This is a genomic window from Sphaerisporangium perillae, assembly GCF_023276435.1.
Taxonomy (GTDB): Bacteria; Actinomycetota; Actinomycetes; order Streptosporangiales; family Streptosporangiaceae; genus Sphaerisporangium; species Sphaerisporangium perillae.
Genome location: NZ_JALLPO010000043.1, coordinates 1 through 57671 on the forward strand (window position 1 = coordinate 1; position 57671 = coordinate 57671).

At 68.1% G+C, this 57671-nt stretch carries 40 protein-coding genes and 2 pseudogenes (1 of these 42 running past the window's edge); 20 read left to right on the plus strand and 22 right to left on the minus strand.

Translation table 11 applies throughout. The annotated features are described in order from the left end of the window. Both MYF83_RS33550 and MYF83_RS33555 read left to right on the plus strand, forming a co-directional pair. Window positions 1-726: dolichyl-phosphate-mannose--protein mannosyltransferase (locus tag MYF83_RS33550; protein WP_504974985.1), on the plus strand; the 726-nt coding region annotated here is incomplete at its 5' end. Window positions 727-846: 120 nt separating this feature from the next. Continuing rightward, window positions 847-2166, plus strand: a complete 1320-nt coding sequence (locus MYF83_RS33555; RefSeq protein ID WP_248964775.1) for a hypothetical protein — start codon at window positions 847-849, stop codon at window positions 2164-2166. 40 nt (window positions 2167-2206) lie between these two features. On the opposite strand, the gene MYF83_RS33560 is transcribed toward MYF83_RS33555, so the two are convergent. Both MYF83_RS33560 and MYF83_RS33565 read right to left on the minus strand, forming a co-directional pair. Beyond that, window positions 2207-3742 carry a sugar ABC transporter ATP-binding protein gene (locus MYF83_RS33560; protein WP_248964776.1) on the minus strand — a complete coding sequence of 512 codons (1536 nt, stop codon included), beginning with the start codon at window positions 3740-3742 and terminating at the stop codon, window positions 2207-2209. A gap of 308 nt (window positions 3743-4050) precedes the next feature. After that, window positions 4051-4872 carry a DeoR/GlpR family DNA-binding transcription regulator gene (locus MYF83_RS33565; RefSeq protein ID WP_248964777.1) on the minus strand — a complete coding sequence of 274 codons (822 nt, stop codon included), beginning with the start codon at window positions 4870-4872 and terminating at the stop codon, window positions 4051-4053. Between the two features lie 245 nt (window positions 4873-5117). Between MYF83_RS33565 and MYF83_RS33570 the strand changes: the two genes are divergently transcribed. The 4 genes from MYF83_RS33570 to MYF83_RS33585 all read left to right on the plus strand — a co-directional run bounded on the left by MYF83_RS33570 (window position 5118) and on the right by MYF83_RS33585 (window position 12766). Beyond that, complete coding sequence (locus tag MYF83_RS33570; protein ID WP_248964778.1) at window positions 5118-7751, plus strand: PA14 domain-containing protein; 2634 nt, start codon at window positions 5118-5120, stop codon at window positions 7749-7751. A 168-nt stretch (window positions 7752-7919) separates the two neighbouring features. Next, window positions 7920-8999: an ABC transporter substrate-binding protein gene (locus tag MYF83_RS33575; protein WP_248964779.1), complete on the plus strand. Its 1080-nt coding sequence runs from the start codon at window positions 7920-7922 to the stop codon at window positions 8997-8999. A gap of 39 nt (window positions 9000-9038) precedes the next feature. Further along, complete coding sequence (locus MYF83_RS33580; protein ID WP_248964780.1) at window positions 9039-11657, plus strand: ATP-binding cassette domain-containing protein; 2619 nt, start codon at window positions 9039-9041, stop codon at window positions 11655-11657. Further along, window positions 11654-12766, plus strand: coding sequence for an ABC transporter permease (locus tag MYF83_RS33585; protein ID WP_248964781.1), 1113 nt, complete (start codon window positions 11654-11656; stop codon window positions 12764-12766). Before MYF83_RS33580 ends, MYF83_RS33585 begins: the two co-directional genes overlap by 4 nt. Window positions 12767-12845: 79 nt before the next feature. Here MYF83_RS33585 and MYF83_RS33590 read toward each other — a convergent pair whose 3' ends face one another. The 3 genes from MYF83_RS33590 to MYF83_RS33600 form a co-directional block, all read right to left on the minus strand. Then, complete coding sequence (locus tag MYF83_RS33590; protein WP_248964782.1) at window positions 12846-13151, minus strand: hypothetical protein; 306 nt, start codon at window positions 13149-13151, stop codon at window positions 12846-12848. 159 nt (window positions 13152-13310) lie between these two features. Beyond that, the gene (locus tag MYF83_RS33595; RefSeq protein WP_248964783.1) at window positions 13311-13865 is read right to left on the minus strand and encodes a hypothetical protein; all 555 of its coding nucleotides are present in this window, start codon (window positions 13863-13865) and stop codon (window positions 13311-13313) included. 243 nt (window positions 13866-14108) lie between these two features. Next, window positions 14109-15494: a Dyp-type peroxidase gene (locus MYF83_RS33600; RefSeq protein ID WP_248964784.1), complete on the minus strand. Its 1386-nt coding sequence runs from the start codon at window positions 15492-15494 to the stop codon at window positions 14109-14111. 271 nt (window positions 15495-15765) lie between these two features. On the opposite strand from MYF83_RS33600, the gene MYF83_RS33605 reads away from it, so the two are divergent. Next, complete coding sequence (locus MYF83_RS33605) at window positions 15766-16413, plus strand: hypothetical protein (protein ID WP_248964785.1); 648 nt, start codon at window positions 15766-15768, stop codon at window positions 16411-16413. A gap of 145 nt (window positions 16414-16558) precedes the next feature. Here the strand turns inward: MYF83_RS33605 and MYF83_RS33610 are convergent, their stop codons facing one another. Both MYF83_RS33610 and MYF83_RS33615 read right to left on the minus strand, forming a co-directional pair. After that, window positions 16559-17206, minus strand: coding sequence for a response regulator (locus MYF83_RS33610; protein WP_248964822.1), 648 nt, complete (start codon window positions 17204-17206; stop codon window positions 16559-16561). Next, window positions 17203-18525 carry a sensor histidine kinase gene (locus tag MYF83_RS33615; protein WP_248964786.1) on the minus strand — a complete coding sequence of 441 codons (1323 nt, stop codon included), beginning with the start codon at window positions 18523-18525 and terminating at the stop codon, window positions 17203-17205. Before MYF83_RS33615 ends, MYF83_RS33610 begins: the two co-directional genes overlap by 4 nt. A gap of 130 nt (window positions 18526-18655) precedes the next feature. Here MYF83_RS33615 and MYF83_RS33620 point away from each other — a divergent pair, with 130 nt between their 5' ends. From MYF83_RS33620 to MYF83_RS33630, 3 genes are all read left to right on the plus strand, one after another. Next, entirely contained in the window at window positions 18656-19882 is a 1227-nt protein-coding gene (locus tag MYF83_RS33620) for an alpha/beta hydrolase family protein (protein ID WP_248964787.1), read from the plus strand. A gap of 121 nt (window positions 19883-20003) precedes the next feature. Then, complete coding sequence (locus tag MYF83_RS33625) at window positions 20004-20948, plus strand: ATP-binding cassette domain-containing protein (RefSeq protein ID WP_248964788.1); 945 nt, start codon at window positions 20004-20006, stop codon at window positions 20946-20948. After that, the gene (locus MYF83_RS33630; protein ID WP_248964789.1) at window positions 20945-21706 is read left to right on the plus strand and encodes an ABC transporter permease; all 762 of its coding nucleotides are present in this window, start codon (window positions 20945-20947) and stop codon (window positions 21704-21706) included. Before MYF83_RS33625 ends, MYF83_RS33630 begins: the two co-directional genes overlap by 4 nt. Here MYF83_RS33630 and MYF83_RS33635 read toward each other — a convergent pair. Together MYF83_RS33635 and MYF83_RS44015 are read right to left on the minus strand one after the other, a co-directional pair. Beyond that, entirely contained in the window at window positions 21690-24842 is a 3153-nt protein-coding gene (locus MYF83_RS33635) for an AfsR/SARP family transcriptional regulator (protein WP_248964790.1), read from the minus strand. The genes MYF83_RS33630 and MYF83_RS33635 overlap by 17 nt on opposite strands. Beyond that, entirely contained in the window at window positions 24835-25326 is a 492-nt protein-coding gene (locus MYF83_RS44015; protein ID WP_308201543.1) for an SDR family NAD(P)-dependent oxidoreductase, read from the minus strand. The genes MYF83_RS33635 and MYF83_RS44015 overlap by 8 nt, the downstream gene beginning before the upstream one ends. 136 nt (window positions 25327-25462) lie before the next feature. On the opposite strand from MYF83_RS44015, the gene MYF83_RS33645 reads away from it, so the two are divergent. Both MYF83_RS33645 and MYF83_RS33650 read left to right on the plus strand, forming a co-directional pair. Next, complete coding sequence (locus tag MYF83_RS33645; RefSeq protein WP_248964792.1) at window positions 25463-26662, plus strand: cytochrome P450; 1200 nt, start codon at window positions 25463-25465, stop codon at window positions 26660-26662. Between the two features lie 224 nt (window positions 26663-26886). Further along, window positions 26887-27291 (plus strand): hypothetical protein, encoded by a 405-nt coding sequence (locus MYF83_RS33650; protein ID WP_248964793.1) that lies wholly within the window; start codon window positions 26887-26889, stop codon window positions 27289-27291. Window positions 27292-27343: 52 nt separating this feature from the next. Here MYF83_RS33650 and MYF83_RS33655 read toward each other — a convergent pair whose 3' ends face one another. The 3 genes from MYF83_RS33655 to MYF83_RS33665 all read right to left on the minus strand — a co-directional run bounded on the left by MYF83_RS33655 (window position 27344) and on the right by MYF83_RS33665 (window position 30730). Further along, on the minus strand, window positions 27344-29734 hold the full coding sequence (locus MYF83_RS33655) for an ATP-binding cassette domain-containing protein (protein WP_248964794.1): 2391 nt from the start codon (window positions 29732-29734) through the stop codon (window positions 27344-27346). Between the two features lie 193 nt (window positions 29735-29927). After that, the gene (locus MYF83_RS33660; RefSeq protein WP_248964795.1) at window positions 29928-30344 is read right to left on the minus strand and encodes a VOC family protein; all 417 of its coding nucleotides are present in this window, start codon (window positions 30342-30344) and stop codon (window positions 29928-29930) included. Between the two features lie 5 nt (window positions 30345-30349). Next, entirely contained in the window at window positions 30350-30730 is a 381-nt protein-coding gene (locus MYF83_RS33665) for a helix-turn-helix transcriptional regulator (RefSeq protein WP_248964823.1), read from the minus strand. A gap of 353 nt (window positions 30731-31083) precedes the next feature. Between MYF83_RS33665 and MYF83_RS33670 the strand changes: the two genes are divergently transcribed. The 3 genes from MYF83_RS33670 (at window position 31084) to MYF83_RS33685 (ending at window position 36247) form a co-directional block, all read left to right on the plus strand. Beyond that, window positions 31084-33252 carry an amylo-alpha-1,6-glucosidase gene (locus MYF83_RS33670; RefSeq protein WP_248964796.1) on the plus strand — a complete coding sequence of 723 codons (2169 nt, stop codon included), beginning with the start codon at window positions 31084-31086 and terminating at the stop codon, window positions 33250-33252. A gap of 223 nt (window positions 33253-33475) precedes the next feature. Further along, the gene (locus MYF83_RS33680; RefSeq protein ID WP_248964797.1) at window positions 33476-34732 is read left to right on the plus strand and encodes a Dyp-type peroxidase; all 1257 of its coding nucleotides are present in this window, start codon (window positions 33476-33478) and stop codon (window positions 34730-34732) included. 261 nt (window positions 34733-34993) lie between these two features. Beyond that, window positions 34994-36247, plus strand: a complete 1254-nt coding sequence (locus MYF83_RS33685; RefSeq protein ID WP_248964798.1) for a molybdopterin-dependent oxidoreductase — start codon at window positions 34994-34996, stop codon at window positions 36245-36247. Between the two features lie 380 nt (window positions 36248-36627). On the opposite strand, the pseudogene MYF83_RS44570 reads toward MYF83_RS33685, so the two are convergent. The 5 genes and pseudogenes from MYF83_RS44570 to MYF83_RS33710 form a co-directional block, all read right to left on the minus strand. Continuing rightward, window positions 36628-37071 (minus strand): annotated as a pseudogene (locus tag MYF83_RS44570) (ABC transporter permease); the annotation flags it as partial. Between the two features lie 42 nt (window positions 37072-37113). Continuing rightward, a pseudogene (locus MYF83_RS44575) lies at window positions 37114-37518 on the minus strand (ABC transporter ATP-binding protein); the annotation flags it as partial. Continuing rightward, window positions 37515-38648 (minus strand): peptidoglycan-binding protein, encoded by a 1134-nt coding sequence (locus tag MYF83_RS33700; RefSeq protein WP_248964799.1) that lies wholly within the window; start codon window positions 38646-38648, stop codon window positions 37515-37517. The pseudogene MYF83_RS44575 and the gene MYF83_RS33700, both read right to left, overlap by 4 nt. Beyond that, window positions 38648-38791, minus strand: a complete 144-nt coding sequence (locus MYF83_RS33705) for a hypothetical protein (RefSeq protein ID WP_248964800.1) — start codon at window positions 38789-38791, stop codon at window positions 38648-38650. Before MYF83_RS33705 ends, MYF83_RS33700 begins: the two co-directional genes overlap by 1 nt. Before the next feature lie 397 nt (window positions 38792-39188). Continuing rightward, complete coding sequence (locus tag MYF83_RS33710; RefSeq protein ID WP_248964801.1) at window positions 39189-40274, minus strand: serine hydrolase domain-containing protein; 1086 nt, start codon at window positions 40272-40274, stop codon at window positions 39189-39191. A gap of 118 nt (window positions 40275-40392) precedes the next feature. Between MYF83_RS33710 and MYF83_RS33715 the strand changes: the two genes are divergently transcribed. Then, window positions 40393-41049 carry a response regulator transcription factor gene (locus tag MYF83_RS33715; protein ID WP_248964802.1) on the plus strand — a complete coding sequence of 219 codons (657 nt, stop codon included), beginning with the start codon at window positions 40393-40395 and terminating at the stop codon, window positions 41047-41049. Continuing rightward, window positions 41046-42293, plus strand: a complete 1248-nt coding sequence (locus MYF83_RS33720) for a sensor histidine kinase (RefSeq protein WP_248964803.1) — start codon at window positions 41046-41048, stop codon at window positions 42291-42293. The genes MYF83_RS33715 and MYF83_RS33720 overlap by 4 nt, the downstream gene beginning before the upstream one ends. A 1315-nt stretch (window positions 42294-43608) precedes the next feature. Here MYF83_RS33720 and MYF83_RS33725 read toward each other — a convergent pair. Continuing rightward, window positions 43609-43980, minus strand: coding sequence for a hypothetical protein (locus tag MYF83_RS33725; RefSeq protein ID WP_248964804.1), 372 nt, complete (start codon window positions 43978-43980; stop codon window positions 43609-43611). 272 nt (window positions 43981-44252) lie between these two features. Here MYF83_RS33725 and MYF83_RS33730 point away from each other — a divergent pair, with 272 nt between their 5' ends. Then, a complete protein-coding gene (locus MYF83_RS33730; RefSeq protein WP_248964805.1) occupies window positions 44253-48533 on the plus strand; it encodes an nSTAND1 domain-containing NTPase in 4281 nt (1426 codons plus the stop codon). A gap of 808 nt (window positions 48534-49341) precedes the next feature. Next, on the plus strand, window positions 49342-50445 hold the full coding sequence (locus MYF83_RS33735; protein ID WP_248964806.1) for an IS110 family RNA-guided transposase: 1104 nt from the start codon (window positions 49342-49344) through the stop codon (window positions 50443-50445). 80 nt (window positions 50446-50525) lie between these two features. On the opposite strand, the gene istB is transcribed toward MYF83_RS33735, so the two are convergent. Together istB and istA are read right to left on the minus strand one after the other, a co-directional pair. Then, window positions 50526-51350 (minus strand): IS21-like element helper ATPase IstB, encoded by an 825-nt coding sequence (istB, locus tag MYF83_RS33740; RefSeq protein WP_248964807.1) that lies wholly within the window; start codon window positions 51348-51350, stop codon window positions 50526-50528. After that, entirely contained in the window at window positions 51350-52579 is a 1230-nt protein-coding gene (gene istA, locus MYF83_RS33745) for an IS21 family transposase (RefSeq protein ID WP_248964808.1), read from the minus strand. Before istA ends, istB begins: the two co-directional genes overlap by 1 nt. A 331-nt stretch (window positions 52580-52910) precedes the next feature. On the opposite strand from istA, the gene MYF83_RS44580 reads away from it, so the two are divergent. Further along, window positions 52911-53012, plus strand: coding sequence for a hypothetical protein (locus MYF83_RS44580; RefSeq protein ID WP_372500321.1), 102 nt, complete (start codon window positions 52911-52913; stop codon window positions 53010-53012). A gap of 361 nt (window positions 53013-53373) precedes the next feature. Here MYF83_RS44580 and MYF83_RS33750 read toward each other — a convergent pair whose 3' ends face one another. Then, window positions 53374-55131, minus strand: coding sequence for an AIPR family protein (locus MYF83_RS33750; protein ID WP_248964809.1), 1758 nt, complete (start codon window positions 55129-55131; stop codon window positions 53374-53376). Between the two features lie 128 nt (window positions 55132-55259). Further along, window positions 55260-57671 carry the 3' portion of an Eco57I restriction-modification methylase domain-containing protein gene (locus MYF83_RS33755; RefSeq protein ID WP_248964810.1) on the minus strand. Its footprint extends 1653 nt past the window's final position, so the window shows 2412 of its 4065 coding nt (coding positions 1654-4065); its start codon lies off the right edge, out of view; the stop codon is at window positions 55260-55262.

Genomic DNA, 57671 nt, shown 5'->3' on the forward strand with positions numbered 1-57671 from the left:
GCCCCCACCAGCCTGGTCGCCATGGCGCTGGCCCCCGCGGTCACCTACATGCTGACCTGGACCGGCTGGTTCGCCACCGCCTACGGCTACGGCCGCAACTGGGCACAAGCCACCTCCAGCGGCTGGGTCTACTTCATCTTCGACTCCCTGCGCTCGTGGTGGAACTACCAGTGGATGGTCCTGAGCTTCCACACCGGCCTGGACTCGTCCCACCCGTACCAGTCGCAGCCCTGGCAGTGGCCGCTGCTGCTGCGTCCCGTCGCCTTCTTCTACGAGAGCCCGACCGGCTGCGGGGCGGCCAAGTGCTCCCAGGCGGTGCTCGGGGTCGGCACACCGGTCATCTGGTACGGCGGAGTGGCCGCGCTGGTCGCCCTCATCGCCTGGTACGTCGCGACGCGCGACTGGCGGGCCGGAGCGGTGCTGCTGGCCTACGCCGTCGGCTGGCTGCCGTGGTTCTACTACGCGGTGGCCGACCACCGCACGATGTTCCTGTTCTACGCCGCGCCGATGCTGCCGTTCATGATCCTCGCGCTCACCCTCGCCGCCGGGCTGCTCATCGGGCCCGCCCACGCACAGCCCGGGCGGCGGATCCTCGGAGCCGCCCTTTCGGGTGCCTTCGTGCTCGTAACACTGATTAACTTCTGGTGGCTGTACCCCGTTATCGCCGCCGAGATCATCCCCTACGACGATTGGCATCGGCGCATGCTGCTTGATCGCTGGATATGACCCCCCAACCGGTACACCCCAGCCCTTCTGCTCTTACTGGTCTTACAGGTAGGTGACGTGGAAATCGTCCGTGGTGGTGGTCGTCGTCAGGGCCCGGCCCTATACGGCAGACTTCGAGGCATGCCCGCACCCGACGTCGCCGCGCTCCTGACCGAGCTCGAGCGCTCCGATCCGGAGGTCGCCGACGACGCCAGGATCGCCGTCGAATGGCTGACCGGTGGCGAGCCACTCGAAACGATCACCCAGCTGGACGTGTGCGAGTTCCTCTGGTACACGCTGCCGCTCAAGGTCACCGGCGACCACGGCGACCTCGCCCTGGCCCTCGGGCGGCTGCTGCGGCTCGGCGGCATGGAACGCTACGCCGCGCTCTGCACCTCCCCTTCCACCGCGCGCATCCTGCGCACCTACACGCGCGAGGGCGAGGAGGCCGGGACCGCGGCCTACCAGCGCGCCCTCGGCGCCACCGGCGTCCTGCCTCCGGACGTGCCCGAGCTCCACTGGAGTTCGATCATGGGGCCGGAGGAGCTCGGCGCCCACCTCGCCTGCTCCGCCGCGCTGGAGCTCGCCGTCGTCTCCGGGGAGCTCGAGCCGGCCGCGAGCGACTGGAGGTCCCGGGCCGAGGCCCTGACCCGCCGCTGGCTGACCGCGCCGCGCACCGAGCTGGGCGGCGACAACTGGCTCAACCGGGTGCACGGCGAGCGGCTGAACCGCTGGGTCCTCGGCCGGGGCGCGGCCCGCCGCGAGCTGGCCCAGCCCTTCGAGGTACGCCTCCACGCGCCCATCACCGTCCCCGAGGGCTCGCACGTCCCGGCCCTGCGCTGGCTGCTGGAGCTGGCCGCGCGGCCCGGCGGCGTGCCGCTCACTCAGCGCCACAACATCGCCCGGGCGGTCGTCGTCGAGGCGGCCGAGAGGTTCGGCTGGCCGATGGCCGGCACGCGCAACGAGAGCGGCGTGAGCGCCCTGCGCGCTCTGCGCCACATCGCCGAGCACGAGATGCGCGCGATCAGCCGCACCGGCAGGACGCTGCGGATCACTCCGGCGGGCAGGCGCCTCCTCGACGAGCCCGCCGAGCTGTGGCAGGCGGCGGCGTCGGCACTGCTGACGCCCGCGACGGGCGAGCGCGAGATGCAGATGTCGGTGCGCGAGGTCGGGCTGATGCTGCTGGTCGACGGCAAGGCGCTCCCGTGCGACTCGCTGGCCGAGCGCGTCACCGAGGTGGTGGTCGGCGAGGGCTGGCGCACCACCACTCCAGCCGACGTCGTCGCGCCGCTGGTCGAATTACGCCACCGCCTGGAGGCGCTCGGCCTGTGCGTCCCCGGCGACCGGCCGTCCGCCACGCAGGTCGCCCCGGCCGCGCTGACCCCGGCCGGGCGGGCCGCCGCGCTCACCGCGCTGCGCAGGCAGGCCCTCCGCCCCCGGAAGTACGTCACGCTGGCCTGACCTTCGGCAGCGCGGACGGCGCCTCACTCCGTCGCGGCGTTCACACCGTCGCGGCGCTCCGGCCGGGGGCCGCTATGGCGGCCATGATGTTCTCCTCGGTCACCTCGAGCCCGGTGAGCTCCCGATCCACGCTGCCGTCCCGCAGGACGACGACCCGATCGCAGTTCTGCGCGAGCTCGTCCACGTCGGAGGAGATCAGCAGGACGGCGAGCCCGTCCACGGCCAGCTCGTCGATGAGCGCCCGCATCTCCGCCCTGGTCGGGACGTCGACCCCGTGGCTGGGCTCGTCCAGGAGGAGCACCTTGGGGTTCATCGCGAGCCACCGGGCCAGCAGCACCTTCTGCTGGTTGCCGCCCGACAGCTCTCCGGCCCGCTGGCCCGGTGACACCGCCTTGATCCGGAGCCGCCGCATGAACGTGGCGACGACCCGGTCGATGCGCGCGTCGGACACGATGCCGGCCCGCGAGAGGCGTGGCAGCGCCGCCAGCGCGATGTTGTCCCGGACGGACAGGGTGGGCACGATGCCCTCGGTCTTGCGGTTCTCCGGGACGAGGCCGACGCCGGCTCTGATCGCGCTCCTGATGGACCACCTGCGGAGCGGGGTGCCCGCCACGGTCACCTGTCCGGCGTCCACGGGCTCCACTCCCGCGATGGCCCGGACGGTCTCGCTGCGCCCGGCGCCGATCAGGCCGCCCAGGCCCACCACCTCTCCTGGGCGCACGGCGATGGAGATGCCGGCCAGGACGTGGCGGCGGCTGAGCCCGGTGGCCTCCAGGACCGGCAGGTCGCCGGGCTCGTCGGCGGGGCCGCCGGCGGCGCCCACCGGTTCGCGGGGCGGGTGGAACGGCCGGCCCAGCATGAGCGACAGGAGCCGGAGCCGATCGAGATCGGCCATCGGGCCGGTGTGCACCACCTTGCCGTCCCGCAGGACCGTGGCCCGGTCACAGACGCGGTAGAGCTCCTCCAGGCGGTGGCTTACGTAGATCACCGACCTGCCGCTCGCGCGGAGCGCGCCGATGACGCCGAACAGCGTCTCGATCTCGCCGGGCTCCATCGACGACGTGGGCTCATCCATGATCACGACCCGGGCTCCGGCCGAGACGGCACGCGCCACGGCGACCATCTGCCTGGTCCCGGCGGCCAGCGAGGTCACCGGACGGCGGACGTCCACCCGCACGCCGTACCCGGCGAGCACCTCTTCGGCGTCCGCGTGCATGCGGGTGAAGTCGATCAGCCCGAGACGCCCGCGCGGCTCCCTGCCGAGGAAGATGTTGCGCGCCACGCTCATCTGGGGAGCGAGGTTGCCCTTCTGGTACACCGTCGCGATGCCCGCGCGCAGGGCCTGGGCCGGGCCTTCGAACCGGACGGGCCTGCCGAGGTGGCGAAGCTCCCCTCCGTCGGGCCGGTACACGCCGGAGAACAGCTTGACCAGCGTGGACTTGCCCGCGCCATTGCCACCGACGAGCGCGTGGACCTCCCCTTCGGAGACCGACATGGAGACGTGATCGAGCGCGCGAACACCGGTGAAGCCCTTCAGGACGCCGGCGGCCTGGAGGATCGTGCGGCTACCTGTCACAAGCTTCCTCCCCGGGCAAGATTGCTGGGCGAGAGGAGACGCCTCGTCGAGACCGATGGTGATCGGAGAAGGAAACAATCCTGTAACAGGAGGAGACTTATCCAATCACAGCCGATCAAAACCAGTCAGAGAACCGGACCCGCTCCCGCACCGGCAACCGGACGGGACTGAGCACAAGCCCGGGGACGCACCGCCGGACGGCGCTCACCACGAGCCCGGGAACGCGCCGCCGGACGGCGCTCACCACGAGCCCGGGAACGCGCCGCCGGACGGCGCTCACCACGAGCCCGGGGAGACCCAGCAGGCACTCAGCCCGGGCGGGCGACGTGCAGCCGCACGCCCTTGCCGCTCAGCTCGTCCAGCACGTCGCGGGGTGCCGCGTCGTCGGTGACCAGGTGGTCGATGTGCTCGGTCGCGACCGTCTGGACCATCGTGTCGATGCCGATCTTGGTGTGGTCGGCCAGCACCACGACCTCCTCCGCCGCCGCCGCCAGCGCACGGTCGACGCTGGCCACCTGCAGGTTCGGAGTCGACAGGCCACGCTCGGCGGACAGGCCGTTGCCCGATATGAACGCCCGCCGCACGCGCAGGCCGGCGAGCGACTGCTCGGCGGCGCTGCCGACGAGCGCGAGGATGGAGCCGCGCAGGGTGCCTCCGGTGAGGACGACTTCGATGCGCGGGGAGCCGGCGAGCGCCTGCGCGACGAGCAGGGAGTTCGTCACGACGGCCAGCTCGGTGTTCCTGCTGAGCCTGCGGGCGAACTCCTGGGTGGTCGTGCCCGGCCCCACCACGATGGCGTCGCCGTCCTCCACCAGGGAGGCGGCCAGATCGGCGATCATGTTCTTCTCGGCCGAGGCGACCTGGGCCTTCTGCGAGTGCGTGGGCTCGCGTGACAGCTCGCCGGGCAGTGTCGCGCCGCCGTGATGGCGGTTCAGCAGGCCCTCGGCCTCCAGCGCCCGCAGGTCGCGGCGGACCGTCACCTCAGACGAGCGGACGGCCTGCGCCAGCTCCCTGAGCGAGACCGCGCCGTTGGCGCGCACCAGCTCGATGATGCGCTGCCTGCGCTCGGCGGCGAACACGGGCCGACGGACTTCGCCCGGTCCCTCGGCGTCGCCCACGGCCGCCCCCACCTTGTCATCCGTGCTGTGCGTACAGAACTTGCCCGATTCTGATCATAGTCGGACAGCGGACGACGTCGCGAGCGGTCGGCCGACCTCGGGCTCCAGGTACGAGGATGACCGAATCGGAGCGTTTACGATCGCATCTCTTGACTGTTTTGGTCCATCAGTGCTTATTTGAGGTCTGCGACAGTCCGAACTTGTTCGGTTCCGTGATAGCCCTGCGCCGCTCATCCCGTGCGGAAAGGACCCCCCGGATGAAAGCCACGAGACGAAGTCCCCTCCTCTTACTGGCCGTACTCCTCTGCCTCACCTTCCAGGCCGCCTGCGTGACCGGCGCCACCGCCGGCACCGGCGCGACCACTCCTGCCGCCGCGGCCGACGACGCCGGCGCGCGGCACGGCCTGCGTGGCGACTACCACCTCAGCACCGCGCCCGGAGCCTTCGACTTCGGGCAGCTCAAGGCCGGCGTCGTGGACCCGTCCATCGACTTCGCCGACCTCGAGCCGATCTTCAAGGACCTCACCGGACGCGTGGACGACATCACCGTCCGGTGGACCGGCCGGATCCGGCCCGGGTTCTCCGAGCCCTACACCTTCTCGATGATCGGCGACAACGGCTTCCGGCTGTGGGTCGACGGTCAGGTGATCATCGACCACTGGGTGGACGACTGGGACAAGGAGCAGACCGGCACCCCCATCACCCTGGAGGCCGGCCGGACCTACGACATCAAGATCGAGTACTTCGAGCACTACGGCGGCTCCAACCTGCGCCTGCGCTGGCAGAGCGCGAGCCAGGCCAGGGAGATCGTCCCCGCTGAGGCGCTCTTCCTCCCCGAGGGATACGACCCGCCCGGCCCCGAGTCGGCGGCCGTCGACGCGGCCGGCGACACCGTGACCCTGGACTTCGGCGCCGACCTCGCCGCCCTCCCCGCGACCACCCGGGACCACCTCGTCTTCACCGTGGCGGGCACCGCATGGCCGATCACCTCCGCCGAGCAGGACGGCACGGACCGGTCGGTCGTACGGCTGAAGCTCGGCTTCCCCGTTCCCAGCAAGGCGGGCGCTTCCCTGCGGCTCTCCTACGACGGCGCAGGCGGCCTGACCAACGCCGACGGCACCGCGCTCGAGGCCTTCGCCCACGTCGTCGTGGCGAACGGCTCGACGTACACCATCAAGACGAAGTGGGCCGCCGACGTCGACCCCGCCAACCCCCTTCCCGAGTACCCCCGGCCGCAGATGGTCCGGGACCAGTGGCGCAGCCTCAACGGCACCTGGCAGTTCGCCACGGCCCAGCAGGACGAGGCGCCTCCCGTCGGACGCGACCTCGCCGAGAAGATCGTGGTGCCGTACCCGGTGGAGTCGGTCCTGTCCGGCATCGGGCGGCACGAGGAGCGGATGTGGTACCGCCGCGCCTTCACCGTGCCGAAGAACTGGAACGTCCGCAGCGGCGGCACCCGGCTGGTCCTCCACCTCGACGGGGTCGACTGGCAGTCCACGGTCTACGTCAACGGCAAGCGGGTCGGCGCGCACAAGGGCGGCTACGACCGGCACAGCATCGACGTCACCGACGCCCTCGTGCGCACGGACCGGCAGGAGCTCATCGTCGGCGTGTACGACCCGACCGACAAGGGACTCCAGCCCACCGGCAAGCAGCGGCTGGGCGGCGGCGTCATCTGGTACACCCCCGCGTCCGGCATCTGGCAGACCGTGTGGATGGAGCCCACCCCGGCCATCCGCGTCAACGGCCTGCGCCTCACCCCCGACGTGCCCGGCAAGGCGCTCGACGTCGTCGTGGACGCCACCGCGCCCGCCGGCACGGTCGCCGAGGTGACCGCCCGTGACGGGAAGCGCGTCGTCGGCACGGTCGCCGGACCGGCGAACGACGAGCTCCGGCTGCCGGTGGCCGCCCCCCGGCTGTGGTCGCCGGACGACCCCTTCCTGTACGACCTGACCGTGGTCCTGAAGGACGGGGACAAGCGGACGACCGACTCCGTCCGCGGCTACTTCGGGATGCGGTCCATCACGCGCGAGCAGGTGAACGGCACCAGCCGCCTGCTGCTCAACGGCAAGCCGGTGTTCCAGTTCGGCCCGCTCGACCAGGGATTCTGGCCCGACGGCATCTACACCGCGCCCACCGACGCGGCGCTGAAGTACGACCTGGACCAGACCAAGGCGCTGGGCTTCAACACCGTGCGCAAGCACGTCAAGGTGGAGCCCGACCGCTGGTACTACTGGGCGGACAAGCTGGGCCTGCTCGTCTGGCAGGACATGCCCTCGATGGCGGGCAATCCGAACTTGGCCGACAGGACGCAGTACGAGGCCGAGCTGAAGGAGATGGTCGACCAGCATCGCAACAACCCCTCCGTGGTGATGTACGTGACCTTCAACGAGAGCTGGGGGCAGTACGACCAGGCCAGGATCGCCCACACGGTGCAGACCTGGGACCCGTCCCGGTTGGTCGACAACATGAGCGGCGTCAACTGCTGCGGCGCGGTCGACGGCGGCAACGGCGACGTGATCGACTGGCACATGTACCCCGGCCCCGGCCCCACGGCTCAGCCCTCCGCCACGCGGGCCTCGGTCCTCGGGGAGTACGGCGGGCTCGGCATGCCGGTCATCGGGCACACCTGGTCCGGCGGCGGATGGGGCTACGTCGTGGAACCCGACTCGGTGGCCCTGACCAACCGGTACGTGGACATGGCCAAGCAGCTCCAGCGGCTGCAGACGTGCAACGGGCTCAGCGCGGCGATCTACACCCAGACGACCGACGTGGAGACCGAGCTGAACGGCCTGATGACCTACGACCGTGCGGTGACCAAGTTCGACGTCCAGCGGGTCCACGACGCCGGTAAGGCCGTCACCAGCGGGACACCCGTCGCCTGCGGGTGACCATCACGGGCGACGCGTCCGGGAGGGGCTCCCCGCCCCTCCCGGACGGTCACCCTGAGCCTTCTCACCCTTCGACCCTTCGACCCTTCGCCCCTTCGACCCTTCGACCCTTCGACCCTTCGACCCTTCGACCCTTCGACCTTTTCACCCCCCAGGGAAGGAACCTCCATGTCCATGGACCCCGGCCGCCACCTCCGTATGGCGGCCCTCACCCTCGCCGTGGTCCTCGCGGCCGCCGGTTGCGCCAAGTCGGAGCAGACCGCCGCCGCACCCGCCGCGAGCGACACCCAGGGCCGGCAGGTCGTACAGACACCGACCGGCGAGGCCGGCTCGACCTGCACGCTCGACCAGTTCGGCGGCACGAAGTTCGACCTGAAGGCGGCCACGGTCGGCTTCTCCCAGTCGGAGAAGGAGGCCAACCCGTTCCGCATCGCGGAGACGAAGTCGATCAAGGATGAGGCCGCCAAGCTGGGCATCCGCAAGCTGCGGGTCACCAACGCCCAGTCGCAGTTCTCCAAGCAGATCACCGACGTGCAGCAGTTGATCGCGCAGGGCGCGCAGCTGCTCGTGATCGCTCCGCTCAACTCCGACGGCTGGGAGCCGGTGCTCCAGCAGGCGTCGGCCAAGAAGATCCCGATCATCACGGTCGACCGGAAGATCAACGCCAAGCCGTGCGGCGACTACCTGACGTTCATCGGGTCGAACTTCTACGAGCAGGGCAAGCGCGCCGCCGACCAGATGATCAAGGCGCTGGACGGCAAGGGCAAGGTCGCGATCCTGCTGGGCGCTCCGGGCAACAACGTGACCACCGAGCGCACCGACGGCTTCAAGGAGCAGATCCAGAAGCAGGCGCCGGGCATCGAGATCTCCTTCGAGCAGACCGGGGAGTTCGCACGGGAGAAGGGACAGCAGGTCACCGAGCAGCTCATCCAGTCGAACCCGGACATCAACGGGATCTACGCGGAGAACGACGAGATGGCGCTCGGCGCGGTGACCGCCCTCAAGGGCGCGGGCAAGGAGCCCGGCGACATCAAGATCGTCTCAGTGGACGGCACCCGCAGCGCGGTTCAGGGCATCGTCGACGGCTGGCTGTACTCCGTGATCGAATCCAACCCGAGGTTCGGTCCGCTGGCCTTCGAGACCGCCCAGAAGTTCCTGGACGGCGGGCCGATCCCCGACAAGGTCATCATCTCCGACCGCGAGTACGGCAAGGACACGGCCAAGGCCGGCCTGGACGAGGCCTACTGATCGCCGCCACGCGCGGAACGGACCTGGAGGGGGAAGCCATTGGGCACATCCGAGGAGCCCGTGCTGGAGGCCGGGAAGATCTCGAAGCGATTCCCCGGCGTCGTGGCGCTCGACAGCGTGTCGTTCGCCGTACGGCCGGGCGAGGTCCACGCGCTGGTCGGCGAGAACGGCGCAGGGAAGTCCACGCTCATCAAGATCTTCACCGGCGTCCACCGGCCCGACGGCGGGGAGCTGCGGTACCGGGGAGACCCGGTCACCTTCGCCTCCCCGCTGGAGGCCCAGCGGTCCGGAATCTCGACGATCTACCAGGAGGTCAACCTCGTCCCGATGATGAGCGTGGCCCGCAACCTGCTGCTCGGGCGCGAGCCGCGCAACCGGCTCGGCGTCATCGACGCCGCCCGGATGTACGACGAGGCGGGTCGCGTCCTGGCCGGATACGGGGTACGGACCGACGTGCGGCGCCCCCTCCGCACGCTCGGCATGGGCGCCCAGCAGATGGTGGCCCTGGCCAGGGCCATCTCCGTCGACGCCCGGGTCGTCATCATGGACGAGCCGACCTCCTCGCTGGAGCCGCGCGAGGTGGAGACGCTGTTCGGGGTGATCAGGCGGCTCCGGGACGACGGCATCGCCGTCGTCTACGTCAGCCACCGCCTCGACGAGCTCTACCAGGTCTGCGACCGGGTGACCGTGCTGCGGGACGGGCGGCTCGCGCACACCGGGCCGATGGCCGGCCTCGAGCGGCTCCGGCTCATCTCCCTCATGCTCGGCCGCGACCTCACCGACGTGCGGGCGCGCGGCACGACCCGGTTCTCCCGCGACCACGACACCGTGGCCGCCGGCGAGCCGATCGTCGAAGCCCGCGAGCTCACCCGGCGGCACGTGCTCAAAAACGTCTCGGTCGGCGTCCGGCCGGGCGAGGTGGTCGGGCTCGGCGGGCTGCTCGGCGCCGGACGCAGCGAGACGGCGAAGGCCATCATGGGGGCGCTGCCGCTCGACTCCGGCGAGGTGATCGTGGCCGGGCTGCCGTTGCGGCGCCGGTCCACCGCCATGGCGATCCGCGCCGGGATCAGCCTGCTGCCCGAGGACCGCAAGGCCGAGGGCATCATTCCCGACCTGTCCGTGCGCGAGAACATCGCGCTGGCCGCACTTCCCCTCCTCGCGCGAGGAGGGGTGGTGTCGGACGCGCGGATCGACGAGGTGGTCGACACCTTCATCCGGCGGCTCCGGATCAAGGCCTCCTCACCGCACCAGAAGGTCTCGGAGCTGTCCGGCGGCAACCAGCAGAAGGTGCTCCTGGCCCGCTGGCTCGCGATGCGGCCAAAGGCACTGCTCCTCGACGAGCCGACCCGGGGCATCGACGTGGGGGCCAAGGCGGAGGTCCAGGCCCTGATCGACGAGCTGGCCGAGGAGGGCCTCGGCGTGCTGCTCATCTCCTCAGACCTCGAGGAGCTCGCCGAGGGCTCCGACCGGATCCTCATCCTGCGCGAGGGGGCCGTCGTGGGCGAGCTGTCCGGCCCGCAGGTCACCGAGCAGGCCATCATGTCCGCCATCGCCGGCCACTCCCCGGCCGGCCCTCCCGCACCAGTCCCTGCCGCACACCACTCCCCTTCGTCACCGGACCCGGCCACGCTCTCCGGCGGCCCCGCGCCGGACCCGGCCGCACGCACGGATCACTCCCGAGGGCGGGATCCCATGACTGACACGACCACCACCGCGCTCCCCCGGGTCGACCGGGCGCGCCTGTTCACCTGGCTCCAGGAGTACGGCGTCTACGCCGCCGTGCTGACCCTGCTGCTGCTCAACATCCTGTTCACCCCGCGGTTCCTGGAGGTCGCCAACTTCCGTACCCAGCTCGTCCAGGTCACGCCGATCGTGATCGTGTCACTGGGCATGGCCCTGGTGATCGGCACGCAGGGCATCGACCTGTCGGTCGGGTCGGTGATGGCCCTGTCGGCCGCCATGGTGGTGCTCTACCTCGGGTACGGCGTACTGCCCGCGATCCTGGTGGCGCTCGTCGCGGGCGCGGCCGTCGGGGCCGCGGGGGGATCCCTGGTCGCCTACGTGGGGGTGCAGCCCATCGTGGCCACGCTGGCCCTGCTCGTCGGCGTGCGCGGCCTGGCCAACGTGCTCGTGCCGCAGCTCATGGAGTTCCGCAACCCCGACCTCATCGCCCTGGGCAGCAGCTCCGTGGCGGGCGTGCCCATCATCGTGGTGATCGCGGCGGCGCTGACCCTGATCATGGCGTTCCTGGTCCGCCGCACGACGTTCGGCAGGCAGGTCGTCGCGATCGGCGGCAACCGCACCGCGAGCGAGCTGTCCGGGCTGCCGGTGAAGCGCGTGCTCCTGACCGTGTACATGATCTCCGGCGTGCTGGCGGCGCTCGCGGGAGTGCTGGCCACGGCGCGCCTGCAGGCCAGCGATCCCACCTCGCTCGGCCTGTTCATCGAGCTGTCCGCGATCACCGCCGTCGTGGTCGGCGGCACCCCCCTCGCGGGTGGCCGTATCAGGGTCCTCAGCACCGTCATGGGGGCCTTGCTGATGCAGTTGCTCTCGGCCACCCTCATCAAGCACAACCTGCCCCAATCGTGGACCCAGATGGTCCAGGCGGTCATCATCCTCGCCGCCGTGTACGTCACCCGGGAGCGTGGAGCGCGATGACCGACTCCAAGGTGTCCCCCGCGAACGAGACCCCCGAGACGCCCGGCACCGGCGAGGGCGGGGAGGTGCGGACCTCGCACGCGGGCAACCCGGCCGAGGATGCCACCAGGCCGGACCAGGTGGACGAGTCCCCGGCCGCGCGAGCGGCGGGCGCGGCACGGCGCGAGGCGCTGGGCCGCGTCCTTCAGCAACACGGGGCGCTCATCGTGCTGGCGGTGCTCGTCGCCGTCGGCAGCGTCGCCTTCGACTTCTTCGCCACCGCCGAGAACGCGGCCAGCGTCGTGGTCTCGTCGTCCTTCCTGGCCGTCATCGCCATCGGCATGACCTTCGTGATCATCAGCGGCGGGATCGACCTGTCGGTCGGCTCGCTGTTCGTGCTCGGCGGCGTGCTGGCGGCCTATGGCTCGCAGGCGGGAGCCGTGGTGGCGCTGCTGCTCCCTCTCGTGGTGTGCGGGACGGTCGGGCTGGTCCAGGGGCTGATCATCGCGCGGACCGGCATGGCGCCGTTCATCGTGACGCTGGCCGGCCTGCTCGGCGTGCGCGGGCTGATGCTGGCCATCTCCGACGAGGGGGCGACCACGTACCTGGTGAAGGATGCGGCGTTCGCCCGCCTCGGACAGGGCGAACTGCTCGGTCTCACCTACCCCGTGTACATCGCCGGCGTGCTGGCGCTGCTCGGCATGCTCCTGCTCCAGCGGACGGGGTTCGGCCAGAACGTCTTCGCGATCGGCGGCAACGAGCACGCCGCCACCCTGATGGGTGTTCCCGTCGCGCGCACCAAGGTCTTGGTGTACCTCATGTCGGGGCTGCTCGCCGGGCTCGCGGGGGCGCTCAACGCGGCCCGGCTGTCCTCCGGCGTGACCATCCTCGGCATCGGGCTGGAGCTGGACGTGATCGCCGCGGTGGTCATCGGCGGCACCCTGCTCACCGGCGGCGCGGGCAGCGTGACCGGCACGGTGTCCGGCGTGCTCCTGCTCGGGGTGATCCAGAGCCTCATCAACCAGGTCGGCGACCTCACCTCCTCCTTCCAGCAGGTGGTCAGCGGAGGCTTCCTCGCCCTGGTGGTGATCGCGCAGCGCCTGCTCAGCAAGGCACAGCGGCTCACCTGACACCACGCGGGCCGGCCGCATGCCCTACGGCGCGCGGCCGGCCTCTGCCATGCGGGGGCAGGACGGTGCTTCGACGTCGCTAGACTCCAGCGGGCATGCGGCGGCCACCGAGGCGGCGGCCCATGCGCTCCTCCTGGCGCCGCTCCTCCTCGGGACGCCCGGAGAGGATCTCCTGGCGTGCCTCCTCGATCCTGAGGGCGACGCCCATGGCGAAGAAGGTCGGCGCCCACTCGCCGACGAACAGGCCCCAGCGGTCGGCGCGGGCGATGTCCTGCTCGTACTCCTTGGACAGCACCCATGAGACGAAGGACGCGCCGACGGACACGATGCCGGCCGTGTACATCATGCCGGACCGGACGCCCATTCTGTGGAGTGACCTGATCATATGCCCCCCTTGATAGCGGCGTGTTGACGCTACGTTCCTACCCTTCGTCATGGCTCATAACGATGGGGGGTGGATAAGGAGATATGAAGCACTTTCCATGGCTCCCGAAATTTGCCCAGACATCTTAGACGTCGGCGGGATTCATTGGGATAAGGCCTATTATGTCGTCACGGTAAAATCGGCGAGCACTTCCAGCGTCTTGAAGACGCCGTCCTCTACTTGGTCGCGCGCCGACACCGACATGACGGTGAAGTCCGCCGGAACCAAGACCAGGTAGATATGCCAGAGAAGCCCTTCGGACCCGGTGTACGCCGGACTGAGCGAGAGCGCCGTCCAGCAGTGCGCCACCTCGTCCAGCTGAAGATCCCGCTCGTAGTAGTAGCGGCCGTCGCCGGGATGGCGCCCGGGCGAGGAGTCGTGGGAGCCGGGGTCCGCCCGCACGATCACCGCGACGCGTTTCCCCTCCTCGATGGCACCCTGGTAGCTGCCGGCCAGGTCGATGCGCGGCCTGTCCCCCGAGTGGTCGATCGCGTACGACACCTCCGGGAACACGATCGTGCCGCTGCCCTGGCGCACGGGCACCCGGGACGGCGGCTGGTCACAGGTCGGCGCGGAAGCGGACGGAGCCGGGGAAAGGGAACCGGTCCGGGTCGTGGCGGAATATCCGATAGCGGAGGCGATGAGCAGCACGGCGGCACCGACGAGAGCCGGCACGATGATCCGTGGCCATCCGGATCTCCTCCGGTCCCCGTTGTCGACTGCCCCCACTTGAAAACCTCCGGCAGGCTGGACGCGCGACGGCGTGAACGACTCCACGGATATCCGGCGCCCACGAGGGGGCCGCGCTCCACTGTGGCACGCCGCACGCGCCCATTCCCCGGTTATCGGAAAAGCCGCCTTACCGATCGCGGAACCGCGCGATGGCGGCATGTCCGCGAATTGCCTTTCCGAGGAGTTTCACAAGCTCTTGAGATAGGCGAGGGAGGGCATGAAGAAGTACTCGCCGCCCTTCAACGTGACGGTCTGCGGGACCTGAGGCTGCGGCGAGCCGAACTCGTCACCGCCCCACACCTTGGGGAAGACCACCTTGACGTCCCGCTTGCCCTGACCGGTCACCGGGTCGTGGCCGGAGCCCTCCGCGGGGAAGTCGGGGTTGTCGGCCCACGTCTGCTGCGTGAACTCGAACTGCGCCTGAAGGCTCGCGTTGAACGCCATGAAGAGCAGGCCCACGCCGCCGGTGGGCCGGGTCTGCGGGGGCGCGTCGTCCCACGGCGTGTCCGTGCGCGTCCCGTACGTCTGCCCGCGCCTGGCCATCATCACGCCGAGGATGCGTTCGAGGCCGCCGTCCTTGGAGTCACGGGGGTTGGCCTTGCGGATGTGCGCGCTGACCGGGCACTTGGAGCCGAGGTCGTCGCGGTAGCTGAAGTCGTTCTGCACCGGGTGCCCGTCCGAGCTCGGCTTGCCGTGCAGCCTCAGCGGCGTGCCGTTGCGGAACCTGCCGACCAGCATGGCCCCCGCCAGCGCGCGGTCGGCGCCGGCGAGCCCGAGGCCGTCGGCCAGGTCCTCCTCGGCCTGCCGGAAGGCGCGGACGTTCTGCTCCAGCTTCCGGAAGACCAGGTAACTGCCCATGTGCCGAGACGGCTTGGGAGCCAGCGGGTCGGCGGCCAGGACGTGGCTGAGCGGGAAGAAGGGGGTCCAGTTGTGCCCGGACTCCTCGGCCACCTGGTCGGCGAGGAACAGCGGCTGGCTGCGGCCGTCGATGTAGCCGAAATGCTCGATGCCCCGCCCCTGCGCGTTGCGGAGCCCTTGCCCGGTCTCCTCGCCGACGATCGTCGCGCTCGCGGGCAGCAGCGCGAGCACGCGCTCACGGGTGGCGGTGACCGGCGCCTCGGTCGCGTCGCCGATGAGCACGACCGCGTGGATCTCCTTCTGGTACGGCGCCTCCCAGCTGCTCACGGGCGGGTCGCTCAGAGTGTCCTTGCGCCGCTTGAGCCCCGACTTGAAGGCGTTGTCGGTGAACCCGGTGGTGGAGTGGCCGAGCTTGAGATAGCCGAGCTTGCTGATCCCCACCCCGACGTACGGCGTGCCGGGCGCCTGGGTCTTGTTGAAAGCGCGGACCTCCTCCAGGTGCTTCCTGGCCGACTTCATCAGCGCGACCAGGCCGCGCAGGAAGCGCTTGCCGTCGGGCCCGTCATCGAAGTGGACGAACAGCACCGACAGGTGCTCCCGTACGTGCGCCTGCAGGATGTTCGGCTGCAGGTTGTCGAGCATCGCCTTGGTGTCGGCATCCAGCCCCGGCGAATCCCACGCGAGCGGCTTGCCGTTGGAGAGGTTCACAGGCATGTCGGTCCTTCCCCCATTGTCCATGTCATCCCGGGCCCACCCATATGAGTCTTGTCTCATGACAAAGGTTCGCTGGATAGAGCAAAAGCCACGAAAGACACCGCGGACCGGGAGACACGAAGCCCGGCCGGCACCGGTCCCGCACGCCCGCTTGGGCTCACGCAGGTGATGATCGGCTAACAGTGAGCGATCTTTCGGCGCGGAGTGTTCTGAATCGCCCCGTCATGCGATAGAAGAACACTTGCACCTACTGTCCCCCCTTGAGGTACATGTGAAGAAGCTTCTTCAGGTTCTCGCGGCCCAGCTGTTCGCCGCGGCCTTCGTCCTCACCGCCTTCTCCAGCGGTGCCCGCGCGGACACCACGCAGACCGACGCCGAACTGGCCGCCGAGTGGCAGACCGCCTGGGACACCTACAAGTTCTACGACTCCTCGCCGCCCCCGCTCCCCGGCTCAGGGCGCACCCGGCAGACGAGCACGATCTCCGTCACGATCAACGCGCCCGTGGAGCACGTCTTCACGGCGTACTCGAACATCAACAACCACATCGGCAAGGCCGCGTTCCTCAAGCGCGTCGTCACCTACAAGGACTGGTGCCAGTCCGGCATCCGCTACATCAACTTCACCGCGATCGAGGACATCCCGTACCAGGGGACGATCGTCACCTCCAACACCCACGCGCAGCAGCGCATCAACAAGGACGGGCTCTTCTACGAGACCGACACCTGGTCGCAGCCCAACGTGGCCACTCACCAGCGGATCAGCTTCAACCAGCTCAGCGACGGCAGCACCAAGGTCACCGAGCGCCTGGCCTTCGACGCCGACACCTCGCTGATCGACTTCGTCGTCACGAACGGCACCGCCTCCCACCAGCAGACGCAGACGGCCCTCAAGCAGGCGATCGAGAGCGGCGAGCTCTGATCGACGACGGGGCGAGGCCGCCCTTCCGGCCCCGCCTCGCCCCGTCCACCGTCCACCGCCGCCGCCCCACCGTCCGTTCATCGCCGATCGCCCGCCGTCCATCGCCCGCCGTCCGCCGTCCATCGCCCGCGGAGGCGCGGGTGCGTCAGCCCCCGCCGGCCTCGTGTACCAAGATGGCGGCCTGGACGCGGTTCGCCAGTCCGAGCTTGGCCAGCACCCGGCTGACATGGGCCTTGACGGTCGCCTCGCTCATCACCAGCTCACGCCCGATCTCGGCGTTCGACAGGCCCCTCGCCAGCGCCACGATCACGTCGTGTTCGCGCGTCGTGAGCACCGCCAGCCGGTCGCGGGCCGCCCGCGCCTTCGACGGCGCTCTGTCGACGAACGAGCCGATCAGCCGCTTGGTCACCGTGGGCGAGAGCATCGCGTGCCCGGCCGCCACCGTGCGGACCGCCGCGGCCAGCTCGCGCGGCGGGGTGTCCTTGAGCAGGAAACCGACGGCGCCGATCCGCAGCGCCTTGTGCACGTGCTCGTCGAGGTCGAAGGTCGTCAACATGATCAACTTGGGCGCGTCGGGCTGCACCGCGATCTGAGCGGCAGCGGCGAGACCGTCGGTTCCGGGCATGCGGATGTCCATCAGCACGACGTGCGGGCGCAGCCGGGCCGCGGCGCTGACGGCCTCCGCCCCGTCACGAGCCTCGCCGACCACCACGATGTCACCGGCCGCCTCCAAGATCATGCGCAGCCCGGAACGCACGAGCGCCTCATCATCGACCACGAGCACCCGGATCACGCGCACGCCTCCGCGGGGATCCTGGCAAGCACGTGGAAGCCTCCGCCGGCCAGTCGCCCGGCCTCCAGGTGGCCACCGACCAACTCGACCCGCTCCCGCAGCCCGATCAGCCCCCACCCGGCGCTCGGGAAACGGCCGGACTCCTCACCCGGCCGCTCGTCGCGGGCCCTCGGATGTTCCTCGCGGACCCTTGGGTGATCGTCGCCGGCCCTCGGGTGATCGTCAGTCCTTGGCGGTTCGTCGTGGACCCTCGGATGCCGGCCGTGGGGCCTCGGGTGCTGGGCGCGCACCACCGGCCGCTGGTTGCGCACCACGACTTCCAGAGCATCGGGCAGATAACGCACACGAACGTCGATATGCGCGTCTCCCGCATGCTTGTGCACGTTCGTGAGCGCCTCCTGCACCACACGGTACGCCGTACGCTCCACGGTCGAGCCAAGTGGACGCTTGTCGCCCTCGTCCCGCCTGGCCACGCGCATGCCCAGCGAGCGGGACTGGTCGAGCAGCCGGTCGAGGTCGGCCAGCGTGGGCTGCGGGCTGAGCACGGCCTCCCTCTGCGACGAGCGCAACACACCCAGCACGTCACGCAGATCGGCCAGCGCCTCCCTGCCGATCTCGCCGATCAGGGCCGCGGCCTCCGCCGTGCGCTCGTCGGCCGTACCGACCTCCAAGGCGCCGGCGTGCAGGACCATCAGCGAGACCCGATGCGCGACGACGTCATGCATCTCCCGTGCGATGCGCGCGCGCTCCTGCGTACGCGCCTGCTCGGCCCGCAGCGCCTGCTCGCGCTCCAGCCGCTCGGCCCGCTCGTACGCCGCGGCCAGAACCTGCCGCCGCGCGCGCACCCACAGCCCGGCGACCAGAGGCAGTGCGACCACCACCGCGACCATGAGGATCATGTTGAGCGGCGTGCCCGTCACCAGCTGGCGCCGGCCGCCGGCGGCGGCCGCCACGACGGTCGAGAGCCCGAAGGTCCCGGCGACCACCCCCGCGTAGGCCGAGAAATCGAGCCGCCGCCGCAGCAGGGTGCCCGCGTAGTAGGAGGCGACGACAAGGGCGGGCCACATCGCCAGCCAGACGTAGGTCACCGCCGCCACGGCCGCCAGCGGCCAGTACGACCGTCGCGCGCGTGCCGCGGCGAGACCTGCCACAGCGGAGACGCTCGCCAGCAGGGCCGGATGGAGCGTGGAGGCGACGCCCAACTGGCCGGACACCACCGCCATGGACAGGAAGCACACCACGCCACCCAGCGCCCACGGCGTGATCGACCAGAGGATCCGCGCCGTCCTGCCATCCCGGGCCGCCTCGCCAGACACCATGGGCAGAGCCTACGGCGCGCCACCGGCGACCTATCGAGACGATCGTCGAGGCCACCACCTACGAAAGTCGTAGAAGCCGGTCGACCTTGGCCCGGAGGCACCCGGACCACCGGGCGACAGGGTGATCCTCATGAACCCGCAGATGCCCCTTACGCTCACCATCGGCCTGCTCTCACTGTCGACCCTGACCGCGATGGCCGCCGCTCCGGGCCCCGCCGCCGCGCGAACACCCGATTCCACCAGGGCCACGGCGGGCTCCGCCGCGAACGCTCCGGGGTCCGCCGCGAACGCACCAGGCTCCGCCACCACGGCAGCCCGCGAGATCACAGCCCCCGCCGCCCCCCGGCTGGCCTTGCCGGAGCCGACGGGAAGGCGACCGGTGGGTGCCGCCTCCCTCCATCTGGTCGACTCCTCCCGTCGCGACCCCTGGGTGCCAGCGTCCGCTTCACGCGAGCTCATGGTCTCGCTGTGGTACCCGGCGAAGAAGCCCGCGGGCCCACGCGCCCGATATGTCACCCCCGAGGAGTCGGCCCTGATCCTCAAGGGCGTGCCAGGCGTCGAGGGCACGCCGCCTGACACGGTCTCCAAGACCAGGACCCACGCCCGGGTGGACGCGCCACCGCTTCCCAGCGAGAAGGGCCTCCCGCTCGTCGTCATGTCACCTGGGTTCTCGTTCCCCCGTGCGACGTTGACCTCCCTAGGCGAGGACCTCGCCAGCAGGGGGTATCTCGTCGCCGCGGTCGAGCACACCTACGAGTCGGTGGGCACCACCTTCCCCGACGGCCGTACCACGACCTGCGTGGCGTGCGAAGGCCCGATGACCAAGGAGAAGGGCGAGAAGGTCGCCGGGATCCGGGTGGCCGACCTCTCGTTCGTCCTCGACCGGCTCACCGCGGACGGGCGCTGGAGCCGGCTGATCGACCAGTCGAAGATCGCCATGGTGGGACATTCGATGGGCGGCAACAGCGCCGCGCAGGTCATGCTCGCGGACGGGCGGGTGAAAGCGGGCGTCAACCTCGACGGCACGTTCCTGCCGACGGTGGGCGAGCTCACCAGGCCCTTCCTCATGATCGGGACGGAATCCGGGCACAGCCCCGGCGGCAAGGACACCTCCTGGGACGAGTCATGGCGTCGGCTGGGCGGCCCGAAGCAGTGGCTGACCGTCGCGGGAACCGACCACTCGTCGTTCACCGACTACGCCGTGCTCAGAGAGCAGCTGGGCATCTCGCCGACCGTCATCAAGGGGACCCGCGCGGTGGAGATCACCCGGGCGTACGTCGCCGCCTTCCTCGACCGGCGGCTCCGCCACCAGCCAGTACGGGAACTCCACTACACCGAGGTGAAGTCCTGGAAGTAGGCGCGAACCGAGAGCGGGGGTACGGCTCGCGGCCGTACCCCCGCCTGATGCGGTGTCGTGTCAGCGGCCGTGTCAGCACGGCGACGGCCCGGTATCAGAGCGGTCGGCGATGGTGGCTGCCATGAACGGTTCAGCGATCGCGGCCTCGGGGCTGCGAAAGGCATACAAAGACAAGATCGTGCTCGACGGCATCGACCTGAACGTCCGGACCGGCACGATCTTCGCCCTGCTCGGGCCCAACGGCGCCGGGAAGACCACGACGGTGAACGTGCTGACCACGCTGCTGACCCCCGACGCCGGGAAGGCGGTCGTCGCCGGGCACGACGTGGCCACGGAGACCAAGGCGGTGCGCGCGGCGATCGGGGTCACCGGGCAGTTCGCTTCGGTGGACGACCTGCTCACCGGCGAGGAAAACCTGCTGCTGATGGCGGATCTCCTGCACCTGCCCAGGGCAGAGGGCAAACGAATCGCCGACCGGTTGCTCGACCGGTTCGATCTCGTCGAAGCGGCGGGCAAACTGGCGGCGTCCTACTCCGGCGGCATGCGCCGCAAGCTGGACCTTGCCATGACGCTGGTCGGCAAGCCGCAGATCATTTTCCTGGACGAGCCCACGACGGGACTCGATCCGCGCAGCCGCCGCACCATGTGGGAGATCATCCGGGAACTGGTGGCCGACGGTACGACCATCTTCCTCACCACTCAGTATCTCGAGGAGGCCGACCAACTCGCCGACCGGATCGCCGTACTCGATCAGGGCCGGCTGGTCGCCGAGGGCACCGCCGATGAGCTCAAGCGCCGGATTCCCGGCAGCCATGTCCGGCTACGGTTCACCGATCAGTACGCACTCGACGCCGCGGCACGGGTCCTGCACGAGTCCACAAGGGACGCCGAAGAGCTGACCTTGCGTGTACCCGGCGACGGCGGGGTGCGGTCGCTACGCGCGCTGCTCGATCGGCTCGATGCGCATTCCATCGAAGCCGAGGAACTGTCGGTGCATACACCGGACCTGGATGACGTCTTCCTCGCCCTTACCGGTCACGCGCGCAAGGAGATCAACGCACAATGAATGGCATCTCAGCTTCCCTGGCGGATTCCGCGACCATGCTGCGGCGCAACTTCCGGCACACGATGCGAAATCCGCTGGCACTGTTCAACGGCATCATCATGCCGCTCGTTCTGATGTTCCTGATGGTCTACATACTCGGCGACGCGTTCAACGTCGGCGTCAACTATGCCGATTACGCGACGCCAGGGTTGATCATTACCACCATCTGTTACGGGATCAGCCCCACCGCGATCGCGGTGAATTCCGACATGACGACCGGATTCATCAACCGGCTTCGCGTCATGCAAGTGTCCCGGGGCGCGGTGCTGAACGCGCACGTGATCGCGTCCATGCTACGGAGCCTGGTGGCCATCGCGCTCATCATCGGAGTCTCGTTTCTGATGGGATTCCGGCCGTCGGCGAGTTTCACGGAGTGGCTCGGAGTGATCGGTATCGTCGCGTTGGCGGTACTGGCGATGGGCTGGCTGACCGTCGCGTTCGGCCTCGCGGCGAAGTCGGTGGAAAGCGCGGGCCTCATCGGTGTCCCGCTGATGCTCCTTCCCTTCCTGAGCAGCGCGTTCGTGCCGGCCGACAAGATGGGGGCGGGTGCGCGGCAGTTCGCCGAGTACCAACCGTTCACCTCGATCATCGAAACCCTGCGCGGGCTGCTGACCGGCGCGCCATCGGCGGGCTCGGCCATCACGGCGACCGCCTGGTGTATGGGGATCGCGTTGATCGGCTACCTGTGGGCGCGCGCGACGTTCACGAAGCGAGGGTGATCTCGGCCAGCTCACGCCAATCCCGCCGCTGTCCGTCACGAGTCGCCTCGGTGAACACGGTTTCACCGAGGCGATTCCGCGTGTCCGCGGCGATCCTAGAAACGTCCGGCTGCGAACGATCCGGCGTACCGCGCACGCCGTCGCTTGCCGCGAGCAATCGCACGGCCTGCTCGTACTGTCCCTGGCGCAGTGCGAGATCCGCGATCCCGATCAACATCTCGGCGATCAGCGGCGGATACGTCGTCTCCACAGCCGCGCGGAACGCCTCGCTCCGATGCGCGCGGGCCTTGTCGAGATCCTCGGTGAGGTAGCCGTACAGGTCCATGGCCTTGGCGCGGGCCATGTCGCTCAGTTCCTCGTTGCCCAGCATCGCCTGCACCGTGGCCAGGTGCTGGTGTGCCTTGTCCGGCTCGCCGCGCCAGAGCGCCAGCCGCGCCTCCGAAAGCGCCAGCTCGGCAAGCGTGTCCGGCCAGGCGATCCCGTCCGCGCACCGCTGCGCTTCGGCCATGGCGGACGCGCTGGATCGCTCATCGCCGAGCAGCCAGTACAGCTGAGCCTGCCGCGCCCGCAGGCCGATGACGTCCTCGGTCGCGCCTACCTCGGTCAGCGCCACAGCCGCCTCTTCGTAGTGCTCACACGCGCGTGCGAACTCGCCGCGCATGGCGAGCCGATCGGCCACGAAGGTCAGCGCCCACGAGGTCCCCCACCGGTCACCCAGCGTGCGGAACTCGGCAAGGGCGATTTCGGCGTCGATGTCCACGTCAGTCTCGTCGCCGCCGAGCGTGAGCCGCAGCCGGCCACGAGTGAGCCTGGCCTGCGCGCGCACCCATGGATCGTCGTCGGCGATGAGCGGCTCGAACGCGGGCAGGAAATCCGTCGGCTCCTGCAGCATCCGCTCCAGCGGCGCGACGAACCCGAGCATAGGGTGGCGATACTCGCTGCGCTGGGTCAACCGGTGCGCCTCGTGGATCCACTCCTGCGCCTGATACTGATCGCGGCCGGGCCCGGAGGTCACGAACACTGTCACGATGGCGTACGCCATCGCCCGCACCTCATCGGACACCTCACCGTGCAGCGAGGCCGCCGCGATGCTCAACTCGGTGCCCTCGGCCCTGTGCCCGCTGAGGAACCAGTACCAGCCCACGGCCGCGACCAGCCGCATCGCCTCCTGGGCCCATCCCTCGGCGATCGCCTCGCGCAGGGCCGTACTGATGTTGTCGTGCTCGGCCTCGAGCGTGGACAGCCATTCCAACTGCTCGGCTCGACGCAGGTGCGGCTCGGCCGTCTCGGCCAACTCGGTGACGTAGGCAAGGTGCGCCCGGCGCGCCGGCTCGCTTTCCCCGGCTTCGGCGAGCCGGTGCGCCGCGTATTCCCTGATGGTGTTGAGCATCCGGTAGCGCGGCGTGCCCTCGCCGTCGGCGAGCAGCAGCGACTTCTCGATCAACGCGGTCAGCAGGTCGAGCACCTGCTCCCCGGCGAACGCCTCGTCCCCGCACACCCGTTCGGCCGCATCCAGGCTCACCCCGCCGGAGAACACCGAGAGCCGCCGCAGCACGCTGCGTTCGGCCTCGGACAAAAGATCCCAGCTCCAGTCCACCACCGCGCGCAGCGTCTTGTGCCGGGAAAGCGCCGTACGGCTGCCACTGGTCAACAGCCGGAATCGGTCATCGAGCCGATGTGCCAGCTGATCGACAGACATGGTGCGCAGCCGTGCCGCGGCCAGTTCGATCGCCAGCGGCACCCCGTCGAGCGCCCGGCAGATCCGCGCCATGGCCGACAAGGTGTGCGCGTCGGAGCCGATGTCCTTGCGCACCAAACCCGCGCGGTCCCGCAGCAGCCGCACCGCGGGCGAGGATCCGACCTCGGAGGGGTCAGCTCCCTTCGCGGGCAGCGCGAGTGGCTCGACCTGCCACAGCACCTCTCCGGTGATACCGAGCGGTTCCCTGCTCGTGGCCAGAATCCGCAGCCTCCGGCACTCTCCCAGAAGCCGATCCGCGAAAGCCGCGGCCGCCTCGATCACGTGCTCGCAGTTGTCCAGGATCAGCAGGGCCGCGCGCTCCCGGAGCGCGGCGATGAGCCGATCCATCGGTTCCCCACCCCGCGCATCACCGAGCAATGGCTGGTCACGCAGGCCGATCGCGGTAAGGGCGGCCTGCGCCAGCTCACCGCCCGCCCGCACCGAGGCCAGTTCGACCAGCCACGCCCCATCCGGCAGCTCGGCGAGCATCGTCCGCGCGGTCTCCGTGGCCAGCCTTGTCTTGCCGGAGCCACCCGCGCCCGTCAAGGTGACCAGTCGGTGCCCGATGGCCAAAACGGCGACCGCGGCGATGTCATTGTCCTTGCCGACGAAACTCGTCAGCTCGGCGCGCAGGTTCGTCCTGCGGTTCTCCGCCCGCTCGCCCAGCTCGCCCCGCAGCAACGCGGTGTGCAGCGCGGAGAGCTCGGCCGACGGATCGGTGCCCAACTCCTCAGCGAGCCGCTCGCGCGTCCGCTGGTACACGGTCAACGCTTCATTCCCACGCCCAGCCTCGGCGAGCGCTCGCATCAAGGCCGCCACGAACCCCTCCCGCAGCGGATACGCGGCAACCAGCCCGGTCAGCTCGGAGACCAACGCCGAGCCACGGCCGAGGCGGATATCCGCATCCACCCGATCCCCGAGCGCGGCAACGTAGAGCTCGTCCAGACGCGCGACCGCGGCGTCGAACACATCGCTGTCCCGCTGTGCGATGTCCGCCATGGCCGTACCGCGCCACAATGCCAAGGCCGAGCGCAGCAGATCCGCCCGCGCCGCGGGCTCGGCGGCACGGGCCTGACCGACCAACTGCTCGAACCGGTACACGTCCACGGCATCAGGAGCCACGGCCAGCCGGTACCCGCCGGAATCCGCCTCGATCACTCCGTCCGGCAACACCCTGCGCAGTCTGGACACCAACGCCTGCAGGGCGTTCACTTCGTCCGCGGGCGGCCGTTGCCCCCAAATCCAGTCCACCAGCCTCGCGCGCGAGACGATCCGGCCAGGTTCGAGGGCGAGCGCAGCCAGCAGCGCGCGCAGCCGAATGCCAGGAACCTCCACCACGGCCCCATCGCGGTTCCGGACCTCGAACGGTCCAAGCAATTCAACTCGCACATCAGTCATTGTGCCGAACCATGGCGACGTCCCGAGCCGTTGCTGGGCTGGTCGGCTTCGGCCTCGGCGCGGTCGAGCTCTCCTTGGCGATCACGACGCTGACCATGGGGGTGTCGATGGTGCCGGGGCAGACGGCGTTGATGCGGATGTCGCGCGGGGCGTATTCGAGGACGGCGCTGCTGGTCAGGCCGATGACTCCGTGTTTGGAGGCGGGGTAGGAGGCACGGCCGGGGGATGCCGAAACGTGATGCCCGCGTTGTTGTAGGGGTCGCCGTAGCATCCGCCGAATATCCAACACGTTTGCCTGACCCGCGAGATGCGGTGTCGTGTCAGCGGCCGCGTCAGCACGGCAACAGCCCGGTATCAGAGCGGTCGGCGATGGTGGATGCCATGAACGGTTCAGCGATCGCGGCCCGACCACGCTGCCGACCCCCGACGGCGCTCGCGCTGCACGGTCGTTGCAACGCATCATTGCATTCGCGCGCAGCGTCATTGCCTCAATCAGTGCTCATCACCTGCCTGAATGCACTTCCTACGGTTGACAGGAATTCCGAATGCAACGCAGCTTTCGAGCTGGCGGAAAACACGTGCTATCGCGAGTAGAACCTAGGCCGATGAGAGGAATGACCATGGAACACACCATCACCACGCTGCCGACCGCGCGTCAGCCCGGCTGCCCCTTCGACCCGCCGGCAGAGCTGATCCAGGCACGCCGGCACAGCCCCATGAGCCGCTTCCCCTTCCCCGACGGACACGAGGGCTGGCTGATCACCGGCTACGACGAGGTCCGGTCGGTCCTGGCCGACCCGCGGTTCAGCTCACGCAAGGAGCTCATGCGCCACCACCCGCTGATGGACCTCACCGGCGTGGAGATCCCCCCGGCGCCGCCCGGTGAGTTCCTCCTCATGGACGAGCCCCAGCACGGCCGCTACCGCAAACCGCTGGTGGGCAAGTTCACCGTCCGGCGGATGCGACAGCTCACCGAGCGCGTCGAGCAGATCACCGCCGACCACCTGGACGCCATGGAGAAAGCCGGGCCGCCGACGGACCTGGTGACCGCGTTCGCCAAGCCCATCCCCGCCATCGTGATCTGTGAGCTGCTGGGGGTGCCGTACGAGGACCGGGGCTCCTTCCAGGAGCAGATCGACTCGTTCCTCGGCGGGGAGACAAGCGACGAGGACATGATCGCGGCCTACACCGCGACCCAGCACTACCTCGCGGAGCTGGTGGCCGCCAAGCGCGCGAACCCCGCCGACGACGTGCTCAGCGACCTCATGGACAGCGATCTGACCGATGAGGAGCTGCGGGGGATGAGCCTGATTCTGCTGGCGGCCGGGTTCGACACCACCGCGAACATGCTGGCGCTGGGCACCTTCGCGCTGCTGCGCAACCCGGCGCAGCCGGCCGCGCTGCGCGCCGATCCCGCGCTCGCCGACCGGGCCGTGGAGGAGCTGCTGCGGTATCTGAGCGTCGCCAAGACGTTCATGAGGACGGCACTGGAGGACGTCGAGTTGGGCGGCCAGACCATCGAGGCCGGCACGATGGTCATCCTGTCGTACAACACCGCCAACCGCGACCCCGAGCGCTTCGCCGATCCCCACGTGCTCGACCTCCGCAGGCAGGAGGGCGGGCACCTGGCCTTCGGCCACGGCATCCATCAGTGCCTGGGTCAGCAGCTGGCCCGCGTCGAGATGCGGGTCGCCTTCCCCGCGCTGGTCAACCGCTTCCCCACACTGCGCCTGGCCATACCGGCTGAAGAGGTTGCTCTGCGCCCGGAGACCGCGGACATCTACGGGGTCAAGAGCCTCCCGGTCACCTGGGACGTGTGACCGCGAGCCGGCAGCACCTGTCCCATCCCGCACCCCGTTCCGCGACTTGGCACCCCGAACAAGATCGTTCTCATCGAAAACGGCTGTCCGCTGGTTCCTCAACCCCGGATCCCCTCGGGCGACCCGACCTGAGCAATCTCACAACTACGGGCACCCACAGGACCGCATTCCACCATCCGTCCGTTCAATCGAATTTCGTAACAGATTCAAAGGAGCACACCACCATGTCCGTCACCCTTAACGACCAGGACACGCTCACCCTGCGGACCGCCGCGTGGGGCGCCGTCTCGCTGATGTCCGCCGCTGCTGCCGCCGGCTCGCCCCACAAGGCCGCCACCGAAGGCTCCATCGCCCTGACCTCCGCGACCGGCCTGGTCGGACACGTGCTCACCAAGGCGCCCAAGGGCGTGAAGTACGGCAAGTCCACAGCCGACCTGGCCGACCAGGTGCTACCGGCCCTGACGGCAGCCATGAGCCTGCTCAACAAGCAGGCTCCGGCAGAAGCCGACAACTTCCGCCGCACCGTCATCGTCGCCATCGAAGCAGCCGCCCGGCCCCCGAAGGGCGAGCCCAGCCCCACCATGGCTGAGATGGCCCGCAAGATCACCGAGGCCCTCGACGCCGCTTGACGGATGCCGACCCGCGCAGAGAACTCGTCTCACGGTGTCACGGGGGCCTCGGTCAGGTGCCGACGTAGGCCGCGAGGTGCTCGCCGGTGAGGGTGGAGCGGGCGGCGACGAGGTCGGCGGGTGTGCCCTCGAAGACGATCAGGCCGCCGTCGTGGCCGGCGCCGGGGCCGAGGTCGATGATCCAGTCGGCGTGCGCCATGACCGCCTGGTGGTGCTCGATGACGATGACCGACTTGCCGGAGTCGACGAGCCGGTCGAGCAGGCCGAGCAGCTGCTCGACGTCGGCGAGGTGCAGGCCGGTGGTCGGCTCGTCGAGGACGTAGACGCCGCCCTTCTCGGTCAGGTGGGTGGCCAGCTTGAGCCGCTGCCGCTCGCCGCCGGACAGCGTAGTGAGCGGCTGGCCGAGGCTGAGGTAGCCGAGCCCGACGTCGGCGAGCCGCTCGAGGATGGCGTGCGCGGCCGGCGTGCGCGCCTCACCGGCGCCGAAGAACTCCTCGGCCTCGGTCACCGACATCGCGAGCACCTCGCTGATGTCGCGGCCGCCGAGGTGGTGGTCCAGCACCGATGCCTGGAACCGCTTCCCCTCGCACTCCTCGCAGGTGACGGCGACGCCGGCCATCATCGCCAGGTCGGTGTAGATGACGCCGGCGCCGTTGCAGTTGGGGCAGGCGCCCTCGGAGTTGGCGCTGAACAGGGCCGGCTTCACGCCGTTGGCCTTCGCGAACGCCTTGCGGATCGGGTCGAGCAGTCCGGTGTACGTCGCCGGGTTGCTCCGTCGCGAGCCGCGGATCGCGCTCTGGTCGATCGACACCACACCCGCGCCGGCGGGGATCGACCCGTGCACGAGCGAGCTCTTGCCGGAGCCGGCGACGCCGGTGACGACGACAAGCACCCCGAGCGGGACGTCGACGTCGACGTCGCGCAGGTTGTGCGCCGTCGCGTCGCGGATCTCCAGCGTGCCGGTGGGCGTCCGCACCGTCTCCTTGAGGGCGGCCTGGTCGTCGAGATGGCGGCCGGTGAGGGTGCCGCTGGCCCGCAGCCCCTCGACGGTGCCCTCGAAGCAGACGGTGCCGCCCGCCGTACCGGCGCCGGGGCCGAGGTCGACGACGTGGTCGGCGATCGCGATCGTCTCCGGCTCGTGCTCCACGACGAGCACCGTGTTGCCCTTGTCCCGCAGCCGCAGCAGCAGGTCGTTCATCCGCTGGATGTCATGGGGGTGCAGGCCCGTGGTGGGCTCGTCGAAGACGTAGGTGGTGTCGGTGAGCGAGGAGCCGAGGTGGCGGATCATCTTGGTGCGCTGTGCCTCGCCGCCCGACAGCGTGCCCGCCGGCCGGTCGAGCGAGAGGTAGCCCAGCCCGATCTCCACGAACGAGTCGAGGGTGTGCAGGAGCTTGGCGAGCAACGGCGCGACCGACGGCTCGTCGAGGCCGCGGATCCATTCGGCGAGGTCGCTGATCTGCATCGCGCAGGCGTCGGCGATGTTGATCGCGCCGATCCGCGAGGAGCGGGCCGCCTCGCTGAGCCGGGTGCCACCACATTCGGGACAGGCGGTGAAGGTGACCGCCCGGTCCACGAACGCCCGGATGTGCGGCTGCATCCCCTCCCGGTCCTTGGACAGGAACGACTTCTGGATCTTCGGGATCAGCCCCTCGTAGGTGAGGTTGACGCCGTCGACCTTCACCTTGGTCGGCTCCTTGTAGAGGAAGTCGTGGAGCTCCTTCTTGGTGTACGTGCGGATCGGCTTGTTCGGGTCGACGAAGCCCGACTCGGCGTAGACCCGCACCGTCCAGAAGCTGTCGGACTTCCAGCCGGGGATGGTGAACGCCCCCTCGGCGAGCGACTTGGAGTCGTCGTAGAGCTGGGTGAGGTCGAGATCGGAGACCGTGCCCCGGCCTTCGCAGCGCGTACACATGCCGCCGATGCGGGTGAAGGTCGCTCTCTCAGCCTTGCGGTCGCCGCGTTCGACCGTGATCGCACCGCTCGCTCGGACCGTGGGGACGTTGAAGGAGAAGGCTTGGGGCGAGCCGATGTGCGGCTGCCCGAGCCGGCTGAAGAGGATGCGCAGCATCGCGCTGGCGTCGGTGGCGGTGCCGACGGTGGAGCGGGGGTCGGCGCCCATCCGCTGCTGGTCGACGATGATCGCGGTCGTCAGCCCGTCGAGTACGTCGACCTCCGGCCGCGCCAGCGTCGGCATGAAGCCCTGCACGAAGGCGCTGTAGGTCTCGTTGATCATCCGCTGCGACTCCGCGGCGATCGTGCCGAACACCAGCGAGCTCTTGCCCGAGCCGGAGACGCCGGTGAACACCGTCAGCCGGCGCTTCGGGAGCTCGACGCTGACGTCCTTGAGGTTGTTCACGCGCGCGCCCAGCACGCGGATCAAATCGTGGCTGTCGGCAACGTGCGGCGCAGGCGACTGCGTGTCCGTCCTCGTGGCCATGCTCATCGTGTCTCCATCTGTTACGCGGGGCCGCCTTCGCGGTCTCCGTCGGCGTCGCCTGGCTCGATCTGACCGGCTTCGAGCGTACGTCTGGTTCTCCTTCGCTTCGGCCCGTGGAGCCTCTGGGCCCCGGCCACGCGGCGCGCCCGGCCGAGGCGTCAGACCGACCAGCGGCCGTCGCGATTCAGGGGACCAGAGCTCACTGCCCGTGAGGCTGGTTGAAGCGCAGCATGTTGCCGGAGGGATCGCGGAAGGCGCAGTCGCGGACACCGTACGGCTGGTCGATCGGCTCCTGCAGCACCTCGGCACCCGCGGCGCGGATGCGCTCGAAGGTGGCGTCGCAGTCGTCGGTCCTGAAGATGACACCGCGCAGCAGGCCCTTCGCCAGCAGTTCCGCCATGGCCTCCTTGTCGGCGGGCGAGGCGTTCGGGTTCGCGACGGGCGGTTCGAGGACGATGTCCACGTCGGGCTGCGACGGCGCCCCGACGGTCACCCAGCGCATCCCCTCGAACCCGACGTCGTTGCGCACCTCGAGGCCGAGAACGTCCCGGTAAAAGGCGAGCGCCTTGTCATGGTCGTCGACTGCGATGAAGCACTGTGAAAGCTTGATGCCCATGCGTTTCACGCTACGGGCCGGGGAGCAGGGTTCGCTTCTCCATTCCTGACCGGTCGCGTGTGGATCTTGGCGACGCATGCTGGGATGGCGGCGCCCTCGTCATGGCGGCGGGCCCGGTATGAACTCGGGCTCTCGCCCACCAGCTCGGTGAACCGCGAGCTGAACGACCCCAGCGATGTGCAGCCGACCGCGAAGCAGACGTCCGTCACCGTCAGGTCACCCCGCCGCAGCAGCGCCTTGGCCCGCTCGATCCGGCGCGTCATCAGGTAGCTGTACGGCGTCTCCCCGAAGGCGGCGCGGAAGCTGCGGGAGAAATGGCCCGGCGACATGAGGGCGGCGCGCGCCAGCGCCGGAACGTCGAGCGGCTTCGCGTAGTCGCGGTCCATCAGGTCACGGACCCGGCGCAGCCGGACAAGGTCCTCCAACGTCACGCGACCAGCATCCCACAGCGCTGCGCCGCCGGTGCCGACGCAGTAGAGGTCTGGCTGCTCGAAAGCGCGGAGCGCCGAGGACACGATCCGTCGACTGCTGCGGGCGACTCTTCGCGCGACTGCCGGACCTCGTCCTCGAACCGCTCGGGTCCCCCGGCGGTCTCGATCGCGCGCTCGAGGTGGATGCCAGCGTGTCTGCGCGCCGGCCTGGGCGATCATGCCGACGTTCGCCGATAAACCCCCCCACCTGTGCATATAACCGACAAAGGGGGACAATGAGGTTGGAGGGCCGAGCTGTGGATGGACGGATGTTCGAAGGGCAGCCGAGGGCGCTCGGCGGGGCCAGCACAACGCTGGTCGCCGGCGGCTCGTTTTGTGTCTCCACGCGGAGCGGGGACATCATTCCGGGAGGAGCGCACGGCATCTTCTACGCCGACACCCGTCTGCTGTCCCGGTGGGAGCTGCGCATCGACGACGCCCCGGTAGAGGAGCTGCAGGTCCTGGCGGCTGAGCCGTACCACGCGACCTTCATCGGCCGCGCCACCCCGCGCCCCGGTCAGGGCGAGAGCACGCTGCTCGTGATCAGGGACCGTTACGTCGGAGGCGGCCTGTGCGAGGACATCGTCTTGCGGAACATGTCCGACGAGCCGGCCGGATGCGTCGCGTCCCTGCTCCTCAGCTCTGATGTGTGCGACCTGTTCGAGGTCAAGACCAACCGCGTACACTACGCGGCCGACGTGGAGACGACCGCCGAAAAGCGGGCACTGCGCGTCTTCTCGGCCAGCCGTGGGCGGGGCGTCCGCGTGGTGGCCGGCGGAGAGGACACGCCCGTGATCGTCGTGTCCTCTCCCGGCCAGCTGATCTTCCGCGTGGTCGTGCCGGCCAGAGAAGACCTGAGGCTGGTCGTGCAGGTGAACCCCATCATCGAGGGGGTGGAGACAGAGCCCTGGTTCTCGGCCGAATGCCCGGCGGAGCACGACGAGGCTGGCTACTGTTCCGCCGCGCGACTGCTGTCCGAATGGGAGGTGCAAAGCCCTGTACTCCGCACCTCCAACGCGGTTCTCGCCGACATCATCGACCGGTCGCGGGCCGACCTGGGCTCGCTACGGCTGTTTGAGCCGGACCGCCCGGAGGAGCCGCCGAGCATCGCAGCGGGCGCGCCGTGGTTCATGACCCTCTTCGGGCGTGACTCCCTGCTCACCTCGTGGCTCGCCCTGGCGTTGGACCCGAACCTCGCCCTCGGCACGCTGTGGCGCCTGGCCCGGCTCCAGGGCGTCAAGGTGGACCCGCTCACCGAGGAGGAGCCGGGCAAGATCATGCATGAGCTGCGCTACGGCGTGCGGACCACCGCTTCGGGTTCCGCCGCGACGGCATACTACGGCTCGGTGGACGCCAGCCCGCTGTTCGTCGTCCTCCTCGGGGAGCTGCGCCGCTGGGGGCTGAACCGCAAGGCCGTGGAAGCGCTGATGCCGTACGCCGACGCGGCGCTCGACTGGATCGAGCGGTACGGCATGCGCGACGGCTTCCTGTGGTACCGGCGCAAGACCGACCAGGGGCTGCTCAACCAGGGCTGGAAGGACTCCTTCGACGGGATCAACTTCGCCGACGGCGCCCTCGCTCGGCCGCCCATCGCCCTGGCCGAGGTGCAGGGCTACGTCTACGCCGCCTACGTCGACCGCCAGTCCTTCGCGCAGGAGGCGGGCGACACCGAGACCGAGAGACGCTACGCGGCCAAGGCCGCGGCGCTGCGCGAGGCCTTCAACGAGAGGTTCTGGCTGCCCGACCAGGGCTACTACGCCATGGGCCTGGACCGCGACGGCCGGCTCATCGACGGCCTGGGCTCCAACATGGGACACTGCCTGTGGTCGGGCATCGTCGACCAGGACAAGGCCGGATCGGTGGCCGAGCACCTGATGTCGCCGCGGATGTTCACCGGCTTCGGCGTCCGGACGCTCGCCTCGGACATGGGCGCCTACAACCCCGTGAGCTACCACAACGGGTCGGTGTGGCCCCATGACAGCGCGCTGGCGGCCGCCGGGCTCATGCGCTACGGCTTCGTCGAGGAGGCCCAGCGCGTCGCCACCGGCCTGCTGGACGCGGCCCGGGCCTTCGGCGGGCGACTGCCGGAGCTGTTCTGCGGCTTCGACCGGGCGGAGTTCCCAGTGCCCGTGCTGTACCCGACCTCGTGCTCGCCGCAGGCGTGGGCGTCGGCGACCCCGATCCAGCTCCTCCGCACCCTGCTGCGCATGGACCCGTCGGTGCCGAGCGGAAAGCTCTGGATGTCCCCTGTCCTGCCCCAAGGTTTCGGGTGGCTGCAGATCTCCAGCTGCCCCTTCGGGGGGGACTGGATCACCGTGGAGGTGGAGGAGGGCAGCGAGACGCCGATCGTAACCGGGCTGCCCGAGACCATCAGCCTGGTCCCCGAGCCGCGCCCCCTGACCACCACGTCCCTCCACTCGGCGCGGCGAGGCGGTTAGAGCAGCAGCCGGTCCAGGTGCCGTAGGCCGGGCACAGCGCGATCGCATGGCCGGTGGCCGCGAGCAAGGCCTCGGCGGCGGTCAGCAGGTCCAGCAGTTCGGAGGCGGCTAGAAAGTACCGGGACGAGCGACCTTCGGCCGCGAGCAAAGTAGACGGTAAATTGCCACCAAAAACCGAGGTCACGCCTTGTAAGAGCGATCGCGGGCTTCCTAGCGTGAAAGCATGTCCCACTCATACTCTCGCCGGTCGTTCATGGGAGGGACACTGACCGCCGGGCTCCTCGGCGCGGCGGCCGGTCAGCCGGTGCGGGAGCGCTCGCGGGAGCGCTCTCCGATCGCCGGCGACATCGTGCCCTTCCATGGCGTGCACCAGTCCGGCATAACCCAGCCGCCGCGGGTCCCGCAGCAGCAGGGGGTCTTCGTCGCCTACGACGTGACCGCCGAGACCCGCGATCAGCTCACCGATCTGTTCCGCATTCTCACCGCGCGGGCCCGCTTCCTGACCAGCGGCGGGCCTGCGCGGCCCGCCTCGGGCTCGTCGGGTTCCGGTCTTCTCGGCACCACTCTGGTACCGGACGGCCTGACCGTGACCGTCGCCGTTGGGTCCTCGCTGTTCGACGACCGCTTCGGGCTGTCCGGCCGCAAACCCGTCGAGCTGGTGCCCATGACCGCCTTCGCCCATGACGAACTCAACCCGGCGGAGTGTCATGGGGACCTTCTCCTGCAGCTGTGCGCCAACCACTCCGACGCACTGGTGAACGCGTTGATCGACTTGCACACGCGCACCGCGGGCCTGATGCGGCAGCGGTGGCGCATCGACGGGTTCCGTAGCCCGCAGCGGCCCAGCGGAACTCCTCGTGACCTGCTCGGATTCCACGACGATGTGGCCAATCACTTCCTGACCGACGTCAAGGGGCGGATCGACAAGTTCGTCTGGGCGCATCCGCCGTCCCCCGAGCCGGCCTGGACGACCGGCGGCACCTACCAGGTAGTCCGAATCGTCCGGTTCGACCTGGAGAAGTGGAACCGGGTGCCGGTCGAGCGGCAGCAGAAGACCATCGGCCGGCACAAGGCCACCGGCGTCCCGTTGAACGGCGGTCATGACGAAAACTCGCCGGTGGTCTACGATCCGGCGGGCGCGGTGATGCCGTTCAACTGCCATGTCCGCCTGGCCAACCCGCAGACGGCCGACTCCCGCTTCGCCGCGCCCAACCCGTACGTGCCGGACAAGGTGCCGCCCGTGCACATCTGGCGCCGCAGCTACCAGTACATGCGCGCCCCGGACGTCGACGGGCGCATGGACGCCGGGCACGCCTTCTGCTGCTTCCAGCGCGAACTGCGCACCTACATCGAGATGCAGCGGCGACTGGAGAACGAGATGCTCGTCCCCTACATCACCCCGACCGGCGGAGGTTACTTCTTCGCCCTCCCGGGCGTGAAAGACGACCACGACTACTACGCCCGCACCCTGCTGACCTGACCGAACGGCACACGGCCAACGGATGCGGCGGTGTGACGGGCATCGGCTCGGCGTGGACATGATCGAGGTTAGGACTTCGGGACAGGCGGGGTATGGGGAGATATACGCCGATACTGCACTAATCGCCCGATTGGGGCATCGGGCAGTGGGGGGGTGCTCATAGTGGCGCACCATCGGGACCATGGCGAGGACGGCATCGATCGCCCTCAGGAGATCACATCAAAAGCGGAGTGCTCACGGCGGTGGTTCCTGGCGTGCTCGGTGGCGGGCGCCACGGCGCCGTTCCTCATCGGTGAAGCGCCCTCCGCTGCCGGCACGGCCGCGCCTCCCTCGACGGAGGCGACGAACTTCGTCGTCCAGCCGACGCCGTCTTGGTACTTCGTTCACCGAGAGAACGGCTCGGAGGAGATGAAATGGGGCCCGGTCGGCCGGGCGCCCCTCGCCGGCGAGCGCCAGCGATACGGCGAGGTGATACCCAACGACCGGCTGTACATCCACAACCGGGCCCGCCCTCCACAGATCGATCTCCGGACCTGGCGGCTCAAGCTCACCGGTGACGCGCTCACCCGCCCCCGGTCGTTCACCTACGACGAACTGCTGGCGATGCCGTCCGTGACGCTGAAGCGCGTAATCGACTGCGGCGCCAACTGCGCCGCCTTCTTCCCCAAGCTGCCGCCCGGCGGGGCCGACCATCGCTGGCTCCCGGTCGGCTACACCCAATGGCACTTCGGCGCGGTGGGAGCCGCCGAATGGACAGGGGTACGGGCCAAGGACGTGCTGGCGGCGGCCGGAGCCGAATCCCCGATGGACGTGAAGTTCACCGGCCTGGACGTCATCGTCAACCACAGCTTCCCCGGCGGGAAGATCCACTACTCCCAGGTCGCCCCCGCCGACAAGGTGCTCAAGGACGACACCCTGCTGGTCTACCGCATGAACGGACAAGACCTCCCGGTCGACCACGGCTACCCGCTCCGCCTGATCCTTTCGGGGTGGGCCGCCGTCACGTACATAAAGTGGCTCGGCGAGATCGAGGTATCCAAACGGCGCATTTCGCCGACAGGGCTGCAGACGAGGCACGTGCTGACCGGTCCCGCCTACCCCAAGCCCGTCGTCCTGAGCGTCGGCCCCGTCCGCAGCGCCATCGAGCACGACCCGGAGGTCACCCTGTATCCCGGCGACATCACCCTGCGCGGGCGGGCGTGGTCAGGGGCCGGCGCGATCGACCACGTCGACGTCTCGGTGGAGAAGCTGGTCTCACCCGGCCGATGGGTCACCGAAATGCCATGGCGTGCGGCAAGGCTGCTGAACACTTCCGAACCCTATATGTGGGTGCGCTTCGAGGTGCCGTGGCCGGGGGTCAAGCCAGGGCAGTACCGCGTGATGTCCCGGGCGAAGGACAAAGCAGGCAACGTCCAGCCTCGCCCGGAGAACGTCGTGTGGAACCAGCACGGGCTCGGCTACAACGGGCACTACCCGCTGAACCTCATCGTGGTTCCAGACTCCGACATGCCCTGACCAACAGACCTCCGTCGCCCATGGTCACTCCGCCGCACACCCGAGCGGAGAATCGTTGATGGCCGCGACCAGTACGGTCGCTTCGTAGCGGACGGCGAGCTTGTCGTACCTCGTGTCCACGGCACGGTGCCGTTTTAAGGCGATTCATCCCGCGCTCTGCCCCTGCTCGACCGCCAGATGCAGCTTGGTGGTCACCCCGCCGCGTGAGCGTCCGAATTCTCGATCCTTTCTCAACATGACTTCGAGGGTGATCACATCTACCGGGCGGTACTGATCGGTGGCCGATCGGCGGCCCATATCCGTTCCATATACGGGGCGTTACGATAAGCGGTCGCGCAATCTGCGCCTCTGAGCGCCCCGAAGTGTGCGGTCGTTGGCGTCTATGGTGTGGACAAAGCCTCCGTCGGGGACAGGCGAGAGGCGCGGATGGCCGGGTAGAGTCCGGCGATTGCGCCGATGAGGAGGGTCGCGGCGAGGCCGCCGATCGTGGCCCAGGCCGGGACGACCGAGGGCCAGCCGCTGTAGAGCGCGTATCCCATCGTCACCCCCGTCCCCAGCAGGACGCCGCCGGTGCCGCCCAGCGCCGACAGCAGCAGGGACTCGGCCAGGAACTGCGTCCTGATCTGCCCCCTGGTGGCCCCCAGCGAGCGGCGCAGGCCGATCTCCGCGCGGCGTTCCAGGACCGAGATGACCATCGTGTTGGCCACCCCGACCCCGCCCACGAGCAGTGCCACCGCGCCCACCCCCAGGAGGAGGCTGGTGAACGCCTGGCTGGTTGCCTGCTTGGCGGCTAGCGCGTCGGACGGGCGGGAGATGTCCACCTGCTGCCGTTCCCCGCCCGACAGCTCGTGCGGCTCGTGGTCCATGCGGTGCTCGAGGCCCACCCGCTTGAGCGCCACCGCCGCGCGGCGGTGGCGCTCGGCCCTGCTCAGGCCGGTGTAGATGAGGCCGTCGGCCACGTTGTCCAGCGCGGGGACCCTGGCGGCCAGGTGGAAGGACTGGAAGACGAACCCGATCGTGGTCGCGCGCAGCGCCGAGAGCTGGCTGTCGGACAGCTTCGAGACGTTGTAGCCGTCGATGTGGATGGTTCCGGACGACGGCCGGTCGAGGGTGCCGACGACGTTGAGCATGGTCGACTTGCCCGACCCGGACGGGCCAACGATGGCGACCAGCTCGCCGTGGTCGATCCGCAGCGAAACCGACTTCAGCGCCGTCACCCCGTCCGGATACGTCCTGGACAGGTCCGTCAGCGCGATCATGGGGTACGTCATTTCGGCATGCCCACGGTCATGCCCTCGGTGAGCCCGCCCTCCGAGACCTCGACCCGTCCCCCGGCGAACATCCCCGTCTCGACGGCGATGTAGCGCGACCTGCCGCGCTCGATGACCTCGAGGCCGAACCCGCCCTCCTGCAGCGCCACCAGCGCCGCCACCGGCACGGTCAGCACGTTCTTGCGCTGCGACGCCGTGAACGTCACGTCCACCGCCGCCTTGTCCAGCCCCTTGGCAGCCTTGGCGTTCCCGATCGAGACGAGCGCCTCCACCCGCGTCTCCGGCTCGGCGTTCTGGCCCTCCCCTGGCACGATGACCGTGGCCACCTCGGTGACCTTGCCCTTGACGGTCTTGTCGTCCGGCAGCGTGACATCGACCTTGGCGCCCTTCTTGGCCATCCGCTGGTCCTCGGCCTCGAGCTGCACCGTGATGACCTTGGACGTGCCCGTGTACGTCAGCACCTTCTGGCCGGGCTGCGCCGACTGGCCCTCCTCGGCCTCCAGACTCTCCACGCGGACCTTTCCGTGGGCGAAGACGACCCGGCCCAGCTCGACCACGCCGGTCTCGTCCAGGCCGCGGTCCTCCTGCCACTGGCTGACGGCCTCGTTGGTGTCGTAGGTGTACTCGTCGTCCACCGTGAAGCCGTCGTAGCCGAGCTTCTTGAGGTTGCGCTCCAGATTCTCGACGTCCTTGCCCTCCACACCGATCTTGAGATCCCGGTACGCGGGCACATCCCCGTACAGGAGCACGACCGGCTTGTTGTCCACCCGGTACAGCGACTTGCCGCGCGTGATCGTCGCGCCGCTGTCGGGCAGCCAGGTGATCGTGCCGGGCTGGCGGGTCAGGGCCGAGGTCACGGGGCCGTAGCCGAGCTCGCCGTCGGCGTCCCTGGTGTCGTTCAGGGTCTGCTTGGTCACCGTCGTGGTGGCGGGGGGCAGGGCCGCGGCCGACTGCGTGGGACCGGCACCGCCCTCGAGCAGGCTCGTGCTGTTGACCGCGACGAACCCGCCGCCCGCCGCCGCCACTGCGATCAGCAGCCCGGCCACCAGCTTGCCCCTGCCACGGCGGCGGCGCTGCCTGGGAGGCGTGGTCCCCGGCTCCGTCTTGCCGTCGATGGTGGCCATCGCCATCAGGAACCTCCCGGGCTGGCGTCAGCGGACTCCTTCTGGCACTTCTCTTCCGCGGCCTTGAAGTCGGGGTCCTCGCCGGCCTCCTGGGTGATGCGCATCATGCTGCCCTCGGGGTCGGGATAGGCCTCGACGCCGTTTGTCACGCATGCACTGCGCGAGCTTGCGCAGGTTCTCGGCCATCTTGGGGTCGTTGCGGACCTGCTGCTGGCCGCTGGGGGCGTACTGCCTGCACGCTTCCTGAGCCGCCTGTGCCGCCGCCGTCGTCGCCGGAGCCGCAGCCGGTCAGGAGCAGGGTGAGCGCGAACGGTGCCGTGACCAGCGCGCTGAGGACTCGTCGTCTCATGGGAACTCTCCTTGTCGAATGAACCGTCGGATGAACGTTGTTCGAGGTTGGGGCTGGATGCCCTCGGCATTTCCGCATCGCCGACCTGTCGCGGGGCTGCCAGGGGCTTTCGAAGCGCGTGCCTCTTCCGTCACACGCGGCTCTGTAAGCGAATGGGCCTGAGGTGCGCCCTATCACGGTTGGCCGATGACCCCCGGTTATTGGCCGGGGCAGAGCACGGCTTCGGCGGCCTTCTTCATGGCGTCACCGACGGCCATGGCCTTCTCGTTGTCGACCTTCAGGGTGGCGGCCATCGCGAACTGGGTCCGGCCGTCGACCGAGGAGAAGGTGACGGAACTGGTTCCGGGCATGCTGCCCGAGGCCGAGGAGACTGTTCCGCCACACAGCTCCGGGAAGGGCCGCGGCATCTGCTTCTGCAGGTCCGACGGCACCAGCTTGCCCTGGTTGAGGGCGCGGTAGAAGGCGCTGACGTCGTGCGGGGTGGAGATCACTCCTTGGCCGCCGATGGTGGCGTTGATCCGATCGACGTCGCGCGGTACGCCCTGGTCATCGGGGTAGTAGCCGTGCCCGTGCGGGCCCTTGATCCGGTCGGAGACCTTGGTGGCCAGATAGGTGTGCTTCATGCCGAGCGGGGCGAACAGGCGCCGCTTGAACTCGGTGGCCCGATCGTGGCCGGTCACCTTCTCGATCATCATGCCGAGGAGGACGTAGTTGGTGGTGGAGTAGCGGTACTGCCCCGGCTCGCCCTGCCGGGGAACGGTTCGCGCGGCCTTGACCAGGTCGATCGGCTTGTAGGAGGTGGTGAAGTCGAAGACGTCGAACTTCCCGCTTTCCATGAAGTCGGGGATGCCCGAGGTATGGCGGATCAACTGCTGCACGGTGATCTCGCCGGCCCGATCCACGTAGTCGTGTTCGGCCATCTCCGGCAGGACGTCGCTGAGCTTGTCCTCCAGGCCGAGCTTGCCTTCCCCGACCAGCTGCAGGATGATCGTGGCCTCCATCAGCTTGGTCTGGGAGGCGATGCGGTAGCGGGAATCCGCGGGAATGCGGCCGCCCTTGCCACCCAGCAGACGTGAGCCCGCCGTCCCCTTGCCCGCCCGCCTGCCGTCGACGTACACCTCGCCGATGGCGCCCACCACTCCATCCGTCTTCGCCAGATTCCTGATCGCTTGCTGGACGTCTCCCAGGCGGGCCTGGTCGGCCGCGGTTGCGGGTGCGGGGATGCTCAACGCCAGCATGGCGGAGGCCAGCCCGGTCAGGCCGACCGTTCGTGCACGGCTCATCTCGTCGTGATCCTTTCTGCGGAGACTTGAGGGTGATCACATTTACCGGCCGGCGCTTATCGGCGGGCGATCGGCGGACCATACGTGTTCCATATGCCGACGTTGCGACACTGCCCGGATGCGTGTGCTCCTGGTCGAAGACGAGCAGCCTCTCGCCGGCTACATCCAGGCGGGGCTGCGCAAGCACGGCTTCACCGTCGACGTCGCCCTGGACGGCCGAAGCGCGCTGGACAAGTGCGAGCTCACCCCGTACGAGGTGGTGGTCCTGGACCGGGACCTGCCCATCGTGCACGGCGACGCGGTCTGCCGCCGGCTCGCCCAGCAGGGCGAGTCGCGGGTGCTGATGCTGACCGCCTCCGACGCCGTGGATGACCGGGTGAGCGGGCTGATGCTGGGAGCGGATGACTATCTGGGCAAGCCGTTCGCGTTCTCCGAGCTGGTCGCCCGGGTGCACGCCCTGATACGGCGCAGCGCGCCGGCCCGCCCGCCGGTGCTGCGCGCCGGTGGGGTGAGTCTGGATCCGGCACGGCGCAGCGCCGAACGGGACGGCCGGCTGCTGCGCCTGACCCCCAAGGAGTTCGGCGTGTTGGAGCAACTACTGGCCGCCGGCGGTGACGTCATCAGCGCGGAAACGCTCCTGGAGAGGGTGTGGGACGAACACGCCGACCCGTTCACCAACGCGGTCCGGATCACCGTCGGCACGCTGCGCCGCAAGCTCGGCGACCCACCGCTGATCGAGACCGTCATCGGCGCCGGTTACCGGATCGGCCCGTGAAACTGACGGCCCGGGCCCGGCTCGCCCTGCTGCAGACCGCCCTGGTGCTCGCCGCCGGGGCCGCGCTGACCGGGCTGACCTACCTACTGATGAAGCGGCGCCCCGCCCTCGTCACCCATCTGGACCCGACCGGGCCCGACCCACAGGGCACGCTCCAGCTGATGCCACCCCAGACGCAGGACCTGCACGATCTCGCCGATCGGGTGCAGGCCGACACCCTGGCCGCACTGCTGCCCCAGGCCGGCCTGGCGCTCATCATGGTGACCGCCCTGGCCGCCGTACTGGCCTGGCTGGTGGCCGGACGAGTGCTGCGGCCCATCCGCATGATCTCCTTCACCGCCCGCCGGTTGTCGGCCGAGAACCTCACCGAACGGGTCCCGGTCACCACCCCCGCCGACGAGCTGTCGACGCTAGCGGGCACGGTCAACGACATGCTGGACCGCATTCAGCGCGGCATCGCTGAGCGGGACCGGGTCCTGGACAGCCAGCGGCTGTTCACCGCCAATGCCGCCCACGAACTGCGTACGCCGCTGACCACCGCGCGCACGGCGATCGACGTCACCCTGGACGGAAACCCCAGCCACGCCGAACTGCGCGCGATGGCCGCCGACGTCCGTAACGCCGTCGAGCACATGCAACGCGTCCTGAACGGTCTGCTGCTGCTGGCCCGCAGCCAGGCCGGGCTCACCGCACGTGAACCGGCCGACCTGGCCACTCTCGCGGCCACCGCCCTCGACACCGCCCAAACACGAGCGGCAGCCGCCGACGTCACGGTACGACCCCGGCTCCGGCCGGCACCGGTCAACGGCGAACCCGTCCTGCTGGAACGCATGATCGGCAACCTGGTCGACAACGCGATCCGCTACAACCAGACCGGCGGCCACCTGACCGTCGACACCCACACGGCGGACGGACGCGCAGTCCTGCGCATCTCCAACACCGGCAGGAAGATCCCGCCCGGCGAGGCGCAGATGCTGCTGGAACCGTTCGTGCACGGGCAAGGTACCCGCGTCCGCACCGACGGCCTGGGCCTGGGACTGACGATCGTCCGCGCGATCACCCTCGCTCACCGGGGACACATCGTGGTTACCGCCCATACCGGCGGTGGCCTCGACATCACCATCGACCTCCCGCACAACTCGAGCGACGGCAGAGCGGTCGGCACGATGACGCGATTGCGGTCGCCGCTCACACCTGGCGTCCACCATGCGCTCGGCAAACCAAGGAGCCGTCCCCCTGAATGAGCGCACCCAGCGCCTATGGGATGCTGAACGCCACCGGCGCCAGGTACCGCACCGTACCCGCTCACCGGTACCTTTGAGCGAGAAGGCTCGTTCATCTTCGCCGCCGACGCACGCTACCTTCTCGCCACCGATGCCTATGGGCGCCTCAACTTCGCAGCCTTGGGCCATGACGACAGCGGACGGGCAAAGAAGGCTACGTTCATCATCGACCAGATCGCCGCAGGCTGAACGTCAACTGGGCCTCAGAGGGATCGATAACCGCTGTCCGCCGGTTCCTCACGCCCGGATCTGGTCACTGGTGCCTCCGGGCACACCAGGCGCGCCTACCGTGGCGATCTGATCCGAGGCCAAACAGGGTGTTTAGCTAGCCAGGGGCGTTCACGAGTACGGCTGAGCTGTGCGAATCCGAGGGTTCGATGATCGCTTCCCGGACACACAATGATCGTTTCCCAGTGCTTACAGTCCGCCGAGGAACTGATGGACTACCGGCTCGCCAGGGGTCCCCGCTCCGGCGAGCCCGGCGTCGGAAGGGCTTCGGGCCGAAAACGTGGTGGCGCACGCACTGCAGCATCTGGCGCATCTTTGCACAGCGATCCCGTGGTGGCGGCGGCGTTCGCGGAGACACCGGCCGTCGTCCGAGGGCTACAGCGGCTGCCGTCCGAACTGGTCACAGCCGGGCTGTCGCCGTCAGGGTGACAGCGGTCAGCGCGGCGAGCAGGGCCCAGGCGGGCGCGAAACTGCCGGTCAGGTCCGTGAGTAGGCCAGCACGAATGCTCGGGGCGTTTTGGCTGTTCAGGTGATGTGGTCAGGGGCGGGTCGAACGCCGACGTTGCTGTCACCGCTGCTGTCACTGCGAGCCGCCGCCCTCGTTCCCTTTACTGCAAGATCTCGACAGCTTGGAGTACGTCCGTGACCACGTGGTCGGCCTGGTGCTCGACACCGGGCCAGGTGCCCCTGGTCGTTGAGGCCGTGCTTGGTCGGACGCCGGGAGCCGCGCCTGTGGGCCTTTCACTGTTGCTCTCCGGGCTCGGTGCCGGCCCCCGGAGAACCTGACGGTAGGAACCGACATCACGGCCGCGGTGCGGACCAAGCCCTTTGGCCGAGCCTCGTCCGTACCGCTCACTACCCCCGAACCCGCAGGTTCGTCCGGTAAAGATCCGCTTTAGGCAGCGGCCCCCTCCGGACGAACCCGCGTTTCGGTGCGTCCATATGTCTACACCAGTGTGTCGATATCGCCGAGGATATCCTTACTGTCCGAGTTGCATCACGCCGAGAGAACGAATCGTCAGACGACGGGTGTCATCTGGGATCGACGTTATGGCAACTCGTTCTCGATCACGCCGTCGGCGCCGGCCCCGAGTATTTGCTTCTGCATCTTCAGCCGATAGCGGCCGACCAGTCCCCCGATAGTCCGATTGACACCATTCCCGCCCGACGTCTGTCCTGACGCCACGGTAACCTTGGTGTCCTCGTCCACGACCTGGTACTTCACCGTGTTCGCGGTGTAAGAGGTGATGTGGATGTCGACCCAGTTGCCTCCCGGGTAGGCGTTGATGATGCCGCTCGTACAGCTGGTGTCGAAGGTTCCCAGATGGCACGTGTGCGACGCGGCGTCGGCCGGTGCCGCAGCGAGCAGCACAGCGCACGTGGTCGCCCCGATGAGCAGCGCTTTGGTTTGCTTTCGCATGTGTTTCCTCCATAGAGGGTCTTCTGGGGTGATAATGCGGTCTTTAGTCGCATCCCCGGACCACTGTTGGTCTGCGGCGCCCCCGTAAAACCGAAGATCGTGGCGCCGGGTTGAGTATTGGACACGTCGGTATATGCGAGGTATAGACCCTGGTAGCACGCGCTTCATCGCCCTAGGACCGATCCGGCGCGGATTCTTACATGACCGCAGGAGTTGACAACCAGGCAGCGGTCCACGAGTCTCATCCCGAAGTTCGAGGGGGCGGAGTTTGGGTGAAATTTCATGTTCTCGGGCCGCTCAGCGTCTCCCGCGACGGCCGGCTGGTTCCTGTCAGCGGAGCACCCAAACTGCAGCTCACCCTTGCCGCGCTGTTGTCCAGGGCCGGCCAGCCGGTGTCCACCGACTGGCTGATCGCCGCCGTCTGGGGTGATCAGCCGCCCGCTTCCGCGCGGCGCAACATCCACCTCTACGTCCATCAGCTACGGCGGTCGTTCGGCGGCCACGTCGTGGATGGACGGCCGGGCGGGTATGCGATCATCACCGATGATCTGGACGCGGCCCGTTTCCGCAGCCTTGCCACACAAGGGAGCGCGGCCTTGGACCGTGGTGACCTGCAACCGGCGCATGACCGGCTGCGTGCGGCGCTGGACCTGTGGCGAGGGCCGGCCTTCGCGGAGTTCGGTGACCACGCGCTCATCGCTGACGAGGCCCGGCGGCTGGAGGAGTCACGGCTCACCGCTCACGATCGGTTGGCGGAGGCCAAGCTGGCTCTGGGACGGCACATCGAGGTGGCCGCCGAGCTGGCCGATCTCACCCGGGAGCGTCCGTACCGGGAGAGCTTGCAGGGTCATCTCATGCTCGCGCTGTACCGGTCCGGCCGTCAGGTCGAGGCGCTGGAGGTCTTCCGCCGGACCCGCGACCTTCTGAACGCTCAGCTCGGCATCGAACCCGGCCCCGTGCTCCAACGTCTGCACGAGGCGATGCTCCGCGGCGACGAGGACCTCCTCCCGGCCCTGAGCCTGCCGCCGCGGATGCCGGCCACGCCGCAGGAGACGGAGGAATGGGCTCCGGAGGTCTGCCCGTACCGGGGTCTGATGCCATTTCAGCCGGAGGACGAGGCATGGTTCTTCGGCCGCTCTCATCTGGTCGACCGGCTCCGCGAGCTGGTCGACCGGCTTCCGATGGTCGCCGTGTTCGGGGCGTCCGGAAGCGGAAAGTCTTCCCTCCTGCGCGCCGGCCTGCTCGGGACGATCTCCAGCGCGCAGGGTACGGCCCAGCCGTGGCGAGACCTGATCATGACGCCGGGCGAGCACCCACTGGACACGTTGGTCGACCTGGTGGCGAAGACATCCGGCGTCGACCCTGAGGCGCTCCGCGACGACCTGGCCGGCGATCCGGATGCCTTGAGTGCCGCCCTGGACATCGCGCAGCGCAGCGCGTCAGCGAGCGACGCGCGCCAGAGCCGGCGGCTGCTGGTGGTGGACCAGTTCGAGGAGACCTTCACTCTCTGCGCGGACGACGGAGAACGACGCCGATTCGTGGAGGCCCTGCTGGGCATGACGCTCGGGGCCGACCGCCGCACCGTTGTCGTGCTCGGCGTACGAGCCGACTTCCTCGCCCACCTCACCCAGCATCCGGGCCTGGTCGAGGCTCTGGGCGGCGAGGCCCAACTGCTCGTCGGACCGGTGTCGTCGGCAGACCTCCAGGAGATCGTCGTCAGGCCCGCCGCCCAGGCGGAGCTCACCGTGGAACCCGACTTGCTCGCCACGGTGGTGGCCGACGCCGCCGAGGAGCCCGGGAGTCTGCCGCTGGTCTCGCACGCGATGCTGGAGACCTGGCGGAACCGAACCGGCCGGAGTCTCACGCTGTCGGCCTATCAGGCGGCCGGCGGTGTTCGCGGGGCCATCGCGCAGAGCGCGGAACGGGTCTTCGACGAGCTCGCCCCCGCGGAGCAGCGGGCCGCACGCAGGATCTTCCTGCGACTGACCGCGCTTGGAGACGGCACAGAGGACACCAGGCGTCCGATCTCCCGGGCGGAGCTCGTCGGCGTGGCCGACCCCGAAGTCACCTCCGGTGTGCTGGACCGCCTCGCGGCCGCACGGCTGGTCGTCCTCGCGGAGGAGACGGTGGACGTGGCGCACGAGGCGCTGATCCGGGCCTGGCCCCGGTTGCACCGCTGGCTCACCGCAGACCGCGAGAACCTGTTCGTCCACCGGCGGCTCACCGATGCCGCGCAGACGTGGCGGGAACTGCAGCGCGATTCCGGAGCCCTGTATCGAGGCACCCAGCTTCTCGCCGCCCGCACCTGGGGGGAGGACCACCCGCAAGAGCTGAACGACATCGAGAGCGCCTTTCTGCGGGCCAGCAGTGCGCTGGAGGAGAGTGAGCGCACCGCGACCAGACGCCGCACCCGACTTCTGCAACATCTCCTGGCGGGGATGGCCACGCTCTTCCTGCTCGCCATGCTCGGCGGAGGCGTGGCCGTACGGCAAGGGCAGGAGGCCGGCCGTCAGCAGGTGGTCGCCCTGTCCCGGCAGCTGTCCCTGAAGGCCAGATCTCTCGCCGGCACCGATCCCGATCTGGCCGGCCTGCTGGCGATCGCCGCGTTCCGTCTCAACCCGGAGACCGAGACGCGGGGCGGCCTCCTGAGCGTGTCCGCCACGGCGCAGCACCGCATCGAACTCAACGCCGAGGGGCCGACGATCTTCTGGGTGGCGTTAAGCTCGGACGGCTCGCGCCTGGCCTCGGCCGGCGCTGACGGAGCCGTCACCCTCTGGGATCCCCGCCGCCGCACCCGCGTCGCCACCTTCTCCGAGCACACGGAACTCGCCGGGACGGGAGACGTCTACGCCAGGTCGGTGGCGTTCAGCCGCGACGGCGCACTGCTGGCGTCCACCGCCAGAGCGCCCGGGCTGGCGGCCACCGAGGGCTCGATCGTCGTCCGGGACATAGCCTCCCGCAGGCCCGTGTTCCGACGGTCACCGGAGAAGCTCACCGACGCGATGGCGCTGAGCCCCGACGGGACGAAGATCGCCGTCGGAGCCGGCAACGGTGCGATCGAGCTGTGGGACCTGCCTCGCGGGAGCAGGCGCACTCTGAAAGTGCACCGGGAGGAGGTCGCCGCCCTCGCGTTCAGCGCCGACGCGGCATTCCTGGTGTCGGCCACGGGCGGGAGGGAGCACCCTGTGGTGTGGGACGTCGCCTCCGGGACCAAGGTCGCTGCGATTCCCATGGACAACGTCCACCGGCTGGGCTTCGATTCCACCGACGGCACCCTCGCCACGGGATCGTCGCACCACGGGGTGCGGTTCTGGCGAATCGCCGGCGACAAGGTCACCTTACTTTCCAAGCTGCCCGAGCGGTCGCCGTACACCTGGGACATGTCCGCTCCCGCCGCCGGCCGTATCGCCACCACCGACGAGGACGGGCTGATCACCGTCTGGGACCTCACGCGGCGGCAGCCCGTCGAGACCTACCAGGACAGAAGCCGCACAGAAGCGATGTCCCTCGCCTTCAGCAACGACGGCTCGATGCTCGCCTCGGCCGGAATCGGCCGCACCATCGTGGTCCGCGAGCGTGCCCGCACCCCGTTCAGCGGACACAGCGGAGCCGTGAACGACATCAAGATCAGCCCGGATGGCCGTATCGTCGCGTCGGCGAGCAGCGACGCCACCGTCCGGCTGTGGGACGTGCACGGGAACCTGATCGCCACGCTCGGCGACCATCCCGATCACGTCCGGGCCGTCGCCTTCAGCCCAGACGGCCACCGGCTCGCGACCATCACCCGAAGCCACGCGGTCACCATCTGGGACGTCGACAGCAGGCGGAAGCTCACCACGATCACGTACAAGGGAGTCGGTGCCTCCACCGATGTCGGCTTCGATCCGCGCGGGCGCTTTCTCGCCGCGACCGCGCTCGGCCGGATCCGCTGGGCCATCAGCAATGCGGAGAACCCAGTCGAGGTGCCGTTCCCGGGCGCTCAGTGGCTCGCCTCGTCACTGGCGTTCAGCCCCCGCGATCCGCTCCTCGCCACCGCCAGCCCCGCCGGAGACCTCAACGTCCTGGACCTGGCCCGGAACCGGGAGGTCCACGCCCTCAGGACCAGGCAAGGCTCGGTGCTCGACGTCGCCTTCAGTCACGACGGCAAACTGATCGCCACGGCGGGGGCCGACCGGACCGTCAAACTCTGGGACACGCGGACCGGAACTCTGTCTGCCACGCTGCAAGGCCACACCGCCCCCGTCCAGGCGCTGGCCTTCAGCCGGGACGGCCGTGCGCTCGCGTCCGCGGGCGACGATCGCACGATCACCGTCTGGGACCTCCCGTCCAGGCGGCCGACGGCGACGCTCACCGGCCACACGGCCCCGATCAGGGGCCTGGCTTTCAGCACGGACGGCGACCTGATCTCGGGAGGAGGGGACGGCAAAATCATCCGCTGGTCGCTCCAGCCCGATTCGATGGCCGGGAAGCTCTGCCGTGAGATCGGCCGCGACCTCACCCACAAAGAGTGGGCCACCTACCTCCCGTCCGTGGACTACCGCCCCTCGTGCTGAAGGCCCGTACACCAGGCCTCTCTGCATACGGCCGGCTTAAGGATGCCCATCCGATCGGGTAGGAGCGCGTCGCTCTCGGTTCCCGGCCCATGGTCAGCTCTGCGGGTGCCGACAGTTCGTCCGGCCCAAGACGCAGGACTCGGCGCGGACCGTCCCGCTTTCCCCGATCTGCGTCGAAGCACTCCGCGAACACCGTAGGCGCCAGTGCGCCGAACAGTCCGGCCGCTGGCAGTAAAACGGCCTTGTCTTCCCCTCACGCCGCGGAACCCCCATGGAGCCGGACAACCTCCGCCGAAGCTGGGGAGCGATCCGCACGGCCGCCGGCCTCGGCGACCTGCGCTTGCCACGACCTCCGACACACCTGCGTCACCCTGCTCCTCAACCTCGGCGGCGCTCACCGAGCTTTTCGACAAGCTGGGTCTACCATCACGCCTAGCCCCTTAGCAGAGGAAGGGCCGGCGACATTGCTGTCATTGGAGATCAAAAACGCCCCGTAGCACGGATGCTCGGGGCGTTTTGGCTGTTCAGGTGATGTGGTCAGGGGCGGGGTCGAACCGCCGACCTTCCGCTTTTCAGTCCTTGATGTGGCTGCGCGCACGCCCTGCGGGCGTGAAAATCGGGGGTGGTTGCCCGCCGACGTCGATTCCGCCTGGTGCCAGGTCGAGGCCGGTTTTCAGTCTGACGCCGGGAGCCGCCCCAGGGGCCCTGGAATGTCGCTTCGAGCACGAGAGCCCGGCTCTTGATTCCCCCTACCGGCTCCCCGGGCAACCACCTACCTGTCCGCCACGGGAGAAGACGAGGACAAAGGGTGCAGGAAACCAACGAACCACTGGAGCTGGTCGAGCGGGTCGCAGCCATCGACATCGGCAAGAGCGGCCTGGTCGTGTGCGTACGAGTCTCACACGACGACAAGCCCGGCCGGCGCTGTCAGGAGGTACGCGAGTACACCACGCTGACCGCGTCCCTGCTCGCCCTGGCCGACTGGCTGCGCTGCCAGAGCGTCACCCTGGTCGCCATGGAAGCGACGTCGGACTATTGGAAGCCCGTCTACTACCTGCTAGAAGCCGAGGGATTCACCTGCTGGCTGCTGAACGCCAAGCACGTCAAGAACGTCAAGAACGTCCCCGGACGACCCAAAACCGACAAACTCGATGCAGTCTGGCTGGCCAAGGTCGTCGAACGCGGCATGTGCCGGCCCAGCCTCGTGCACCCCAAGCCGATCCGCCAGCTCCGCGACCTGACCCGGTATCGGCGCAGCCTGGTACGCGAACGAACCCGCGAGAAGCAGCGGGTGGAGAAACTGCTGGAAGACGCACAGATCAAGCTGTCCAGCGTGATCAGCGACATCTTCGGCGTCTCCGGCCGCCAGATGCTGGCCGCGTTGATCGACGGGCAGCGCGACCCAAAGACGCTGGCCCAGATGGCCCGCGGTCCGATGCGCTCCAAGGTCCCTGTCCTGCAAGAGGCACTGACCGGGCACTTCACCGACGAGCACGGCTTCCGGCTGATGCTCAATCGAATCGACGACCTCACCGCCACGATCGAGGCTGTCTCCCGCCTTCGGGTGTCGGGCCTACGGTGCATGCATCACCTTGACGAGATCCCGATGCAGACGTCTGGCACAGCCAGATCGCGGCCACGATGGACATCTGCAGCGAGGTGTCTTCCGAGGCCGCCCGGACGGCGCTCAAGAAGCTGGGCGAGCAACTGGAATAGCCGTTGCTGTACAGCGCTGCTGTACGGAGATCAAAAAAAAGCCACCTCCCGTGATGGGAAGTGGCCTTTGACCTGGGTGGAGCTGAGGGGATTCGAACCCCTGACCCCTTCGATGCGAAGCATTCGTATCGATCGCTTGGCCTGGCGTTTGAGCTGGTCAACCGGGTCGCCAGTGTGCATCGACGTGCATGTTTGAGCGGCGTGATGTCAACGACGGCTGAATGCTGACCCCCTGGCGTCGTCTGAATTCTGACCCCCCTCCGTTGCGCTTGATCGTTACTGGTCGTTGCTGTGGTCGGCCGCGGGCACGCGGCCCAGGTCGCGGTTTTTGAGGCGGTAGCTGTCTCCCTTCAGACTGATGACCTCGGCGTGGTGGACGAGCCGGTCGATCATCGCTGCGGCTACGACGTCGTCGCCGAACACCTCTCCCCAGCGTCCGAACGGTTTGTTGCTGGTGACGATCAGACTGGCCCGCTCGTAACGGCTGGAGACCAGTTGGAAGAACAGGTTGGCGGCCTGGTGCTCGAAGGGGACGTAGCCGACCTCGTCCACGATCAGGACCGGGATCCGCGACAGTCTGGTCAGCTCGTCTTGGAGTGTCCCGCGGATGTGGGCGTCGGCGAGGCGGTCTACCCACTGGCCGGCGGTAGCGAAGGCGACCCGGTGGCCGGCCTGGCAGGCGCGGATACCCAAGCCGATTGACAGGTGGGTCTTTCCGGTGCCCGGCGGACCGAGGAACACCACGTTCTCACGGGCGGCGACGAAGTCCAACGTGCCCAGGTGCGCGATGACGTCGCGTTTGAGGCTGCGCTGGTGGTCGTAGTCGAAGTCCTCCAGTGCCTTGCGGGCGGGGAAGCGGGCCGAGCGGATCCGTGCTTCACCGCCGTGCGATTCCCGGGCGGCGACCTCTCGCTGCAGGCAGGCGGCCAGGAACTCCTCATGGCTCCAGGACTCGGCCCGGGCCCGCTCGGCGAGCCGTTCCACCGCTGCTGCCAGCGATGGCGCCTTCAGCACGCGGGTGAGATAAGCCAGTTCGGCATCCAGGTTGCGTGAGCCACCGGCGGCCGCCGTGCTGGTCGTGGCTGGCGCGCGTGCAGCCATCAGGCCACCCCCTCGGCCGTCAACAGGGCGTCGTAGTCGCTGAGCGGGCGCTGCTCGACCTCGACCTCGGCCGGGCCGGTGGTGGGAGCCCGCAACTGCACCCCGCCGCGCAACGCGGCGGCGGCGTTGGCGTGCGCTGGATCGGTGATGGTCTGATGGGAGGCCCAGCATCGCTGGTGCCGGGCCACCGGCCGGCCACCGCAGGTCACGCTGACCTGCTCCAGATCGGCGACGACCTCCACCAGCCGGCCGATCGCCGAGGGATGCACCGAGTAATCGTTGGAGGCGATCCGCACGTAATGATCGCGCGGGAGCCGGGTCGAGGTCCGCCACCCGACCGTCGGCGCGACCGGCGGCAACGCCACCATCGCCGCCAGATCGGCGTGCAGCCGGTCCACCGGCCGGCACTCCAGACGGCGATGACGGCGCGCGTTGGCCTTGCCCAGCCATTGCGCCAGCTGCGCGTTGAAGTCGTGCGGGGAGCCAAAACTACGCCCCGGCAGGAACGAGGTCTCCAGATAGCCGTTGGCCCGCTCCACCAGCCCCTTGGCCTCCGGATCACCCGGGCGGCATTGCCAGATCGCGATCCCCAGTACCCCGCGGAACGCCTGCGCCTGCGCGGTCAGCTGCGCACGGCCCGCCTTCCACTGACCGATCGCGCTCTCGTTGTCCCACACCAGCGTCTTGGGCACCGCGCCCAGCCCCGACAGCAGCGCCCAGTGGCCGGCGAACAGGTCCCCGGCCTTCCGCGAGGGCAGCATGCGAGCCATCAGCCACCGCGAATACCCCAAGACCATGACCAGCACCGGCGGGCTGCCCCGATGCCCCGCTCCCAGCGGCACCTTCACCGGCGGGAACCATAGATCGCATTGCGCCAGCTCACCGGGCTGGTACGTCGTCCGCGACGCCGGATCCACCGGCTGGTAAAACGGCCGCAGCAGCCGAATCCGATCCTTGAACACGGTCATCGAACGATCCCAGCCGATCCGTTCGGCGATCACCGTCGCCGGCATGCGCGGGAAGTCGGCCAACAGCGCCCGGATCTGCGGTTCCACCGCATCCACGATCGACCCCTTACCCGCACGCCGGTACGTGGGCACCTCATCGGCCGCCAGCGCCCGCTTGACGGTGTTCTTCGACATGCCCAGCCGCCGAGCTATCGCCTTGATCGGCATCTGCTCGGCCCGGTGCAACCGGCGGATCTCCGCCCAGTCCTCCACCTTGATCACCCTCCAGAGTGGACTGAAGGGGGTCAGTTTTCGGCCGTCGCCACAGGGTCAGTTTTCACCCGTCGTCGACACGAACGAGTACGCATCGGCGTTCACTTCTGCCGTGACATGACGTCTTCTGCTGCCGACAGGCATCGACATCAACGGAGCATGTTCATGCGGCCCGCCGGCAGCCTCCCCCCGAACCCTCAGGACCACCCCGGCCAAATCCTCAGTACGCGGACAGATCCCGGCGGGAAGCCGGCCAAAGAGAAAGTAGCGACATCCGCGTGCTGGTCCAGATCCTTCGACCCGGCTCAGCCTACGGCGCGCTCGCGCTGTGGTCCGGGAGGTGCTCCAGCAGGTCGGCCACAGCGAGGACGCAATCGCCGACGCCGAAGTCATCGTGGCGGAACTCGCCGCCAATGCCGAGAAGCACGCGAGCCAGCCATAGCAGCTGCGCATCTAAAGCCTGGGTACCATCCCGACCTGGTGCGAGGTCGTGGACGGCGATCCCGAACCTCATAAGGTCCTCGCTATGTTCCACCGCCTCGGCTCGCTGAAGGAGACCGATCTACCCCAGCTCACCGGAAGCGACCGCGGCCTATTGCTGGCCCATCAACTCTCCGACGGCCACCGCCAGGCGTACCCGGCCAGGGCTCTCACCGACACACCCGGCAAAGCCGTCGCGTTCGCGCTACCAACCCGATCAGGCAGCCGCCTTACCTTCCCGCCACTCCCTTTGCGGTTCACCAGCTGAACTGACTCGCCGGAAAGTCAAGGCTCGTGGCCGCAGTGGCGGGGCTGCCTCGCCATTAGGACCGAACTTGCACTGCCCCGCTGAAGGCAGCCCAGAGGTCATCCGCGTCCTCTAAAACTGGCTGCACCGCTGCCCCGAAATTGCTCAATATCTCGTGCTGTTGGGCCGGGTTCCACCGCGTGCTTTGAGCCACGAGTGACTGCAAATATTCAGGAGCAAAGGGTGTTACCTGCCTGACAATAGGCCGCCATAGGGCTATAGCTTCACTAGGCCCAACCGGGTCAGCCAACTCAACACGAAATAAATTTTTAGGGAGCTCATCCAAATAAGATACTAAGCAGTCTGCGATCGCCGCGATTAAGAGCCATGTCGCACCTTGACACTGGAGATAGTCAAGCTGCTTACGCTTGCCGCCCTGCAGACGAGGGAGATTTCGTAACTCTAGCCGCCGTTCTTCTACAGCCTTTCCAGCCCCCCAACACAGCAGGAAATGGCGTGCCGTTGTGTCTTCATTGAAATATCGGCGATAAAGTGAATTGGAATCCCAGATTGAGGCAGGGTTTCTGTGGGCGGTCACAGGATCACCATGGAACGACACTAAAGCGCGGGCAGCATACGTCGCGCGCACAGCCCCGATGTCTACCCGACGAACTGCGTCCTGACTTCCTCCCCGGCGCGGGCGTACATAGTTCGAGACACCCAAATCTGAAAATTCTTTTGCGAGTCGCCGCTGCGTACGATCATTGCTGCGAAAGTCCTCGATCGCGACACTATTCTGGCGATTGTTACGCTTTATAATCTTTTCAACGATGGACTGGTCCTGGCATTTGATGAAACGAATGCCAACATGCGCTTGCTCAAGATCAATCCCCTCATTACCAGTGAGCACCCCGGTGGTCTGGGCACCATTTACAATGGAAAGACCCTTAATGAGTAGCCTACCCTCATCGTCGATTTCAAAATGCTCGACCAGGGCAGTAATGCCGTTATTGTAGACAAAAAAGTTTTCGGGTTCTTGTTGCAAGGTCATGCGGATGCCGTTGTTTATGTTGCTCGCGCGGTTCACTCGGCCCAGGTAGTCTCGCACATTCGCCGAAAAGAGAGTCTCTCCGTATGACCAATACTGTCCTGCCAGCCAACTCATTGGCACACTGGTTTGGAGTGCCTCCCATCCGGGACCGGAAATTCTTTGACCGCCATTCCATGGAAGTCGCATTATCTCCTTGACCGCGATGGGGGATTCGTAGCTCTGATACCATGCAGCAAGCTGGGGTGAAGATACTTCCAAGCTCTCCACTCTGACCTCTGATGCAACTTCCGGATAGCGCGAGTCCAGAGCATTCTGCGCGGCGTCCCGAGCTCCAGTCAGTGCATCGTGGACTTGTGGCTGATCATCCAGGTTATGCACAAACCAAATTTTCAGGTGCCTGATTTCCCCATCTTTGAGGGCCTCACGGGCTGATGAGATCGCCGACTCCAGCCGGGCCGGCAGCCCTTTGAGCTCCTTCGTCAGCAGCCAGTCAACTGCTTGGTGAAGGCTCTGTACCTTCGCCTCGGCGACCACGCGACGCCGCGTAGCTTCGTACGCCTGGGCGAGCACAACGATGCCAGCGTCCCGGTCCACATATACGAAGTCACATGAACGATCCCCTGAACCATCAGTGAGAGCATCCGCAGCAACGGCGTGAATATCCTCGATTCCCAAAAGGACTTGCGCAGCGAACAAGAGCCGCTTGCTGTGCTTATATTGATCCAGATCAACTCTGGCGTCCAAAGCCGCATTCAGCGCTAAATCAGGGGTCACGCCATTCATTACCGGCTCTCTCCAGATGAAGTCGAGCCCCGGAGGAGGGCAAGCCAAGACTCTGTAGAAACTAAGGAATTCATGTGAGCGCCGTATACTATAGGTAATATCCCGATTTTACGGAAATGATACGCATGCTAGAGAGAACGTGCAGGATGACGAGGACCCTGGCCGGGGGGCGGGTCGAGCCGGGTCTGGTACGGCTTATGCCCGTCGATGGCGTCCTGCATGGCGTCGTAGATCTCCAGAATCAGCCGCTTGGTCCGGTACTCGCCACCGTACTTAGCCTCGTCCTTCCGGCGCACGATCGGGAACGTGTCCATGATGTAGTCCACGTCATCCCGGTCGATCCCGTACAGATGGAAGAACGCCGCATCCAACTCCGCCCGAAGCAACGTCCGCCGCGCCTCATTCCACACAAAGGGTTCGCCCCCATCGTGCAGATCCCATGCGTATTCCTTCATGTCTCTTCCGGTGTACGCGAGTTCAATTACCCGTAGAATAATCCACGCCCCGATAGTTCTCTCGTCCCAAGCACAACGTGCCTCGAAGACCTCAGGTGCAGGGAACGGCAGCTGTTCGAATTGAAAGAAATTAAGATTCGTTCCGCCGAGCTTCTGACGTAGCACGTAATCAAGCGCTAACGATACGGCGAGAGACGATACAATTTGCGGCGCCCCACGACTTGAAAGCAACAGATTGCCGGAATCGCCCATACCGCCCTTAGGGAAGGAAAAAGCAATTATCGTGCGCTCGTCGGTTGATCGACATATTTTTCTAAACCCGACAAGCCAATCATGTTTCCAACCTTTTTCCCGCAACTTCTTATCAACTTCCGATTCGGGAACCCAGTAGCGAGGGAGGGCAACAGCATCAGCGCTTCTCTTCTCGATAAGGGTGACGTCCCGGGTGGAGCCATCGGACTCGTACGTGGCCCAGCGGTGGTCGTAGTGGTGGAGCATTTTGGCCTCGTACAGCGGAAGCAGGCGTTCCTCGCCGTTGACAAGGATGTTGCCGTCGAGCTGCCAGCCCTCGCTCTCCATGAATTCCAACGTCTCTCCGTCTGCCGCGCTCGGGCGGAAGAGATCGGAATCAGAAGTCATATTGAACAGACCCTGCATGAACGAGATGCCCCAGGGGTTACCGTTTCTGTCTCCCTCGCGGAGGAGGACGGGTACCCGACGATAGATGCCGAGAGTGATCTCAGCGTCTCGACGTGTGCGGAAGATCGGGCAGGTGCCAGTATTCGGGTTAAGGAGCTTGATCTCCTCAGGCGTCAAGGTGAATCGCTTGCCCTCGTCGAGGAGCTGACTGGCGCCATGCACGAAGAATGCGAAGTCCGCACGATCCACGTTCCGATTTGACCCCGCGATGGTCAATAGACAGAACTTGATGCGGCTATCAATCTCCAAGAATATTTTTTCCCGATTCTCGAAGTCGTATAGCGAAACAAGTGCTCCTTTTTCCACGAGATCGTTAAAGAAGAACTGTGTAGTGGCGTCTGTCGCAATTCCAGTCGGAACGATGATGCCTATCCGACCACGCGGATCAATACGCTCGCGACTCCCCTCAACAAACAGAGGGTCGGTCTTCACGCGACCCCGTCCGGTAAGAGGATATACACCCGAATTAGCAGCGAAGTGACGAACACCGTCAATCCATCGCTTCTCGGTCACATAGTCGTCGAAGATAGGTTTGGTGGCTACCCTTTCGGCGAGATTAGCGATGAGCTTTTTGCGCTTTGCTCCAGCCGCCTCCGCAATTTCGGGTGCCCGACTGGCAAAGAATTCTTGCTCCTTCAGTTCGATATGCTCCCATGGCGGATTGCCAAGGATGCAGGTGAAGCCGCCTTCCCAGCCCGTGGCAAGGTTGATGTTGTGACCGGAGCGGCCGACACGGAAGATCTCCGGGAACTCCAGGTGCCAGTGGAAGAAGCGGTACTGTTCGGTCAGCCGCCGCAATTCCTCAGCCCGTTCCGGTGCAAGCGAGGCACCGCCTTCCAGGCTGCGGATGGTGGCGCTGGTGATGGCTTCGGGAGCCTCGGCATGCTTGCGCCAGACGAACGCGGCACACCACGCGTGGGCAACCCGGCGAGCTCGGGTGAGCTCCTCAGAGCTCTCCAGTTCGTGGAAACGCCGCTGCTGTTCGCGGACGTCGGCGACACTGGAGACCGGGAGCGTGGCCAGAGCGCGAGCCTGTTCAGCGAGCTTCTGATTATCAGGCAGCTCAGCTTCGTCGAACAGCGACTCCTGCTCTCCTCGCAGTGCGCTACCGGGCTCCCGTGAACCGAACTGGACTTCCCGCGCGTTCTGCTTCTTCAGAGCACTCGTGACACTCTTGTCGTCGCCTTCGATGGGCTTGAACGCGCCGTCGGGAATGCCAGCAGCGATGAGCCTCGGGGTCGTACCGAGCAGTGCGTTGCCGACCTTGATGTGGGCGTCGAGGAAGGCCAGTGGCTTGCCGGGTTCCAGGGACTCAATCCAGAGGGAGACTTTGGCCAACTCGGCTGCGAGCGGGTTGAGGTCTACGCCGTAGATGCATTTCCCAAC

What these genes read in the sequence shown, in the direction of transcription:
- MYF83_RS33680 (WP_248964797.1), top strand. Translation starts at nt 33,476, where the DNA reads ATGTCCCACTCATACTCTCGCCGGTCGTTCATGGGAGGGACACTGACC.
- MYF83_RS33620 (WP_248964787.1), top strand. Translation starts at nt 18,656, where the DNA reads ATGAACCCGCAGATGCCCCTTACGCTCACCATCGGCCTGCTCTCACTG.
- MYF83_RS33625 (WP_248964788.1), top strand. Translation starts at nt 20,004, where the DNA reads ATGAACGGTTCAGCGATCGCGGCCTCGGGGCTGCGAAAGGCATACAAA.
- MYF83_RS33585 (WP_248964781.1), top strand. Translation starts at nt 11,654, where the DNA reads ATGACCGACTCCAAGGTGTCCCCCGCGAACGAGACCCCCGAGACGCCC.
- MYF83_RS33630 (WP_248964789.1), top strand. Translation starts at nt 20,945, where the DNA reads ATGAATGGCATCTCAGCTTCCCTGGCGGATTCCGCGACCATGCTGCGG.
- MYF83_RS33600 (WP_248964784.1), bottom strand. Translation starts at nt 15,494, where the DNA reads ATGCCTGTGAACCTCTCCAACGGCAAGCCGCTCGCGTGGGATTCGCCG.
- MYF83_RS33645 (WP_248964792.1), top strand. Translation starts at nt 25,463, where the DNA reads ATGGAACACACCATCACCACGCTGCCGACCGCGCGTCAGCCCGGCTGC.
- MYF83_RS33570 (WP_248964778.1), top strand. Translation starts at nt 5,118, where the DNA reads ATGAAAGCCACGAGACGAAGTCCCCTCCTCTTACTGGCCGTACTCCTC.
- MYF83_RS33725 (WP_248964804.1), bottom strand. Translation starts at nt 43,980, where the DNA reads ATGCGAAAGCAAACCAAAGCGCTGCTCATCGGGGCGACCACGTGCGCT.
- MYF83_RS33750 (WP_248964809.1), bottom strand. Translation starts at nt 55,131, where the DNA reads ATGAATGGCGTGACCCCTGATTTAGCGCTGAATGCGGCTTTGGACGCC.
- MYF83_RS33655 (WP_248964794.1), bottom strand. Translation starts at nt 29,734, where the DNA reads ATGAGCATGGCCACGAGGACGGACACGCAGTCGCCTGCGCCGCACGTT.
- MYF83_RS33665 (WP_248964823.1), bottom strand. Translation starts at nt 30,730, where the DNA reads ATGGACCGCGACTACGCGAAGCCGCTCGACGTTCCGGCGCTGGCGCGC.
- MYF83_RS33635 (WP_248964790.1), bottom strand. Translation starts at nt 24,842, where the DNA reads ATGACTGATGTGCGAGTTGAATTGCTTGGACCGTTCGAGGTCCGGAAC.
- MYF83_RS33700 (WP_248964799.1), bottom strand. Translation starts at nt 38,648, where the DNA reads ATGGCGATGGCCACCATCGACGGCAAGACGGAGCCGGGGACCACGCCT.
- istB (WP_248964807.1), bottom strand. Translation starts at nt 51,350, where the DNA reads ATGGCTGCACGCGCGCCAGCCACGACCAGCACGGCGGCCGCCGGTGGC.
- MYF83_RS33555 (WP_248964775.1), top strand. Translation starts at nt 847, where the DNA reads ATGCCCGCACCCGACGTCGCCGCGCTCCTGACCGAGCTCGAGCGCTCC.
- MYF83_RS33575 (WP_248964779.1), top strand. Translation starts at nt 7,920, where the DNA reads ATGTCCATGGACCCCGGCCGCCACCTCCGTATGGCGGCCCTCACCCTC.
- MYF83_RS33650 (WP_248964793.1), top strand. Translation starts at nt 26,887, where the DNA reads ATGTCCGTCACCCTTAACGACCAGGACACGCTCACCCTGCGGACCGCC.
- MYF83_RS33710 (WP_248964801.1), bottom strand. Translation starts at nt 40,274, where the DNA reads ATGAGCCGTGCACGAACGGTCGGCCTGACCGGGCTGGCCTCCGCCATG.
- MYF83_RS33715 (WP_248964802.1), top strand. Translation starts at nt 40,393, where the DNA reads ATGCGTGTGCTCCTGGTCGAAGACGAGCAGCCTCTCGCCGGCTACATC.
- MYF83_RS33615 (WP_248964786.1), bottom strand. Translation starts at nt 18,525, where the DNA reads ATGGTGTCTGGCGAGGCGGCCCGGGATGGCAGGACGGCGCGGATCCTC.
- MYF83_RS44015 (WP_308201543.1), bottom strand. Translation starts at nt 25,326, where the DNA reads ATGACGCTGCGCGCGAATGCAATGATGCGTTGCAACGACCGTGCAGCG.
- MYF83_RS33670 (WP_248964796.1), top strand. Translation starts at nt 31,084, where the DNA reads ATGTTCGAAGGGCAGCCGAGGGCGCTCGGCGGGGCCAGCACAACGCTG.
- MYF83_RS33660 (WP_248964795.1), bottom strand. Translation starts at nt 30,344, where the DNA reads ATGGGCATCAAGCTTTCACAGTGCTTCATCGCAGTCGACGACCATGAC.
- MYF83_RS33590 (WP_248964782.1), bottom strand. Translation starts at nt 13,151, where the DNA reads ATGATCAGGTCACTCCACAGAATGGGCGTCCGGTCCGGCATGATGTAC.